51 protein-coding genes (2 of these 51 cut by a window edge) are annotated in these 56,745 nt (G+C 64.4%); 25 read left to right on the plus strand and 26 right to left on the minus strand.

Features of this window, described 5'->3' with window-relative positions:
- The 4 genes from R2N11_RS03640 to R2N11_RS03655 all read left to right on the plus strand — a co-directional run.
- On the plus strand, positions 1–796 hold the 3' portion of the coding sequence (locus R2N11_RS03640) for a nicotinate phosphoribosyltransferase (RefSeq protein ID WP_316680172.1). 638 nt of this gene lie to the left of the window's left edge; only the last 796 of its 1,434 coding nucleotides appear in the window; its start codon lies off the left edge, out of view; its stop codon occupies positions 794–796.
- A gap of 93 nt (positions 797–889) precedes the next feature.
- On the plus strand, positions 890–2,227 hold the full coding sequence (locus R2N11_RS03645; RefSeq protein ID WP_316680173.1) for a radical SAM protein: 1,338 nt from the start codon (positions 890–892) through the stop codon (positions 2,225–2,227).
- The gene (locus R2N11_RS03650; protein ID WP_316680174.1) at positions 2,224–3,249 is read left to right on the plus strand and encodes an aminotransferase class I/II-fold pyridoxal phosphate-dependent enzyme; all 1,026 of its coding nucleotides are present in this window, start codon (positions 2,224–2,226) and stop codon (positions 3,247–3,249) included. Before R2N11_RS03645 ends, R2N11_RS03650 begins: the two co-directional genes overlap by 4 nt.
- 1 nt (position 3,250) lies before the next feature.
- On the plus strand, positions 3,251–4,006 hold the full coding sequence (locus tag R2N11_RS03655; protein WP_316680175.1) for a class I SAM-dependent methyltransferase: 756 nt from the start codon (positions 3,251–3,253) through the stop codon (positions 4,004–4,006).
- Positions 4,007–4,104: 98 nt separating this feature from the next.
- On the opposite strand, the gene R2N11_RS03660 is transcribed toward R2N11_RS03655, so the two are convergent.
- Both R2N11_RS03660 and R2N11_RS03665 read right to left on the minus strand, forming a co-directional pair.
- Positions 4,105–4,626 (minus strand): SRPBCC domain-containing protein, encoded by a 522-nt coding sequence (locus R2N11_RS03660; protein WP_233177168.1) that lies wholly within the window; start codon positions 4,624–4,626, stop codon positions 4,105–4,107.
- Positions 4,613–4,957: an ArsR/SmtB family transcription factor gene (locus tag R2N11_RS03665; RefSeq protein ID WP_199033128.1), complete on the minus strand. Its 345-nt coding sequence runs from the start codon at positions 4,955–4,957 to the stop codon at positions 4,613–4,615. Before R2N11_RS03665 ends, R2N11_RS03660 begins: the two co-directional genes overlap by 14 nt.
- A gap of 158 nt (positions 4,958–5,115) precedes the next feature.
- Here R2N11_RS03665 and R2N11_RS03670 point away from each other — a divergent pair, with 158 nt between their 5' ends.
- The 3 genes from R2N11_RS03670 to R2N11_RS03680 all read left to right on the plus strand — a co-directional run bounded on the left by R2N11_RS03670 (position 5,116) and on the right by R2N11_RS03680 (position 6,845).
- A complete protein-coding gene (locus R2N11_RS03670) occupies positions 5,116–5,331 on the plus strand; it encodes a hypothetical protein (protein ID WP_316680176.1) in 216 nt (71 codons plus the stop codon).
- A gap of 35 nt (positions 5,332–5,366) precedes the next feature.
- On the plus strand, positions 5,367–6,209 hold the full coding sequence (locus R2N11_RS03675) for an N-acyl homoserine lactonase family protein (protein WP_316680177.1): 843 nt from the start codon (positions 5,367–5,369) through the stop codon (positions 6,207–6,209).
- 156 nt (positions 6,210–6,365) lie between these two features.
- Entirely contained in the window at positions 6,366–6,845 is a 480-nt protein-coding gene (locus R2N11_RS03680; protein WP_316680178.1) for a VOC family protein, read from the plus strand.
- A gap of 38 nt (positions 6,846–6,883) precedes the next feature.
- Here R2N11_RS03680 and R2N11_RS03685 read toward each other — a convergent pair whose 3' ends face one another.
- From R2N11_RS03685 to R2N11_RS03700, 4 genes are all read right to left on the minus strand, one after another.
- The gene (locus tag R2N11_RS03685; RefSeq protein WP_316680179.1) at positions 6,884–9,907 is read right to left on the minus strand and encodes an FAD-binding and (Fe-S)-binding domain-containing protein; all 3,024 of its coding nucleotides are present in this window, start codon (positions 9,905–9,907) and stop codon (positions 6,884–6,886) included.
- 25 nt (positions 9,908–9,932) lie between these two features.
- Positions 9,933–10,700 carry a fumarylacetoacetate hydrolase family protein gene (locus tag R2N11_RS03690; protein ID WP_199027235.1) on the minus strand — a complete coding sequence of 256 codons (768 nt, stop codon included), beginning with the start codon at positions 10,698–10,700 and terminating at the stop codon, positions 9,933–9,935.
- A 60-nt stretch (positions 10,701–10,760) separates the two neighbouring features.
- Positions 10,761–12,035: an MFS transporter gene (locus R2N11_RS03695; protein WP_316680180.1), complete on the minus strand. Its 1,275-nt coding sequence runs from the start codon at positions 12,033–12,035 to the stop codon at positions 10,761–10,763.
- Positions 12,036–12,237: 202 nt separating this feature from the next.
- Positions 12,238–13,458: a pyridoxal-phosphate-dependent aminotransferase family protein gene (locus R2N11_RS03700; RefSeq protein WP_316680181.1), complete on the minus strand. Its 1,221-nt coding sequence runs from the start codon at positions 13,456–13,458 to the stop codon at positions 12,238–12,240.
- A 183-nt stretch (positions 13,459–13,641) separates the two neighbouring features.
- Here R2N11_RS03700 and R2N11_RS03705 point away from each other — a divergent pair, with 183 nt between their 5' ends.
- On the plus strand, positions 13,642–14,373 hold the full coding sequence (locus tag R2N11_RS03705; protein WP_316680182.1) for a GntR family transcriptional regulator: 732 nt from the start codon (positions 13,642–13,644) through the stop codon (positions 14,371–14,373).
- 13 nt (positions 14,374–14,386) lie between these two features.
- Here R2N11_RS03705 and R2N11_RS03710 read toward each other — a convergent pair whose 3' ends face one another.
- On the minus strand, positions 14,387–15,307 hold the full coding sequence (locus tag R2N11_RS03710; RefSeq protein WP_316680183.1) for a LysR family transcriptional regulator: 921 nt from the start codon (positions 15,305–15,307) through the stop codon (positions 14,387–14,389).
- 133 nt (positions 15,308–15,440) lie between these two features.
- Between R2N11_RS03710 and leuC the strand changes: the two genes are divergently transcribed.
- The 3 genes from leuC to R2N11_RS03725 all read left to right on the plus strand — a co-directional run bounded on the left by leuC (position 15,441) and on the right by R2N11_RS03725 (position 18,919).
- Positions 15,441–16,847, plus strand: coding sequence for a 3-isopropylmalate dehydratase large subunit (leuC, locus tag R2N11_RS03715; protein ID WP_199027210.1), 1,407 nt, complete (start codon positions 15,441–15,443; stop codon positions 16,845–16,847).
- Positions 16,840–17,502, plus strand: coding sequence for a 3-isopropylmalate dehydratase small subunit (leuD, locus tag R2N11_RS03720; RefSeq protein WP_199027208.1), 663 nt, complete (start codon positions 16,840–16,842; stop codon positions 17,500–17,502). The genes leuC and leuD overlap by 8 nt, the downstream gene beginning before the upstream one ends.
- Before the next feature lie 97 nt (positions 17,503–17,599).
- Positions 17,600–18,919 (plus strand): 2-hydroxycarboxylate transporter family protein, encoded by a 1,320-nt coding sequence (locus R2N11_RS03725; protein WP_316680184.1) that lies wholly within the window; start codon positions 17,600–17,602, stop codon positions 18,917–18,919.
- A 54-nt stretch (positions 18,920–18,973) separates the two neighbouring features.
- Here R2N11_RS03725 and R2N11_RS03730 read toward each other — a convergent pair whose 3' ends face one another.
- The 4 genes from R2N11_RS03730 to R2N11_RS03745 form a co-directional block, all read right to left on the minus strand.
- Positions 18,974–20,446, minus strand: coding sequence for a DegQ family serine endoprotease (locus R2N11_RS03730; protein ID WP_199027204.1), 1,473 nt, complete (start codon positions 20,444–20,446; stop codon positions 18,974–18,976).
- 150 nt (positions 20,447–20,596) lie between these two features.
- Positions 20,597–21,913, minus strand: a complete 1,317-nt coding sequence (locus tag R2N11_RS03735) for a sensor histidine kinase (RefSeq protein ID WP_316680185.1) — start codon at positions 21,911–21,913, stop codon at positions 20,597–20,599.
- A gap of 2 nt (positions 21,914–21,915) precedes the next feature.
- Positions 21,916–22,659 carry a response regulator transcription factor gene (locus R2N11_RS03740; protein ID WP_316680337.1) on the minus strand — a complete coding sequence of 248 codons (744 nt, stop codon included), beginning with the start codon at positions 22,657–22,659 and terminating at the stop codon, positions 21,916–21,918.
- A 93-nt stretch (positions 22,660–22,752) separates the two neighbouring features.
- The gene (locus R2N11_RS03745; RefSeq protein WP_316680186.1) at positions 22,753–24,477 is read right to left on the minus strand and encodes a S53 family peptidase; all 1,725 of its coding nucleotides are present in this window, start codon (positions 24,475–24,477) and stop codon (positions 22,753–22,755) included.
- Between the two features lie 206 nt (positions 24,478–24,683).
- Between R2N11_RS03745 and R2N11_RS03750 the strand changes: the two genes are divergently transcribed.
- A complete protein-coding gene (locus R2N11_RS03750; RefSeq protein WP_316680187.1) occupies positions 24,684–25,532 on the plus strand; it encodes a MurR/RpiR family transcriptional regulator in 849 nt (282 codons plus the stop codon).
- Here the strand turns inward: R2N11_RS03750 and R2N11_RS03755 are convergent.
- The 4 genes from R2N11_RS03755 to zwf form a co-directional block, all read right to left on the minus strand.
- Positions 25,517–25,891, minus strand: coding sequence for a CzcE family metal-binding protein (locus R2N11_RS03755; RefSeq protein WP_316680188.1), 375 nt, complete (start codon positions 25,889–25,891; stop codon positions 25,517–25,519). The genes R2N11_RS03750 and R2N11_RS03755 overlap by 16 nt on opposite strands.
- Positions 25,892–26,005: 114 nt before the next feature.
- Entirely contained in the window at positions 26,006–27,061 is a 1,056-nt protein-coding gene (locus R2N11_RS03760) for a glucokinase (protein WP_199027189.1), read from the minus strand.
- On the minus strand, positions 27,042–27,746 hold the full coding sequence (pgl, locus tag R2N11_RS03765; protein ID WP_199027187.1) for a 6-phosphogluconolactonase: 705 nt from the start codon (positions 27,744–27,746) through the stop codon (positions 27,042–27,044). The genes R2N11_RS03760 and pgl overlap by 20 nt, the downstream gene beginning before the upstream one ends.
- A complete protein-coding gene (gene zwf, locus R2N11_RS03770; RefSeq protein WP_199027185.1) occupies positions 27,746–29,215 on the minus strand; it encodes a glucose-6-phosphate dehydrogenase in 1,470 nt (489 codons plus the stop codon). The genes pgl and zwf overlap by 1 nt, the downstream gene beginning before the upstream one ends.
- Positions 29,216–29,592: 377 nt before the next feature.
- On the opposite strand from zwf, the gene edd reads away from it, so the two are divergent.
- Positions 29,593–31,431, plus strand: a complete 1,839-nt coding sequence (edd, locus tag R2N11_RS03775; RefSeq protein ID WP_199027183.1) for a phosphogluconate dehydratase — start codon at positions 29,593–29,595, stop codon at positions 31,429–31,431.
- A 49-nt stretch (positions 31,432–31,480) separates the two neighbouring features.
- Here the strand turns inward: edd and R2N11_RS03780 are convergent, their stop codons facing one another.
- The 3 genes from R2N11_RS03780 to R2N11_RS03790 all read right to left on the minus strand — a co-directional run bounded on the left by R2N11_RS03780 (position 31,481) and on the right by R2N11_RS03790 (position 33,757).
- The gene (locus R2N11_RS03780) at positions 31,481–32,266 is read right to left on the minus strand and encodes an alpha/beta fold hydrolase (protein WP_316680189.1); all 786 of its coding nucleotides are present in this window, start codon (positions 32,264–32,266) and stop codon (positions 31,481–31,483) included.
- A gap of 212 nt (positions 32,267–32,478) precedes the next feature.
- Positions 32,479–33,177, minus strand: coding sequence for a YceH family protein (locus tag R2N11_RS03785; protein WP_316680338.1), 699 nt, complete (start codon positions 33,175–33,177; stop codon positions 32,479–32,481).
- 124 nt (positions 33,178–33,301) lie between these two features.
- The gene (locus R2N11_RS03790; protein WP_316680190.1) at positions 33,302–33,757 is read right to left on the minus strand and encodes a universal stress protein; all 456 of its coding nucleotides are present in this window, start codon (positions 33,755–33,757) and stop codon (positions 33,302–33,304) included.
- Positions 33,758–33,888: 131 nt separating this feature from the next.
- Between R2N11_RS03790 and R2N11_RS03795 the strand changes: the two genes are divergently transcribed.
- The 7 genes from R2N11_RS03795 to R2N11_RS03825 all read left to right on the plus strand — a co-directional run bounded on the left by R2N11_RS03795 (position 33,889) and on the right by R2N11_RS03825 (position 39,829).
- The gene (locus tag R2N11_RS03795; RefSeq protein ID WP_316680191.1) at positions 33,889–34,356 is read left to right on the plus strand and encodes a DUF3293 domain-containing protein; all 468 of its coding nucleotides are present in this window, start codon (positions 33,889–33,891) and stop codon (positions 34,354–34,356) included.
- 100 nt (positions 34,357–34,456) lie between these two features.
- The gene (locus R2N11_RS03800) at positions 34,457–34,969 is read left to right on the plus strand and encodes a hypothetical protein (protein WP_021193290.1); all 513 of its coding nucleotides are present in this window, start codon (positions 34,457–34,459) and stop codon (positions 34,967–34,969) included.
- 246 nt (positions 34,970–35,215) lie between these two features.
- The gene (locus R2N11_RS03805) at positions 35,216–36,373 is read left to right on the plus strand and encodes a cytochrome c oxidase subunit II (RefSeq protein ID WP_316680192.1); all 1,158 of its coding nucleotides are present in this window, start codon (positions 35,216–35,218) and stop codon (positions 36,371–36,373) included.
- A gap of 12 nt (positions 36,374–36,385) precedes the next feature.
- A complete protein-coding gene (gene ctaD / locus R2N11_RS03810) occupies positions 36,386–38,164 on the plus strand; it encodes a cytochrome c oxidase subunit I (RefSeq protein WP_316680193.1) in 1,779 nt (592 codons plus the stop codon).
- Positions 38,161–38,769 carry a cytochrome c oxidase subunit 3 gene (locus tag R2N11_RS03815; protein WP_316680194.1) on the plus strand — a complete coding sequence of 203 codons (609 nt, stop codon included), beginning with the start codon at positions 38,161–38,163 and terminating at the stop codon, positions 38,767–38,769. Before ctaD ends, R2N11_RS03815 begins: the two co-directional genes overlap by 4 nt.
- Entirely contained in the window at positions 38,766–39,470 is a 705-nt protein-coding gene (locus R2N11_RS03820; RefSeq protein ID WP_199027169.1) for a heme-copper oxidase subunit III family protein, read from the plus strand. Before R2N11_RS03815 ends, R2N11_RS03820 begins: the two co-directional genes overlap by 4 nt.
- Before the next feature lie 8 nt (positions 39,471–39,478).
- Positions 39,479–39,829, plus strand: coding sequence for a cytochrome C oxidase subunit IV family protein (locus R2N11_RS03825; protein WP_316680195.1), 351 nt, complete (start codon positions 39,479–39,481; stop codon positions 39,827–39,829).
- Positions 39,830–39,890: 61 nt separating this feature from the next.
- Here the strand turns inward: R2N11_RS03825 and R2N11_RS03830 are convergent, their stop codons facing one another.
- On the minus strand, positions 39,891–41,417 hold the full coding sequence (locus R2N11_RS03830; RefSeq protein ID WP_316680196.1) for a catalase: 1,527 nt from the start codon (positions 41,415–41,417) through the stop codon (positions 39,891–39,893).
- Positions 41,418–41,544: 127 nt separating this feature from the next.
- The gene (locus R2N11_RS03835; protein WP_316680197.1) at positions 41,545–42,780 is read right to left on the minus strand and encodes a cystathionine gamma-synthase family protein; all 1,236 of its coding nucleotides are present in this window, start codon (positions 42,778–42,780) and stop codon (positions 41,545–41,547) included.
- Between the two features lie 301 nt (positions 42,781–43,081).
- Here R2N11_RS03835 and R2N11_RS03840 point away from each other — a divergent pair, with 301 nt between their 5' ends.
- The 3 genes from R2N11_RS03840 to R2N11_RS03850 are packed head-to-tail and all read left to right on the plus strand — an operon-like array spanning position 43,082 to position 49,063.
- Positions 43,082–46,303 carry an efflux RND transporter permease subunit gene (locus tag R2N11_RS03840; RefSeq protein WP_316680198.1) on the plus strand — a complete coding sequence of 1,074 codons (3,222 nt, stop codon included), beginning with the start codon at positions 43,082–43,084 and terminating at the stop codon, positions 46,301–46,303.
- A complete protein-coding gene (locus R2N11_RS03845; RefSeq protein WP_199027158.1) occupies positions 46,296–47,612 on the plus strand; it encodes an efflux RND transporter periplasmic adaptor subunit in 1,317 nt (438 codons plus the stop codon). Before R2N11_RS03840 ends, R2N11_RS03845 begins: the two co-directional genes overlap by 8 nt.
- Positions 47,609–49,063, plus strand: coding sequence for an efflux transporter outer membrane subunit (locus tag R2N11_RS03850; protein WP_316680199.1), 1,455 nt, complete (start codon positions 47,609–47,611; stop codon positions 49,061–49,063). The genes R2N11_RS03845 and R2N11_RS03850 overlap by 4 nt, the downstream gene beginning before the upstream one ends.
- Before the next feature lie 7 nt (positions 49,064–49,070).
- On the opposite strand, the gene R2N11_RS03855 is transcribed toward R2N11_RS03850, so the two are convergent.
- Complete coding sequence (locus R2N11_RS03855; RefSeq protein WP_316680200.1) at positions 49,071–50,000, minus strand: hypothetical protein; 930 nt, start codon at positions 49,998–50,000, stop codon at positions 49,071–49,073.
- 388 nt (positions 50,001–50,388) lie between these two features.
- Here R2N11_RS03855 and R2N11_RS03860 point away from each other — a divergent pair, with 388 nt between their 5' ends.
- Together R2N11_RS03860 and R2N11_RS03865 are read left to right on the plus strand one after the other, a co-directional pair.
- Positions 50,389–50,751, plus strand: a complete 363-nt coding sequence (locus R2N11_RS03860; RefSeq protein WP_316680201.1) for a RidA family protein — start codon at positions 50,389–50,391, stop codon at positions 50,749–50,751.
- Between the two features lie 13 nt (positions 50,752–50,764).
- The gene (locus tag R2N11_RS03865; RefSeq protein WP_316680202.1) at positions 50,765–52,018 is read left to right on the plus strand and encodes an NAD(P)/FAD-dependent oxidoreductase; all 1,254 of its coding nucleotides are present in this window, start codon (positions 50,765–50,767) and stop codon (positions 52,016–52,018) included.
- 322 nt (positions 52,019–52,340) lie between these two features.
- Here R2N11_RS03865 and R2N11_RS03870 read toward each other — a convergent pair whose 3' ends face one another.
- The 5 genes in view from R2N11_RS03870 to R2N11_RS03890 are tightly spaced (at most 19 nt apart) and all read right to left on the minus strand, a layout consistent with a single transcriptional unit that may run on beyond the window.
- On the minus strand, positions 52,341–53,819 hold the full coding sequence (locus tag R2N11_RS03870) for a M81 family metallopeptidase (protein WP_316680203.1): 1,479 nt from the start codon (positions 53,817–53,819) through the stop codon (positions 52,341–52,343).
- A gap of 13 nt (positions 53,820–53,832) precedes the next feature.
- Positions 53,833–55,077 (minus strand): Zn-dependent hydrolase, encoded by a 1,245-nt coding sequence (locus R2N11_RS03875; protein ID WP_316680204.1) that lies wholly within the window; start codon positions 55,075–55,077, stop codon positions 53,833–53,835.
- Between the two features lie 19 nt (positions 55,078–55,096).
- Positions 55,097–55,804 (minus strand): ABC transporter ATP-binding protein, encoded by a 708-nt coding sequence (locus R2N11_RS03880; RefSeq protein ID WP_316680205.1) that lies wholly within the window; start codon positions 55,802–55,804, stop codon positions 55,097–55,099.
- Positions 55,801–56,571 (minus strand): ABC transporter ATP-binding protein, encoded by a 771-nt coding sequence (locus tag R2N11_RS03885; RefSeq protein ID WP_316680206.1) that lies wholly within the window; start codon positions 56,569–56,571, stop codon positions 55,801–55,803. The genes R2N11_RS03880 and R2N11_RS03885 overlap by 4 nt, the downstream gene beginning before the upstream one ends.
- Positions 56,568–56,745 carry the 3' end of a branched-chain amino acid ABC transporter permease gene (locus tag R2N11_RS03890; RefSeq protein ID WP_316680339.1) on the minus strand. Its footprint extends 791 nt past the window's final position, so only the last 178 of its 969 coding nucleotides appear in the window; the start codon falls outside the window, past its right edge; its stop codon occupies positions 56,568–56,570. The genes R2N11_RS03885 and R2N11_RS03890 overlap by 4 nt, the downstream gene beginning before the upstream one ends.

Consider the following 56,745-nt stretch of genomic DNA (forward strand, 5'->3'; position numbering starts at 1 on the left):
GGGCGTGGTGGCGGCCAACGCCTACTACAACACGCCCATGGCAGCGTTCTCGGTACCGGCGGCCGAACACAGCACCATCACGGCCTGGGGCCGCGCAGGCGAGTGCGATGCGTATCGCAACATGCTGCGGCAATTCGGCAAGCCGGGCGCGATCGTCTCGGTGGTCTCCGACTCGTACGACCTGTTTGCGGCGCTGCGCATGTGGGGCACAGAACTCCGGCAGGCGGTCATCGACTCCGGTGCCACATTGGTCATTCGCCCGGATTCCGGCGACCCGCAGACCATCGTGATGCAGACCCTGCGCGCTCTGGACGAAGCCTTCGGCTCGGTGGTCAACGGCAAGGGATACCGCGTGCTCAACCATGTGCGTGTGATCCAGGGTGATGGCGTCAATGCAGACTCCATCGAGGCCATCCTGGCTGCGATGGAAGCTGCCGGTTATGCGGCTGACAACATCGTGTTCGGCATGGGCGGCGCGCTGCTGCAGCAACTGAACCGCGACACACAGCGCTTTGCCATGAAGTGCTCGGCGGTCAAGGTGGACGATGTCTGGCGCGATGTCTGCAAGGACCCGGTCACGGATGCCGGCAAGCGCTCCAAGCAAGGGCGGCTGACCTTGCTGCGCAATCGCCGGACCGGCGCTTACCAAACCGCAACGCTTCCGTTGGCCTGGGATGACCGGCGCGTCGAGAGCGATTGGGATGACGCACTCGAAACGGTATTCGACGGCGGCAAGCTGCTGATCGACGTGTCGCTGGATGACGTACGCGCCCGCGCCCAGGCGCACGAAGTCTGAGGACGAGGCTGTAGCGCGCCTGCCGCGATCCGGACCACTTATGCGTGACTCCGTCGCGGCAGACGCAGAAGCATCAAGAAACGGATTCCGATCATGATCGAGAAGAAGAAGCTCTATCACGTTACCGTGCTGTCCAACTTCGCACGGGCATTCGACAAGTACTCGCATTGCTATGCGAAGGCTGGCATTCCTGAAAGCACCTATCCCGACCGCTTCTATCTGCTGGAGCGTGGTGACCTTGAGATCGGCTACCAGAAGGCATCGCAGTTGCTTGAGAAGCTGGCAATTCCTGGCAACCGGTTGATCTTGCTGGAAACCCAGGTCGATCCGGCGCTCATCCAGGAAAACACGGCCACCGGACGCGGTGTCTTCATTCACGCAGACCACATCAGGCTCAGCGCACTGTATGACCTGGAGCCCAAGGACGGCGGCATGGCATGGCGCCGCACGGTGATCGAGGACATGACGGCAGCGTCGCTGCGACTGTTGAGCGGGCAGTTTCAAGCGTTTGCCGCGCTGCGACCGCGCACCCTGTCCATCCTGCCCATCGCGCAGGGCTGTCAGGCCAAGTGTGCGTTCTGCTTTTCCAAGGCGTCGATCTCCAGCGATCAGGCAGCGTACCGGCCTGACTGGGACACGCTTGGCGCATGGCTCGACAAGGCTGCAGCACACGGGGCTGAGCGTGCGGTAATCACCGGCGGCGGGGAGCCGACCCTGCTGGCTTTCGCGCAAATGGAAAGACTCGTTGCCAGTTGCGCGCAGCGCTTCGATAAGGTCGTGTTGATCTCTAACGGGCATGCGTTCGCAACACTGCAAGACGCCGACCGCATCGCGCGTCTGCGTGCCCTGCACGACGCGAGGCTGAGCGTGCTGTCCCTCTCCCGCCATCACTTCGATGCGCAGCACAACGAGCGCATCATGAAGCTACGCACGCCCGTCGAAGCACTGGTTGGCACCTGGCACGAACATCGCCATCTGTGGCCGAATCTGCGCCTGCGATTCATCTGCGTTCTGCAGGACGGCGGGGTGGAAGATGAAGAGACACTCGAACACTATCTGACCTGGGCCGCAGATCAGGGGGTTGAAGAAATCTGCTTCAAGGAGCTTTACGTCTCAACCAGCACGGAATCGATGTACTTCGATCGCGCGGCAAACGATTGGAGCCGGCATCACCAGGTGCCGCTAGCGCTTGTCACCGATTTCGCCGCGCGCGCGGGCTTCTCCATTGAGCACCGCCTGCCCTGGGGCGCGCCCGTCTTTGCCGGTGAATGGGCAGGCAGGCCGATGCGCATTGCCGCCTATACCGAACCGAGCCTGTACTGGGAACGCACACACGGCATTGCCCGAAGTTGGAACGTGATGGCGGATGGCCGCTGCTATGCATCACTGGAAGACCGTGCAAGCGAGCTCACCCTGGGGGACCCGACATGAACTTCGCAGCGTTCAAGCTGTGGCGCGAGGCCTGCCTTCGCACGATGCCCAACGTGGTGGATTGTGCAGAGACGAATCTGTACAGCGCGCTCGCCCCGCTGCAACCGCGTCTCGATGCTTCAGAGGCACGCCCGCGGGTGCATCGTTGCGATCTCGCGCGGGCGTGGCTTCAACGATATGGCTTCGATGCCGGCCGTTCGCGCCAGGCGCTCGTGTGCCGAGGGGTGCGGCACGCACTGCAATTGATCTTCAGGAGGCTGTCTGCAGAGGGTGCTCGCCTGTGTCTGCCGAGTGATGTCTACCCCGTTTACCAATCGCTCGCGCAGTCGGCTGGGATCGCGCCGCAGACGTTCCCGACATTGCCCTCGCCCAGCTTTCCTATGGCTGGGGGTACCGACGGCCCCGAGTTCCTCCTCATCGCGAACCCGCTCAAGCCGCTGGGGCGGTTCCTGAGCGATGAGGAATGTGCTGCGCTGGTGACGTGGGTTAACGCGGCACCCGGCCGCCGCCTGCTGATTGACTGCGTCTACGACCTGGGGGCGCCGTTTCACCCAACAACGATGCAGTTGCTGCAGACCGAGCGCGCGATCCTGCTCCACTCGACAACCAAGGGCTGGCTTACGCCGCAGACGTTCGGCGTGGCACTGGTGGGCGAGGCCTGCGCTGGATTCGAATCCGACTTCCGGGAGGATCCTCCGTCCGCAATGCAGCTGCAGCTCGCACACCATTTTCTTTCGGTGGAAGCCGAGTGCCCCACGCGTGTGGTCGACGCGCTTCAGGCGCGCGCCAGCAGACTTGCCGAGCGACTGCCCGAGGCCATTCGCGATGCAGGCCGGGTTGGGTCCACAGACTGCGCGCCTGGCTGCTACTTCTTTCCGGTGCCGTTCAACGCCGAGCAGCTCCTGCATGTGCACGGCGTGCTTGCCATCCCAGCAAGCGCATTCGGTGCCGAAGGCTGGAACGGCAGCATCCTGACCAGTTTGTCCGATCGCTTTGCTCAACAACACCATGCATCGACCTGACATGACGCCACTTGCCGACATGGCGGTCTACGAAGACGCCGACTTCTACGACCGGGAATTCGCCAACCGGGCACATGACGCCAGCTTCTTCATCGAGCAGGCCAAGCAAGCCGATGGTCCCGTACTGGAAGTGGCTTGCGGCACCGGCCGTATCACGCTGCCCATTGCGCGAGCCGGCGTCCACATCACGGGGCTGGACGTCATGCGTTCCATGCTGGATCGGGCACGCCAGAAATCGCTGGCCGAAGGGATTGATGTCACCTGGCTTGAGCAGGACTGTCGGGCGATCCATTCAGAACGGCGCTTCTCGCTGGTTTTCTCAGCCACCAACGCCATGCAGCATCTGCACGATCTGGATTCGGTCAACGCTTTTCTGGGTTCTGCAAAGCGCGTGCTGGCGCCCGGCGGCACGTTGATCCTCGATGTGTTCAATCCGGACATCCGCAAGCTCGCCCGTCCGGCCGATGCCCGCTACCTGCACAAGTCGATGGTCGATACCGAAGGACAGGACATTCGCGTTGAAGCGACTTCGCACTACGACACCGCAAGCCAGATCCTGAGATTCGAGCTCGATTACCTGCGTGAAGGCAAATGCGTCAGAACCAAGCGCGTCAGCATGCGATGTTTCTTTCCGGAGGAACTGCTGGCACTTTGTCGGTTCAACGGGTTCGACGTCGTACGGCGGCTGGGGGACTACGACGCATCTGCGTTCATGCCGCACTCGCCCAAGCAGATTCTGTTCTGTCGGGCAGCCTGACATACGCCGGTCAGCAGAGCCTGCCTAGTGCGGAATGTGGCCAGGAGCAGAAGATCGAGGTGATCTTCTGCTCCTGATCCGGCAAGGCCGTCTTCTGCTTAAACCGGCGTTTCCTGCGCACCAATCGTCAGCAGTAGCTCGTCGAGTCGCTCAAGGGTGGAGGTCATGCCGTCCTTCAACCCCATGTCGATAACCTTCTGCACATCTTCCGGTGAGTTGTAGACCACAACGGTCGTCACGAGTGTCCGTTCCTTTGCATCGGTGAAGGTGACATCCCACCGCGCCCTGGGCATGTCGGGATTCACAACGCCGGTCTCGTCGCTGAAGCCGTCCAGGGCCGTGTAGCCGTCGATCGGGCTGATGGATTGATAATCCAGGCGGCTCCAGAACGTCTGGCCGTCAGGGGTGGTCATGCCGTAGTGCCAATAGCCCCCGGCCTTGAACTCCATGTGCTTTGTCTTGGTGGTCAGGGGCTTGGGTGCAAACCATCGATCGAGCAGTTCAGACTTCGTGTGGCAATCCCACACGAGTTGGCGTTTCGCCGCGAACGCCTTCTTCACGATGATGCTGCTCTTTTCCTTGTCGACGAGGAAATCAAACTGCAGTTCAGCTTTCACCATCTTCTCCTTTCAGTTCTTCTAAGAGGTTGTCCAGATTGCGATACCGGCTTGCCCAGGTCGCGCGCTGGTCTGCAAACCAGCGCTCGGCGGCATCCAGCTTCTCTTGTTCAAGCACGCACGTCCGGATTCGGCCGCTCTTGCTGGAACGGATCAACCCGGTCATTTCCAGTACCCGCACGTGCTTCATGAACGACGGCAGAGCCATGTCGAATGGCTCCGCCAGTTCACTCACCGTTGCGGGCCCGCTACCGAGCCGATGAACAACAGCCCTGCGCGTCGGGTCTGCAAGCGCATGAAAGATCGCGTCTAGCGCAACTGCATTGTTATCCATTTGGCTAACTATACTCTCGATGATTTCTCACTGCAACCAAGATGACCGCGAACGACAGCCGGCCCGACTGCGTCATACGCCAAGCCGTTTGTGTGACTAACGCATCGTGCGGCGGCTGCCTACACTGAGTCATCCTGACCGCGCCCAGAAGGCACCCCGTGACACAGAAGCCTCGCATTCCTGTCTGGCTGATTGCTGCAACGGCATTCACCACCCTCATTGGCCTGAATCTCTCTGCCGACTACCTCCTCAGCAGCTTCCCCAGCCTGGAAGCGGTCTGCACGCAAAACTGTGCCATGGTCGGCAATCGTGGCGTGATGGAGAACGTCCATGCCAGGGAGCAACGGGGCCCGCAGGTATGTCGCTGCAGGTGAGCCCGAACGGGCAGCTTACTGAGAAGGAGTCTGTCATGCTGAAACTGCCGCGCATCCTTGCAGGGTTCCTGCTCACCGCCGTGGTTGCACTGGTTGCGGGGTGCAGCAGCCCGCCCGTGCGGCAAGCGAGTGGCCTCCGGCGCCTCTACATCCTCAATTGCGGGGAAGGTGTTGCGGGTGACATCTCACGCTGGTCGCCCGGTGTGAATGTCGGCCAATCGATGCCGTTTGCCGACAACTGCTACCTGATCCAGCACGCACAGGGCTGGCTGCTGTGGGACACGGGCGTCGACGATGCCATCGCCGCCATGCCCGACGGGCTGGCCCCGGCCGATCCGAAGGCAACCTACTGGCGCCGGCCCAAAACGCTGGCGAGCCAGCTGGCGCAGATCGGTGTGTCGCCCGACGACATCAAGTATGTTGCCGTCTCGCACAGCCACCCAGACCACATTGGCAATGTCGAGCTGTTCCCGCGCGCGATGCTGCTGGTGCAGAAAGCGGAGTACGAGTGGCCCGGCGCCAACAATGCGCCGCGCTTCAAGCCCGGCCACCCAGTCACGGAACTTGAAGGCGACAGAGACGTATTCGGTGACGGCAGCGTCACGATTCTTTCGACACCTGGTCACACGCCGGGTCATCAGTCGCTGCTGGTGCGGCTGCCGAAAACAGGCGCGATCGTGCTGTCTGGCGACGCCGTCCACTTCAGGAGCAACTGGGACAACCGCCGCGTGCCCGCCCTGAACTTCGACAAAGACAAGACGCTGGCCTCCATGCAGCGCATCGCCGATCTGCTGGCCAAGGAACATGCGCAACTTTGGATCAATCACGACAAGGCGCAACGCGATACGTTGAAGATGTCCCCCGCCTACTACGAGTAGGCCTGCAACCGACATACACCCGCTGCGCGAGTGTGCGACATTGGCCGTCCCGACAGCGGCATGCGCCCCATCCCGCAGCACCCGGCTCTGTGATGTGGTTGATGGAAGTGGGTCAGAGCCAGCACACGCCCATGCCCGATTCTTCAGGAGACATCCATGCCCAGCAAGAACACGATCTGTCTATGGTTCAACAACGATGCGGTGGATGCCGCCAACTTCTATGCGCGGACGTTTCCCGACAGCGCGGTGCAAGCCATCCACCGCGCGCCGGGCGACTACCCTGCGGGCAAGCAGGGCAACGTGCTGACGGTGGAGTTCACCGTGGCCGGCATTCCCTGCCTGGGGCTGAACGGCGGCCCGGCCTTCCAGCACAGCGAGGCCTTCTCTTTTCAGATCGCAACGGACGACCAGGCTGAAACCGACCGTCTGTGGAATGCGATCGTCAGCAACGGCGGCCAGGAAAGCGCGTGCGGCTGGTGCAAAGACCGCTGGGGCATCTCATGGCAGATCACCCCACGCGTGCTCAGTGAGGCGATCTGCGATCCAGACCCAGCAGCGGCCAAGCGCGCCTTCGACGCGATGATGACGATGCACAAGATCGACATCGCCGCGATCGAAGCGGCACGGCGGGGCTAGAGCGCCACCTCAAACGACACGTGGACTGGGCGGCTGGATCACGATACCAGCGCCCGCTCCAACACCCTGGCCACGTGGATGGCCTCTGCCTGTGCACCATCCTTGATCTGATGCCGGCAACTCGTGCCATCTGCCACGACGATCGCCCCCGCCGCACGCTCGCGCACCGCCGGCAGTAGTGACAGTTCCGCCATCGCCTGTGAGGCGGCATAGTGCTCCGCCTCGTAGCCGAAGCTGCCAGCCATACCGCAGCACGATGATTCCACCGTCAGCACTTTCAGCCCCGGAATCCACCCCAGCACGGTCTGCACCGGCGTAAATGCGTCGAATGCTTTCTGGTGGCAGTGGCCATGTACCAATGCTTCAGGCGCGTCCAACGCTTTCAGCTGCAGCGACAAGCGGCCAGCCTTGCGCTCACGCACAAGAAACTCTTCGAACAGGAAGGCGTGGTCAGCCAGTTGCCGCGCGGCATCGCCATAGCCATAGGTCAGGAATTCGTCTCGCATGGAGAGCAGGCACGACGGCTCCAGCCCAACGATGGCAACGCCGCGCTCTAGGTACGGGCGCAGTGCATCCAGCGTGCGGCGCGCCTCTGCCTTGGCCTCGTCGACCAAGCCGGCGGCGAGGAAGGTGCGGCCGCAGCAGAGTGGACGCTCGCCAGGGCGCACATTGAAGTGCACGGTGTAACCGGCGGCTTCGAGCACGGCCTGCGCGGCGCGCGCGTTCTCGGGCTCCTGCGTGTTGCTGAAGGTATCGACAAAGAGCAGGACCTCACGCGTGGTTGACTCGGCTGGCGCGACCGTCGCACGCGCATCAGACAGGAACGGCTTGGCAAACCTCGGCAGCGAGCGCTGCGGCGCCAGGCCCATCCATTGTTTGACGCGCCCCGAGACAAACGGCACGGCATCGGCCAGCGCCAACACACCACGCAAGCGCGTGGCCCAGGGTGCATAGCGCGGCAGATAGGCGACCAGGCGTTCACGCAGCGTGGTGCCGTGTGCGCGGTTCCACGCGTGGCGCGCCTCGATCTTGAAGCGTGCCATGTCAACGCCGGTCGGGCAGTCGCGCTTGCAGCCCTTGCACGATACACACAGGTCCAACGCGGCCTTCACGTCTTCACTGGCCAACCCATCGGGACCCAGCTGGCCCGACACCGCCAGACGCAGCGTGTTGGCCCGGCCACGCGTCACGTGCTGCTCGTCACGCGTGACGCGGTAGCTCGGGCACATGGTGCCGGCGTCAAACTTGCGGCAATGGCCGTTGTTGTTGCACATCTCTACGGCAGAAGCGAGACCGTGCGACAGATCCGTACCGGTGCCGGGTGCGGTTTCCTCCCCCGTGAGCGGATCGCGCTTGACGTTCCATGCCGACCAATCCAGCGCAGGCCGCATCGGCATGGCCGAATAGCCCGGCGCAAACCGGAAATGCTCGCGCGCATCCATGCGCGGTGGGTTGACGATCTTGTCCGGGTTGAAGCGATTGTCGGGGTCGAACAGCGCCTTGATCTCAGCAAAGGCCGCGTTGATGCGCGGGCCGTATTGCCAGGCCACCCACTCGCCACGACACAGGCCGTCGCCGTGTTCACCTGAGTACGCGCCCTTGTACTCGCGCACCAGCGCGGCAGCCTCTTCGGCAATCTCGCGCATGCGCTTGGCGCCATCGCGGCGCATGTCGAGAATCGGCCGCACATGCAACGTGCCGACGCTGGCGTGGGCGTACCACGTGCCTTCGGTCTCGTGCTTGTGGAAGACCTCGGTCAGCTTGCTCGTGTACTCAGCCAAATGTTCAAGCGGCACCGCACAGTCTTCAATGAAGGACACCGGCTTGCCGTCACCCTTCATGCTCATCATGATGTTCAGGCCGGCCTTGCGCACATCCCATAGCGCCTTCTGCGGGCCGGCCTCGGGTATCTTCACCACGCTGTCGGGCAGGCCCAGATCGGCCATCAGCTCGCTCAGACGATCGAGCTGCGCGAGCAGTGCATCCCGCGTCTCGCCGGCAAACTCCACCAGCAGGATGGCCTGCGGCTCGCCCACCAGCGCCTTCTCGATGACAGGGCGGAAGGCGGGGTTCTCCATCGACAGGTCGATCATCGTGCGATCGACCAGCTCCACCGCCACGGGCTTGAGCTTGACGATGTGCTGCGTCATGTCCATCGCCTGATAGAAGGTTGGGAAGTTCACGACCCCCAGCACCTTGTGCGCTGGTAGCGGCGCCAGCTTGAGCGTGATCTGCCGGCTGTAGGCCAGCGTGCCCTCTGAGCCGACCAGGATGTGCGACAGGTTGGCGTGCCCATCGTCGGTGTAGGCGCGCGGGTTCTGGCAATCGAACAGATCGATGTTGTAGCCGGCCACACGGCGCAGCACCTTGGGCACGCGCTCGATGATCTCGTCGCGCTCACGTTGGGCGATGCGCTCCAGCCCGCGCAGCAGCTCAAACGTGCGGCCACCGGCAATCCCGTTGGCGACCGAGCCGAAATGGCAATCGCTGCCGTCGGCCAGCACCGCATCGATGGCGAGCACGTTGTGCACCATGTTGCCGTACTCGATCGAGCGCGAACCGCACGAGTTGTTGCCCGCCATACCACCGATCGTGCATTGCGCGCCGGTCGACACATCCACCGGAAACCACAGCCCATGCGGTTTAAGCCACGCGTTCAGATGGTCCAACACGATGCCGGGTTCGACGGTAACCGTGCGTGCCTGCGCATCGAACTCGATCACACGGTTGAGCCACTTGCTGTTGTCGATGACAAGCGCCTCGCCCACGGTCTGGCCGCACTGGCTGGTGCCCGCACCGCGTGCCAGCACGGGAATCTTCTGGTCGCGCGCAATGTCGAGCGCGCGCAGCAGATCGGCCTGATCGCGCGGCACGACCACGCCCAGCGGCATGATCTGGTAGATCGACGCGTCGGTCGCATAGCGGCCACGGCTGGCACGGTCAGCCAGCACATCGCCGCGCAGTTCCTTGCGCAGTCGGGCAAACAGTGGTGAAAGCGCCGCGCCCTGCGAGGGCACGAAGCGCACGGGTTGGAGCAATGAGGCGGGGGTGCTGGCGTTCATGGCGGAGCAAGTGAAGAACAGCGTTTCAGGCGAGCGTGAAGCCCACGGGCGGCAAGCCATCGATACGGCCAAACACGGCGTTCGGGCCGGTTGCTGTGTCTGGGAAATGCATGCCCGTGTACGAGCCGGTGGTGACAAGCGTGCCGGACGGCAGCGTCATGCCGCGCTGCGTGGCGTGATTGACAAGCCAGGGCAGCAAGCGGCGCGGGTCCCCCGCGGGGTTGGCCGGCGCACAATCGACCACGTTGCGGCTGTTCACGGTGAATGACAGGCTCGGTGCCACGAATGGAAAATCCGCGCGATACGCCACCACCTCGCCCATGACCAACGCGCCGTGGTTCTGCAGATCGGCAAGCTGCGCGAACCGGTCGACGGCCGGCCACTCGTGGAAGCGGCTGGAGACGATCTCCACGGCGGCGGCCATGTAGGCGATGCCGTCCAGCACCTCGGCATCGTCGTACGGCTGCGCACGTGCAGCGAATGCGCGGCCAAAGCAGAAGGCGATCTCCAGTTCCAGCCCCAACGGGCGAAACGCATGCTGCGGCAACTTGGCGCCGTGAAAGTGCAAACCACTCTGGGGCAAGGGTGAGCACTGAATGGGCGCGTCCGGTCCTTTGGCGCCCACTTTCCATGCACCGATGGTGGTGCCGCGGGCAATCAGCAGCTGCGCTTGCGCGGCATACGCCGCCTCTGCGCTGGTGGGGATGAGTTCGTGCGGCAGCTCGGCAAATGCAACGCCGCCCTGCCAGCCGGCCGCAAGGCGTTCGGCCAAGGTCTCTGTGGAGTCGATCATGGGAAAGCGTGAGATTGGCGGGTGCCACCGCAGCGGCACCCGGTTGGCATCAGGTTCACATCAGGCCGGTGAACGTTCGGTGGCCACCGGCGCGGCGGGGGTATTGGCGAAGCGGCTCTCCGGCTGCATGCGGAAGGCCAGCACCACACCCAGGCCCATCAGCACCATGCTGCCGATGAAGGGCAGCTCCCAGCTGCCGAAGCGGTCGATCACGTAGCCGGAGATAACCGGCGACAGGATGGCCGCCAGCGCGGAGCCCGAATTCATCATGCCGCTGGCCGTGCCCGAGTGTTCCGGTGCAATGTCCATCGGCACGGCCCACATCGGCCCGATCGTCATCTCGGCAAAGAAGAAGCCGGCAGCCAGACACGCCATCGATACATACAGGTCGTGCATGAACAGCAACGGCAGCAGCGACAGCATGGTCAGCAGCATGCACAGCGCCACCATCCAGCTGCGGGCACGCTTGAGGCTGCCGGTCCGGGCGTAGATCTTGTCAGTCACGATGCCGCCCAGCGTGTCGCCCACCACCCCAGCAAAGAAGACGGCTGAAGCGAACACGGCAGACTTCTTCAAGTCCAGCGAGTAGCTATGCAGGAAGTACTGCGGGATCCAGCTCAGGAACAGCCAGAGCGTCCAGCCGTAGCAAAAATAGACTACCGTCACGGGCGCCATGCGCTTGAACAACGGACCCCACGGCACGCTGGTCGGCTTCTGCTTGGGGGCAGGCAACACGTCGAGTTCCTGCTGCGTGATGCGCGGGTGGTCTTTCGGGTGCTCGGTGTAGACCAGCGCCCACAGCACCACCCAGACCAGGCTGATGACACCGCAGATATAGAACGACTCTCGCCAGCCATACACGGCCATGATGGCCACCACGGCGGCCGGGGCGACGGCATTGCCGACACGCGCGAACGCATGGGTGATGCCCTGCGCAAAGCCGCGCTTCTCGCGCGCCACCCAGCGCGACATGGCCGCCGTGGCCGCCGGGAAGGTCGCGCCTTCACCCAGGCCCAGCAGCAGCCGCGCGGCCAGCAGCGAGATCAGCCCACCCGCCATGCCTGTGAGCAGCGTGGCGATAGCCCACAGCACGCCGCACACCAGCAGCGTGCGGCGCGCGCCAAAGCGATCGCTCACCCAGCCGCCGATGATCTGGAACACAAGATACGGATACGCAAACGCGGAGAACACCAGCCCGATCTCCGTCTTGTTCAACCCGAACTCGTTGCCGAAGCCCGCAGCTGCGGTGCTCACATTCACGCGGTCGAGGTAGGTGACGAAATACATCACGCATAGCATCACCAGCACGACGTTGGTCGCTCGGAACAGCTTCATGTCTTGTCTCCTTGGTGGTGGGCCTGCAGCAGAGGCCGGCTCTTTGTCCGGCTGCTTGGTCGCTGAGCGATCGGGCGGGGCGCACGCCGCCCTGGCCACGCGCCGACTGAGTCGTACGGCGCAGCCATCGCTGTCTGCTGGAGGGGTGCTTCGTTTAGGAGGGCGCCGGTTGTGGGTCAGCGCCCTCGGGTTGGGAGAACGCTCAGGCAGCCGCGCGCAAGGCGGGCGTGTGCGTGTGCGAGGCCAGGTACTCCATCGCTGCGACCACGCCGCTGGCGGCCACCGGCACGCCGGCCAACTTGAGGCCCATCTCGCAACCGGTGAGCGTGGCCATCAGCGTGAGGTCGTTGCAATCGCCCAGGTGGCCGATGCGGAACATCGTGCCGCGAATCTTGCCCAGCGCCTGCCCCAGCGACATGTCGAAGCGTTCGTAGATGATCTTGCGCACGGCATCGGCATCCACGCCCTCGGGCATCATCACGCCGGTCAGCACGGGGCTATAGACAGCCGGGTCGGCACACTGGATCTGCAGGCCCCACGCACGCACCGCACGGCGCGTGGCTTCGGCCAAACGCTCGTGGCGCGCGAATACATTGTCCAGCCCCTCGCCCAGGATCATGTCGAGCGCTTCCGACAGGCCATAGAGCAGGTTCGTATTGGGTGTGTAGGGCCAGTAGCCATTCTTGTTGGCTTCGATGATCTCTTCCCAGCCCCAGAACGCGCGCGGCAGTTTGGCGTGCTTGCTGGCCGCGATGGCCTTGGCAGACAGCGCGTTGAAGCTGATGCCCGGCGGCAGCATCAACCCTTTCTGCGAACCGGAAACGGTCACGTCCACGCCCCACTCGTCATGGCGATAGTCGGCCGAGGCCAGGCCCGAGATGGTGTCGACCAGCAGCAGCGCCGGGTGGCTCGCCGCATCGATGGCGCGGCGCACCGCTGCGATGTTGGACGTCACGCCCGTCGACGTTTCGTTGTGCACCACGCAAACGGCCTTGATGGTGTGGGCGGTGTCCGCACGCAGGCGCGCTTCAATCATGTCGGCCTGCACGCCACGCCGCCAGCCCTCGACACCGGGCAAGCCGATGAACTCGGGTTTCAGGCCCAGCGCCTCGGCCATCTTCTTCCACAGCGTGGCGAAGTGGCCCGTCTCGTACATCAGCACCGTATCGCCGGGGCTCAACGTATTGGTGAGCGCGGCTTCCCACGCGCCAGTACCAGAGGCCGGATAGATGATCACCGGCTGCTCAGTCTTGAAGATCTTCTTGATGTCAGCCAGCACCTTGCGGCCCAGCGCGCCGAACTCCGGACCGCGGTGGTCGATGGTCGGATAGCTCATCGCCCGCAGGATGCGGTCGGGCACCGGGCTCGGCCCCGGAATCTGCAGAAAGTGGCGGCCGGCGGGATGGAAATCGAGTTGCAGCATCGCTGTCTTGTCTCCGTGGTTGAATATTGAATTTTGCATGCAAAATACTCTAACAGAGAGTGCCGACGGATTCCAAGCTAAGAATTTGCCGAAAATGACGGTGTTTACCCGACGTTTGCAGTGCAATATGCGGCTGGAGAGAGTTGCAGTAAAATCACTGCAAGCAAGAAGAAAGGACTTTGCATGCAAGATTCAGAAGAAATGGGCGTGAGCAGCAGTGCGCCGGCACTGCCCCGGCTGGAGCGCCAGCGCCTGCATGACACCGTGGTCGAGCACCTGCGCAAGTTCATCGTGGAAGGCGTGCTGGCGCCGGGCATGCGCCTGAACGAGCGCGAACTGTGCGAGACGCTGGGCATCTCACGTACGCCACTGCGCGAGGCATTCAAGGTGCTGGCGGCCGAGGGGCTGCTCGTGCTGTCGCCCAACCGCGGCGCGAGCGTCTACCGCATGAGCGAATCGGAGATCCGCGAGACGTTTGAATTGATGTCGGGGCTGGAGGCGTTTTCCGGTGAGCTGGCCTGCGAGCGCATCACCCCCGTGGAGCTGGCCGAGATCAAGGCGCTGCACTACGCCATGCTGGCCTGCCGCGCGCAGAACGACCTGCCGGGCTACTACAGCCGCAACCAGGAAATCCACAACCGCATCAACGAGGCCGCGCGCAACTCGGCACTGCGCAACACCTACGACGCGATCAACCGCCGCATCATGTCGATGCGCTTTCGCTCCAACCAGCACGTCGACAAGTGGGACCGCGCCGTGCACGATCACGAAGAGATGATCAAGGCGCTGGAAGCGCGCGACGGCAAGGCATTGGCGGGCATCCTGCGTCGCCACCTGCTGGAAAAGCGTGATGCCGTGCTGCAGATGTATCTGGAAGCGGAGCACAACGCGCAAGGCGCGCGAAAGCGGGCCTAACGCAGGGCGCTTCTCACACGAGGCGGCGGGCCTCCACCCACGCCGCCTCTTGCCCGAACCACTCCGTCAGAAAGTCAATGAACGCGCTCACCTTGGCCGACAGATTGGCGCGCTCCGGGTACACCGCAAAGATGTCGGCCACGGGCAGTGCCCAGTCGGCCAGCACCGGGACCAGGCGTCCTGCGCGCACGTGCTCGTGGATGTCCCACTCCGAGCGCATCAGGATTCCATAGCCGGCCAGCGCCCACAGCACGCCGGTCTCGCCATCGTTGGTGCTCAGTACGCCGCGCACCTTGATGGTCTCCTGCTTGGTGGCGCGCGTGAGGTACCACGTGCCGTAGGCGGCATCGCTTTCGCGCAGCACGATGCACTGGTGCGATTGCAGATCACGTGGCACCTGCGGCACGCCCGCGCGCTTCAAATACTCGGGCGACGCGCACAGCAGCCGGCGGTTGCTGACGATCTTGCGCGCCACCATGCGTGAATCCGGCACCGTGCCGAACCAGATGCCGATGTCGAACGCCTTGTCGGCCAGGTTGACGGAGCGGTCGGTCAGCTCAAGCTGCAGCTCCACCTCGGGATAGCGCCGCGCAAACGCCACCACGGCCGACGCGATATGCCGGCGCCCGAAGCCGAACGTCGCATTCACCCGCAGCAGCCCTTTGGGCGTGCCCCGGCTGCTGGAGACGGTCTGCTCCAGCTCCTGGAGCTCTTCGAGCAGCCGCGCGCCGGTGGCCAGATAGATCTCCCCTTCATGGGTGACGCTCAGCCGGCGCGTCGTGCGGTTGAGCAATCGCACCCCCAAGCGCTTCTCAAGCTGCGCCAACCGCGCGGTGATGGCAGGCGGCGTCACGCCGAGCTCGCGCGCCAGCGCCGCCAGCGAGCCTTGCTTGACCAGTTGGGTGAAAAACTCCAGATCCGATACGCGATCCATTATTCAATTTAAATGAAGAATAGATAAATTTATCGCCTAATTATAAAACCGTTCTGCATGTCTACACTCCAGTTCGCCAGTGGTCCCGGCTCAATACCGATAGGCCCGGCTGACCACCCGAATTGGAGGAAGCATGGCAAAGACGCTGTATCAAAAGCTGGTGGAGTCACACACCGTTGCCCAGCTCGATGCGCAGAACGTGCTGCTCTACGCAGACCTGCACATCATGAACGAGTACACCAGCCCGCAAGCCTTTGCTGGGCTGGAGGAGGCAGGCCGGCCCGTGGCCGTGCCGGGCCAGCAGATGGCCGTGGTCGACCACATCATCCCCACGCACCCGGTGCGTGTGCGCGTCATCCAGGACCCGGCCTCTGCGCTGCAGGCGTCCAACCTGGCGAAGAACTGCAGCGAGCACGGCATCGTCCTGTTCGACACGAACGACGCGCTGCAAGGCATCGAGCACGTGATCGCGCCGGAGTTGGGCATGATCCGCCCCGGCATGGTGGTGCTCTGCGGAGACAGCCACACCACCACCTACGGCGCATTCGGCGCGCTGGGGTTCGGGATCGGCACGTCGGAGGTCGAGCACGTGCTGGCCACGCAAACGCTGGTCTACCGGCTGGCGCAGGACATGCGCATCCACGTGGATGGCGAATTGCACAACGGCGCCACTGCCAAAGATCTGATCCTGCACATCATCAGCCGCATCGGTGCGCAGGGTGCGCGCGGTTACGTGGTCGAGTTCACGGGCAGCGCCATTGCCGCGCTCTCCATGGAAGCCCGCATGACCCTGTGCAACATGGCCGTGGAAGCCGGTGCGCGCGGGGCGCTCATTGCACCCGATGCCAAGGCCACGCGCTACGTGCTGGAACATGCGCGCGACGTGGCCAACACGCATGTAAGCGCAGCGCTTGCCGACTGGCGCCAATTGTTCAGTGATGCCGACGCGCACTTCGATGCCGAACACCGCTTCGACGCCCGCGACGTTGCGCCGTACGTGACTTGGGGCACCAGCCCCGATCAGGCCATTCCCGTGACGGGCACGATCCCGCAGCCAGACGCGGCATCCGCCCAGGCCCTGCGCTACACGGGCCTGCAGGCCGGTACGGCCATCGAAGGTGTGCCCGTGCAACGCGTGTTTATCGGATCGTGTACGAACGCGCGCATCGAAGACCTGCGTGCCGTCGCGGCCATCGTGCGCGGCCGCCACGTGGCGCCAGGCGTGCGTGCGATGGTCGTGCCTGGCTCGGGCGCGGTGCGCCGCCAGGCTGAGCAGGAAGGGATTGCCGATGTGCTGAAAGCCAGCGGCTTTGAATGGCGCCAGCCGGGCTGCTCAATGTGCCTGGCCATGAACGATGACTTTCTCGCCCCCGGCGAGCGCTGCGCCTCCACCACCAACCGCAACTTTGAAGGGCGCCAGGGGCGCGGCGGCATCACGCACCTGATGAGCCCCGCCATGGCGGCCGCCGCGGCCATCACCGGCCGTATCACCGACGTCCGCCAACTGCAGGCACAGCAAGCCGAGGCCGCCCATGTCTGACACCCAACGCATCGAAGGCATCGCCGCGCCGCTGCCCACACCCAACCTCGACACCGATCAGATCATGCCCAAGCAGTTCTTGCGCGGCATCGACAAGGCCGGTCTAGACAAGGGCCTGCTCTACGACCTGCGCTACGACGCCGATCACCAGCCGCGCAGCACGTTCGTCCTCAACCAGCCGGCCTATCAAGGGGCCTCCATGCTGGTGGGCGGCAGCAATTTCGGTTGCGGCTCCAGCCGCGAGCACGCCGTGTGGGGCCTGCAGCAGTTCGGCATCCGGGCCGTCATCGCCCCGAGCTTTGGCGAGATCTTCTACAGCAACGCGATGAACAACCGCCTGCTGCTGGTGATGCTCGATGCGGCAGTGGTCGAACGCATCCTGGCCGACGTATCCAACCCCGCCACCAGCCACATCGCCATTGATGTGGAAACGATGACCGTGCGCAGCCACAGCGTCGAGGCAACGTTCTCATTGTCCGACCGCCATCGCCACATGTTCCTGCATGGCCTGGACATGATCGGCGCCACGCTGGCCCGCTGGGCCGAGATCGACGCCTTCCAGCAGACGCACTGGAAAACGCGCCCCTGGCTGCGCGACGTTGCGGCCACCACGCGCGCACGCCTCGCGGCAATGGCACCGGGCAGCAGCCTCTGAGGCTGGCCCAGCCCGTTCTCAACACGCACCGACAGCACCGGCGCTTCACCACCTCGCTCAAGACGAGGCGCGCCGTGCGTCAAACCAGGAGACAACCATGCAAGTATCCATCCAGGCACAAGACACGCGTGCCGGCCTGTGGCGCGCGTTGATCGACTACAGGATCGGCCCGCTGCCGCTGCCCGTGTACGTGACGATCGCTGTCATCACCGTACTGGCGGCACTCAACAAGAAGCTGCCCAATGACATGATCGGCGGCTTTGCCGTGCTGATGCTGCTCGGCTTCCTGCTGGGCGAAATCGGTGCGCGGCTGCCGGTGTTCAAGCACATTGGCGGCGCGGCCATCCTGTGCCTGTTCGTGCCGTCCGCGCTGGTCGGCTACAAGGTGATCGACCCGGAGATGATGAAGGCGCTGACCACCACCATGAAGACGGCCAACCTGCAGTATCTGTACATCGCGTGCCTGGTGGCCGGCAGCATCCTGGGCATGAGCCACCGCGTGCTGGTGCAGGGGTTCATGCGCATGTTCATCCCACTGCTGGTGGGTACGCTGGCGGGCATCGTGGCGGGCATCACCGTCGGATTGTTCTTCGGTTATGACCCGAAGCACACGTTCTTCTTCATTGTTGTCCCCATCGTTGGAGGCGGCATTGGTGAAGGCATCCTGCCGCTGTCGATCGGTTACGCAGAGATCCTGGGCCGGCCGCAGGCGGAACTGATTGCCATGCTGGTGCCGGCTGCATTGCTCGGCAACGTGGTCGCCATCCTATCCAGCGGTGTGCTCAAAACCCTGGGCGAGAAGCGGCCACACCTCAGCGGCAACGGCGATCTGGTCAAGTCCGGCAAAGACGCCGACCTGCTCACCAACAGCCACACCGATGTGCCCATCAACCTGAGCCTCATGGGCGCCGGCCTGATGATCAGTTGCGCGTTCTTCATCTTCGGCGCGCTGCTCGCAAAGTTCACGGGCATTCCGGGGCCGATCCTGATGATCATCAGCGCGGCGCTGCTGAAGGTGTCGAAGGTGCTGCCGCAGAAGATGGAGCTGGGCGCCTACCAGATGTACCGGTTCATCTCGACCAACCTGACGTTCGCCATCCTGGTCGGCCTGGGCGCGCTGTTTGTCTCGTGGAAGGAGCTGGTGGCCGCCTTCACGCCGGGCTACTTCGCGATCTGCGCGGCGACGGTGCTGGCGCTGGTGGGCTCGGGCTTCTTCGTCGGCAAATGGTTGGGGTTGTATCCGGTGGAATCGGGCATCGTCACCGCGTGCCACAGCGGGCTGGGCGGCACAGGGGATGTTGCCATCCTCTCCGCCTCGAACCGCATGGGCTTGATGCCGTTTGCGCAGATCTCGACGCGCATTGGCGGGGCCGCCATGGTGGTGTGTGCAACGATTCTGCTCAAGTTCTTTCACTAAGCAACATGGCCAGCCCACCAGGACTGGCCAATCGCGAATCAATGGAGCCTGAGATCACCCCAGATCCAGCGGCACGAAAATCTTCGTATCATCCCGCTGCACCAGCAGCGCGACGTGTTTGCCGGCGCGGTCTACCAGCGTGCGCAGCTCCTGCGCCGACGACACCGGCGTACCGTTGAGCGACAGGATCACGTCCCCCGGCTGAATGCCGACCTTGGCAGCGGGGCCTGTCGCATCCATCACCACCAGCCCACCGGGCAGACCGCTCTGCCGCTTCTCTTCCGGTTGCAGCGGCCGCACGGCCAAACCCAGGCGCCCCTGATCCGGCGCGGCTTTCTCATTGGCAGCCACCTTCGTATCCTTGGCGGCGCCCACCGTTACCGACAACGTGGTCGGCTTGCCCTGGCGGATGATCTGCATCGGCACCGTGGTGCCCGGCTTGATCTCGGCCACCTGTTCTGGCAGGTCGCCCGAGTGGTCAATGCGGGCACCGTTGATCTGCAGGATCACGTCACCAGCCTGCAGGCCAGCCTTGGCAGCGGGGCCATCGGCCTCCACCGAGTTGACGAGCGCGCCTTCAGGCTTGGGCAGCTTGAAGGAATCGGCCAGCGACTGGTCGACTTCCTGCACCGCAATGCCAAGGCGGCCGCGCGTGACCTTGCCGGTGGACACGAGCTGCTGCTCCACCTTCATCGCCACATCGATCGGGATGGCAAACGACAAGCCCTGGTAGCCGCCGGTCTGGCTGTAGATCTGCGAGTTGATGCCGATCACCTCACCACGCACGTTGAACAGCGGGCCACCCGAGTTGCCGGGGTTTACGGCCACATCGGTCTGGATGAAAGGCACATACGTGTCGTCTGGCAATGAACGCGACTTGGCGCTCACGATGCCCGCGGTGACCGTGTTATCAAAACCATACGGCGAGCCGATGGCCGCCACCGGCTCACCCACCTTGGTATTGGCCGGGTTGCCGATCTGCACGACAGGCAGGTTGCTGGCCGAGATGCGTAGCACGGCCACGTCGGATTGTTTGTCGACGCCCAGCACCTTGGCCTTGAACTCGCGGCGGTCAGTCAGCTTGACGTTGACCTCCTGCGCGCCATCCACCACGTGCGCGTTGGTCAGGATCAGCCCATCGGCCGAGACGATGAAGCCCGAGCCCAGCCCGCGCACGATCTGGTCGCCACGCTGCTGCGGCATCTGCGGCATGAAGCGCTTGAAGAATTCGGCAAACGGATCGTCCGGGCTCATGCCGGGCGGCAGGCCTTGCATGCTGGTGCGTTGCGCATGCGCGGTGGTGCTGATGTTGACCACTGCCGGGCCATAGCGCTCAACGATGCCGGAGAAGTCCATCGGCGCGGCCACGGCCATCGGGGCACCCACCTCAGCCGGCGCAGCCACCGGCGCCAGCGGTGCTGCCACCGCGTGCGAGATCATGTCCTTCTGCAGATAGGCGTAACCGCCTGCAACGGCCATCACAGCGGCCAGCGCAGCCGCGCTGCGTGTCAGGGTTTGACGCGTCATTGTCGTGTCCTCTCGTGCTGGGTACGCGGGCCACGACTGACAAGGTCGCCTGTCGTGCCCATCGATTGCCAACATCGTAGGCACGCAAACTTAATCGAGACTTAAATGCTCGGGCGTCACATGCAACAAAGTATTTCTGCGGAGTAACGGCTATGCGTCTGCCCTTAATGGAAAGCGCAGCACCACGCGCAAACCACCGCCCTCTCGTTCCTCAAGTGCCAACGTGGCATCGTGCCCCTGTGCAATCTCGCGCACGATCGCCAGGCCCAGGCCGCTGCCGCCAGTAGGCGCCTGTGCGGGGCGGTAGAAGCGGTCGAGCACGCGCTCGCGCTCTTCAGCCGGAATGCCGGGGCCGTTGTCTTCCACCACCAATTGCACGCCACCGCCAGGCGTATGCCCCGTTGATACATCCACACGCGCGCCGCGCGGGCAATAGTTGAGTGCGTTGTCGACCAGGTTGACCAGCAGCACGCGCAGCGCATCGCCGTTGCCCGTCACAGAAGCGGGCTGGGACTCCATGGCAATGCCCAGGTCGATACCCTTGTGCATGGCCGCCGGTGACAGCTCGGCCACCACGTCGGCCGCCACTGCATCGAGTGCAACCGGCGTGCGCCGTGTATCTGCCGCGCCCGGCTCCTGCCGTGCGAGCGTCAACAACTGGCCGACAAGGCGGATCATCCGTTCCACACCGCGATGCAGATCAGCGTGCGCAGCGCGGCGTTCGTCTTCGTTCTGCGCGCGGTCGGCCACCTGCAACTGCAGCTTGAGCGCGGCCAGCGGGGTACGCAGTGCATGCGCCGCATCGGCAACGAAGGCACGCTGATGCGCGAGTGCCGCACCCAGACGGGCCAGCAGATCATTCAGCGCGCTGGTAAGCGGGCGAATCTCATCCGGCAAACCTTGCGTGGGCAGCGGCGACAGCGCAGCGGCATCACGCGCCTGCACTTGCCTGGCGACCGAGCCCAGCGGCGCCAGCCCGCGCCCCACCGCCAGCCACACAATCCACCCCAGCAACGGCAGCAGAATCAACAGCGGCGCCACCGTGCGCAGCGCCATGCGGGCGGCCACTTCGTGCCGTGCACTGTACGGCTGGGCGATCTGCACGACCGCCGGCCCATAGGCCACGCTGTAGACGCGCCATGGGCCCTCGGGCGTGCGCACATCGGAGAAGCCGAGTGCGGCGCGCTCGGGCAGGTCTGGGCGCGCGTGCGAAAGGTAGAGGCTACGGCCAGTGTCGTCCCAGATGCGGATCACCACGTCGTCATCCCCCGCAATGGCGGCCAGCGCGGGCGGCGGCGGATCGATCCACTGGCTCGGCAGCGCGGCGGCCACCTGCTGCATCTGGTAGTCGAACAGCGCATTGGCTTCCTGGCGCGCCTGCGCGTAGATCAGGCCGGTCGCCACAACGATGGCCGCCAGCAGACCGCCGGCCAGCCACCACAGCAGGGTTTTTCGAATCGATTGCATCGCTATTGGTGGTCTTGGCTGCCGGCAGGTTCCGCAGGCGACGCAAGCGTCTCGCGCGGAATCACATACCCCACGCCACGGATGTTCTGGATGAAGTGGCTGCCGAGTTTCTTGCGCAACGCGTGGATGTAGACCTCCACCGTGTTGCTGCCAACCTCTTCATCCCAGCCATAGAGGTTGTCCTGCAACTGCGCGATCGACCACACCTTGCCCGGCCGCGCGAGCAGCGCATGCAGCACCGCAAATTCGCGCCCCGACAGCTTGACCGGCACGCCCGCGCGCAGCACCTCGCGCGTGACGGGGTTGAGCAGCACGTCGCCGTGGCGCATGAGAGGATCGGCGCGGCCGCCCTGACGGCGCAGCAGCGCATGCATGCGTGCGGCCAGCTCCTGCAGGTCGAACGGTTTGACGAGGTAGTCATCCGCTCCCGCATTGAGGCCAGCCACGCGGTCGGCCACCGCATCGCGCGCGGTCAGGATCAGGATGGGGATAGCGATGCCGCGTTGACGCACCTCGCGCACCACCTCCAGCCCGTCGCGCTTGGGCAGGCCGAGGTCAAGCAGCATCAGATCGAACATGGAGGTGCCGGGGTCAGCGCCGGCGGCGCTGGGGGCGCCGGGCGTGATCACGGCCTGCACGGCGGCTTCGCCGTCGCGCACCCAATCGATGGCGAAACCGTCGTGGCGCAAACCCTTGCGCACGCTGTCGCCAATCATGTCGTCGTCTTCTACGAGCAGTACGCGCATGACGAAAAAAATGAGCCGGGGAAGGCTCATTGTAGAACTGCTACGCGGGCAGCTCACGCATTGCGCAAAACTGCCCGCGATCTTAGCGTCGCATCAGAACCCGCCCGACTGGATAAGCTGGTTCAGCGCACCGATGTTCAGGCTGCCCCAGCCCGTGGGGTAATCCCAGCCCTGGGCTGCGTTGTAGCCGTAGCCCTGGTAGCCGTTGTTGCCCGACACCACGTCGTAACGCAGTAGCGAAGCATTGGCCGGAATGGCGCTGTACAGCCGCGCTGCGGGGAAGCCGAGGTTGCCGTTGGCCGCGATCAACCGCGCCCAGAAACCAACGAAGATCGGCGACGACAGGCTGGTGCCGCCAATCTGCTGCAGCTGCCCGTAGTTGTAGATATAGGCGCCGGTACTTTGTGCAGCATCGAACGACACGTCGGGCAGCAGGCGGGCATTGCCGCCCTGCCAGCTCGGCGCCGGCAGGATCTGGCTGACCCCACCACCGGTGGCCCACAGCTTACCGTTGCCGTCCAAGCCTTCGTTCCACACGGTTTCGCTGGCGAAGCTCGAACCGCTGGTGTAGAGCGTCGTACCGCCAATGGCCAGCACGTGCGGCGACGATGCCGGCCACGACACGCTGTAGTTGCCGCCATCCGGATAGCCGCGGTTGTTGCACTCGTACACGCCCTCGTCACCGGACGACACGGAAAAGGTCTGACCCTGCGCGGCGGCTGTGGTGAAGATAGCCTCTTCGGCGTTGAGCGTGCCGTCGGCGTTGGCGTCGTTCTCGCACCAGCCGAGCGATACGTTGATGATCTTGGCCGTGTTGTCCGACACCGCCTTGTTGAAGGCCTTGGTCAGGCCCGTGTTGCCCGGCGCGTTGAGGTCAGCCATGTAGAAGGCCAGCTTGCCGACCGCGCCACCGGCCGCCCCCACGATGGATTGGCTGTCGAGATTCCATTCGCCCTGGCCGTCCTGGTCATCGGCGTAGTTGCCGCTGGTGCCGTTGGTCTTGATGGTTTGCGTGGAAACGGTGGCGTAGCCATTGTTGCTGGTGAAGGTGCGCAGGTCACGCAGCGTTTGCGACACACCGCCAATGGTGATGATGCCGATGGTGGTGCCGCTGGCCGTCGGCACGCCGGTAGCGCCGTACAAGGCCGGGAATTCCTTCGGATAGTGGCCAGTGGCGGTACCCGCAGCCAGCGTACGCGCCTCCGCCACCTCACCCACGCGCAGCAGCGGGCGGGCTCGGGTCACGTTCTGCAGGCCCAGCACGGAGCCCACGATGCCGCCCAGCGCGCGCGGCACCTGGGCGCGGCCGCTGTTGGCAAAGCCGCTGCGGCCGGCAAACTGGTAGTGCACCAGCGGCGTATTGAACGCGGCCTTGACCGTGCCTGCGGTACCGCGTGCCGACACCAGCAGCCGGTTGGGCGCGACATCAATGTCGATAAAGCCGTTCTGGCGCAGATAGCTCACCACGGCATCGACCTGCACCTGGGTGGGCGCATGATCGGCCAGAAACTGCGCGCTCGTGAGGTACTGGCGATAGTGCGCGCTGCGCGGGTCGTTCACGTCATGCGCGAGCGCCTTGAGCTTGGCTTCGTTGCGCGGTGTGAGGCTGATCAGCACATCGGTGGTCTGGCCAGGTGCGACCTCATTGGCGGCGCCGCGCGCCATGAGCTGGGGGCCCGTGACAAAGGCCTTGGTGTGGGTGTCGACCCAATCCGTGGCGGCATGCACGGAACCCGCCGCCAGCACCAGCGGCCATGCGCGGGCCAGGTGACGGCATAGGGAGGAAAGATGCTGCATGGAGGTGGCAGTACGGTTCATCGGATGTCCCTTTTAGGAGTACGACGTTGTGGAGCCACCGCGCTTGTGGCGCCCGTGGCGTCGTTCACCGTATTCACCACCTCGCCCCCGCAACAGTGCAAAAACATACAGTTGCAGGCGGAGCCATCCGCACCTAAGCAGGCGGTTGCACAAGGCAACGCAAGCCTTTATCGTGACGCGATCAACCACCCGAGACCCGCGCGCAGATGAGCGCCTTGCCAGCCACTCCCCCCGCTCCCGCCAACGCGTCGACCGACTTGCGCGAGCGCATCCGCACCGCGCGTGCATCACTGTCGCCAGCGGAGCGCCAAGTGGCCGATTGGGTGCTGCGCCAGCCGGGCACGGTGCTGAGCCTGCCCGTGGCGGCCATTGCGCGTGAGGCTGGTGTCAGTCAGCCAACCGTGATCCGCTTCTGCCGCTCGATGGGCTGTCACGGCCTGTCGGATTTCAAGCTGCGGTTGGCGCAGGGCAATGTGGTGCACGACGGCGCACGCGATGCCGCGCCTGAACGCGCCGCACCGCCGCCGGGCACACGCGTGCTGCAGAACACCATCGACGCACTCGCAGCGTTGCAGGATCGGCTTGACCCGCGCGCGCTGGAAGCCGCCGTCGCACTGGTCGACGCCGCACATCGCATCGACCTGTACGGCTTCGGCAGCTCCGGAGTGGTGGCGGCCGATGCGCAGACCAAGTTCTTCCGCTACGGCATTCCCGCCAATGCGTACAGCGACCCGTATCTCGTGTCGATGTCGTTGAACGTGTTGCAGGCAGGCGATGTGGTGATCGCCATTTCCAAATCGGGCGCGCTGCCCGAATTGCAGACGGCCGTGGAGCGTGTGCGTGAACTGGGCGTGCGCGTGATTGCCGTGACGGCACCCCACAGCGCACTGGCCGCGCTGGCCGATGTGGTGCTACCCGCCGACATGGATGCCAACGTGGCCGACCGCTCCATGGTGGCGCGGCTGCTGCACCTGGCGCTGCTCGATGCGCTGGTGCTGGAAGTGGCGCTGCGCAAGGGCAGTGCCATCCCGCAAGACCGTCAGTTGCCCGAGTAGATCGGGCTGCGCTCAATCAACACATAGACCTGCGCACCGCCGGGCATGGCGGGCAACAGTTCGCTGAGCGCCACCGTCGTATTGTCAGCGCGCGGCGTGAAATTCCATGCGCCGATACGCGTGCCGCTGCTGAACGCCACCGTCTCCCCCGATGACACACGCACGACATTCTGGCCGCGCAGTTCGATCGTGCGCGTGGCCATCTTGGCATCGGCAGGCGTGCCGAACAGGTGGGAATAGGCGCTCGGCCGGGCAGCCTCCTGCACGGTCATCTGCGTGACAGCCAACGCCGGACTGGCACTGAAAAACGCCGCAAGCGAGAATGCCGCAGGCAATACATAGGAAGCAGAGAAGGTCATCGCAAACTCCTGTCGTCGTAGAAGAGACAGGGTCAGCGTAGAAGGTGGCCCCCAACGCGAACGTGGCGCGCGGATGACAAACGCATTATCTGCCGCATCCACATACGGGCGCGATCAATGCCCTTGTGCGACCGCGTGGTCCATCGCAGCACACAGGCCGATGAGCGCGGGGTACGGCGAGTGAATCACATACACCGGCATCGATGCCACATAGGCCGAAAAGCGGCCCTTGTCTTCAAAACGCCGGCGGAAGGGCGAGTTGGCAAAGATCGGCCCCAAGCGCGGCACAATGCCGCCGCCGATGTACACGCCACCCCGTGCACCGAGCGTGACCGCCAGATTGGCCGCGATGGTACCCAGGAACGCGCAAAACGTGTCAACTGCATAACGGCAGCGTGCGTGGTCACCCAGGTTGTCTTCCATCTCGCCAAGGGCAATGGCGGTGATGTCTGCGGCGCGGCGCACGGCGGGGCCTTGCTGCCACAGGTCAAAGCGGGCACCCAGCGCTTCGTAGATCAGCTCCAGCCCCATGCCTGAAATCAACCGCTCGGCCGACACGTGACCAAAGCGGTCGCGAGCGAAACTCCAGATCGCGACTTCCTCGTCGTTCATCGGCGGAAAGGCGACATGGCCGCCCTCACCCGCCACGGCGATGAAGCGGCCGTCCGGCGTGGGCAGCAATGACGCCACGCCCAGGCCCGTGCCCGCGCCAAGCAGCGCGCGCGGCGCATCGGTCAGGCTGCCGCCACCGCCCACCTGCTCCAGCTCATCGGCAGGCAAGTACGGCAGCGCATGCGCCAGCGCGGCAAAGTCATTGAGCACGACAAAGGTGTCGAAACCCAGTGACTGCCGCATCGCCTCAATGGAAAACGCCCAGTCGCGATTGGTCATGCGAATCTGGTCGCCCAGCACCGGGTTGGCGATGCCGATAGCAGCGTGTCGTACACCGGCGGCCGCAATCTCGCGCGGCAGCGCTGCAAGGTACGCGCGCATGGCCGCCTCAAGGGAGGGGTAGTCATCACCGGCCAACACGCCGATGTGAGCGAGGCGCATGGGCGCCATCTCCAGCGCGAAGCGCACGTTGGTGCCACCCACGTCAGCCACCAGGCGCGGGTAGGCCGACACGTCGGCCGCGGTGCCCGTGCTCACCTCATGCAGTCCAATAGACATCGAGCGGTACCTCCCGCTGATGAATGATGTAGCTCACCGGCAGCGCGCGCTGCGCCACGCCCTGCGCAGCCTCGTCGAATACCGTGCGCTTGACCGGCCCCGTAATCGACAGGAACAACTGGCGCGCCGCGCACAGCGCCGACAGGTTCAGGCTGATCCGCCGATGCGGCGCCACACCTGGGCGCACCGGCAAATACGCGGGCGCATGCTTGCGGTCAATGCCGTCGTCCAGTTCTGCCGCATCGGGAAACAGCGATGCCGTATGCCCGTCGTCCCCCATGCCGAGGATCACTACGTCGGGTTGTTGAAACGGATCGTTGGCGGTGGCCACACACGCATCCACATCCACGGAATCACCATGCACGTGTGCGGGCAGCACCAGCGGAAAGAAACGCGCGGCAGCAGCACCGTCCTGCAGTAGATGCTCGCGCACAAGGCGCGCGTTGCTGTCGGCATGCTCGGGCGGCACGGCGCGCTCGTCGACCAGCGTGATCGACACCTCCGCCCAGCGCAACGGCAGAACGCGCAGCGCGGCAAACAAGGCGATGGGCGAGCGCCCGCCCGACACAGCCAGGCACGCGCTGCCCTGTTCATCGATCTGACGCGTGAGCGCGCCGGCAATGGCATCCGCCAAGGCTGCCGTTTGCGCTGACGTGTCAGACAGGGCGTGCCACTGCATCGTCATCACATTTCCTCGTGCCAGGCCGCAGCATCGCGCGAGAGCAGTGCACTCGATGCAGCCGGGCCCCAGCTACCGGCCGTGTAGCCCTTGGGCGGCGTGCGCGCTTCATTCCACGCCTCGATGATCGGCTCGACCCAGCGCCAGGCCTCGGCTTGCTCATCGCGGCGCACGAACAGGCCCAGCTTGCCGTTGACGGCATCCATCAACAGACGCTCATAGGCGCCGGCATGGCGTACACCACCGTGATTGGTGAAGTCCAGGTCCAGCGTGGAAGGCTGCAGGCCCAGCGCCGCACCCGGCGTCTTGGTCAGGAATTGCAGGCGGATGCTTTCCTCCGGCTGCAGGCGAATGACGAGCCGGTTCTCGGGAAACTGGATGAGCGGCTTGGGAAACAACGCATGCGGTACGTCGTGAAAGCGCACCACGATCTCCGCCAGCCGCTGCGGCATGCGCTTGCCGGTGCGCAGATAGAACGGCACGCCGGCCCAGCGCCAGTTGGCAATCTCGGCCTTGATGGCGACAAACGTTTCGGTGCGGCTGTCGGGCGGAATGCCCTGCTCGTGCAGATAGCCCTGCACCGGCTGCCCGGCAATGGCGCCTTCCAGATACTGGCCGCGCACGGTCTTCTCGGGCACCTCCTGCAGCGGAATGGGCTTGAGCGCCTTGAGAATCTTGAGCTTCTCGTCGCGGATGGCATCTTGCGACAGGCTCGACGGCGGCTCCATGGCAACGATACACAGCAGTTGCAGCAAGTGGTTCTGCACCATGTCGCGCAGCGCGCCGACGCCGTCGTAGAAATCGCCGCGCTTTTCCACGCCAAGCTGCTCGGCAATGGTGATCTGCACGTCCTTGATCCACTCGCGGCGCCACAGCGGCTCGAACAGCGCGTTGCCAAAGCGGATGGCCATCAGGTTCTGGACGGACTCCTTCCCGAGGTAGTGGTCGATGCGGTAGATCTGCTCTTCCGCAAAGAACTCGGCCACGGCGGAGTTGATGCGCTCGTTGGACGCGAGATCGGTGCCCAGCGGCTTCTCCAGCACGAGCCGCACGTTGGGCGTATTCAGGCCAACGCGGGCGAGCTGCGCGCAGATGTCGATGAAAATGCCGGGCGCAGTGGCCAGGTAGCACACGGTCACCGGTGCACGGTCTTCACCCAGCGCAGCGGCCAGCCCATCGAAATGCTCCGGTTTGCGGGCATCGACCTGCTGGTAGACGATGCGCTTGGCAAACGACTCCCAGGCGTCGTCGGACACGGGTGCGCCGGAGTAGAGGCGCATGGTCGGCCGCGTTTCGCGCTCCAGCAAGGCCAGGTAGCCCGCGGTTTCCAGCGGCTGCGTGCCGATGGCGAAGATCCGCCCGCGCGCGTGCAGCTCGCCGCCCTGATGCGCATCGAACAAGGCCGGAATCAGCTTGCGGCGAGCCAGATCGCCCGTACCGCCAAACAACACCATGTCGAATGCGGGCACCGACATCGTCATCTCCTGTGTGTGAGCCTTCGATTAGGCTAGCCTAGAAAACCTGCACCAATCGCGCAGGAACCGCGCCAAATCATTGTGAGCGCGTTTTGTGGCGGCTAGCGATACAACGTGCTTTTCTCGCCCATTCTGTAGTATTACTACATCACAGGCAAGGCGTTGTTGCGGCCGCCCAGGCAATGTTTTCCGATCGACCTGGCCACGCCGAAAATGCCGCACAGCGAGAATCTTGGCGCCTCTTCCGGTACGCAATTCGCGTGCTCAGCCGTTAGAACACAACCGGCACCTGTGGAAAACCCTGCACCACGAGCGGCCCGTTTGTAGGAAAATTACAGCATTCCGTCCCACCCCGGACCCCCACCAGGAGAACCCGTATGGCCCTGCACCGCCTGCACAACGTTGTGGCCGACGTCACCCAGCGCATCATCGACCGCAGCCGCGGCCCCCGTCAGGCCTATCTGGATGTCACGCGCAAGAACATCGGCCGCAAGGTCGAGCGCTCGCTACTGTCGTGCACGAACCTCGCCCACGGTTTTGCGGCCATGCCGGGCGAGGCGAAGATCCGCCTGAAAGCGCTGGAGCGGCCCAACATCGGCATCGTCTCGGCGTACAACGACATGCTGTCAGCGCACCAGCCACTGGAGGCGTTTCCGGCGTGGATCAAGGAAACCGCACTGGAAGCGGGTGGCACCGCGCAGTACGCCGGCGGCGTGCCGGCCATGTGCGATGGCGTGACGCAGGGGCAGGACGGCATGGAGCTGTCGCTCTTCTCGCGCGACACGATTGCGCTGTCGACCGCTGTGGCGCTGTCGCATCAGATGTTCGACGCGGCGCTGTACTTGGGTGTGTGCGACAAGATCGTGCCCGGGCTGGTGATCGGCGCGCTGTCGTTCGGCCATCTGCCAGCCATCTTTGTGCCGGCCGGCCCGATGACCACCGGCATGAGCAACGACGAGAAGGCCCGCACGCGCCAGCTCTACGCCGAGGGCAAGCTCTCGCGCGCCGACCTGCTAGAAGCCGAATCCAAGTCGTACCACGGTGCCGGCACGTGCACGTTCTACGGCACGGCCAACTCCAACCAGATGCTGATGGAGGTCATGGGCCTGCACCTGCCGGGCACCGCCTTCATCAACCCGGGCACGCCGATGCGCGAAGCGCTCACGCGCGAATCCGCACGCCAGGTGCTCAAGCTCGTGTACGGCGGCGACCAGTTCACGCCGATTGCCGATGTACTGGATGAGCGCGCCTTCGTCAACGGCATCGTCGGCCTTCTGGCGACGGGCGGCTCGACCAACCACACGCTGCACCTGATTGCCATGGCACGCGCGGCAGGCATTCTGCTCACATGGGACGACTTCGACGATCTGTCGGGCGTGATTCCGCTGCTGGCGCGCGTGTACCCGAACGGCAAGGCCGATGTGAACGAATTCCAGGCGGCCGGCGGTTTGTCGATCGTGATTCGCGAGCTGATCGACGCCGGCCTGCTGCACGACGACGTGACCACCGTCATGGGCAAGGGTCTGCGCCGTCATGCGCAAGAGCCCTTCCTGGAAGGCAGCACGCTGGTGTGGCGCGATGGTGCGGCAGCCTCGCTCGACACCAACATCGTGCGCGGCGTGGCCGAGCCGTTCTCGGCAGATGGCGGCCTGCGTGTGCTGGACGGCAACCTCGGGCGCTCGGTCATCAAGGTGTCGGCAGTCAAGCCGGAGCACCGCTTTGTGGAAGCCCCGGCACGCGTCTTCCACGCGCAGGATGACCTGATCCACGCCTTCAAGGCCGGCGAGCTGGAGCGTGATTTCGTTGCCGTGCTGCCCTACCAGGGCCCGGCCGCCAACGGCATGCCCGAGCTGCACAAGCTCACGCCCACGCTGTCGGTGCTGCAGGAGCGCGGCTTCAAGGTGGCGCTGGTCACGGACGGCCGCATGTCGGGCGCATCGGGCAAGGTGCCGGCCGCCATCCATATCACGCCAGAAGCGCTCAACGGTGGGCCGCTGGCACGCGTGCGCGACGGTGATGTCGTCGTGCTGGATGCCGAAGCCGGCACGCTGTCGGTGCGTGTGCCGGAGGCGGAATGGAATGCCCGCCAGGTAACGACGCCGAGCCTGGCGCACTACCACGCGGGCGTTGGGCGGGACCTGTTCTCGGGCTTCCGCCGCAATGTGTCGGCAGCGGAAGAAGGGGCGTGCACGTTGTTTGTGTCGGCAGGCGCGTGAGTTGATGACAATGTGTGCGGGCGCGATGCCCGGGCCTGCACACAGCTAGCTACATCGCGCGGTCGAACAGAAATTCCCGAATGATCGCCACCACCTCATCGCCCTGTTCGAGAAAGACCGCATGGCCGCTGTCGACTTCCACGTCCTGACTGTTGTTGATCAGCGTGCGTAGCAGCGCAGTTTGATAGGGCGGGATCAAATAGTCGTGTGATCCGCGAATGATCAGCGTCGGCGCTGTAATCGTACGCAGCGCGTCGCGTATGTCGATGCGCGAACCCAGGTCAATGCGCCGTCCTGTCTCCGACGGAGCGGGTTGGCGGCTCAACGCTGCAATCGTGGCCTCGCCGAGCGCGGTGAGGAACGCGGGCTTCACAGCCAGTGCCATGCCATAGCGGCTCGCGAGTTCGGCATCGCTCGCCTCCAGGCGCGCCCAGGTATCGAACACCATCTTGTGCCGCGCATCGCCGCTGTCAGCCCACCCTGCCACCAGCACCAGCTTGCGCACCAACGCCGGATAGCGCGCTGCCGTCGCGGCCGCAACCACAGCGCCAAGCGAGTCGCCAACCAAATCGACCGGGGCTGTCGCCGCATGGCGAATCGTTCCGGCAATCTGCTCCACCAGAGTGTCCAGCACCAGACTCCCATCGGGGATCGTTGAATTACCGGCCCCGCCGTAGTTGGGGCAGATCACCCGCCGTTGGTCGGCAAAGCGGTCGACCACGTGGCCGAAATTGCCCTGCGCATCAACGCTTGTTCCGTGCACGAACACCAGGCCCGGGCCCGCACCCGTTGCCGAATAGTTCACGCTCGTACCTGCGACGTTAATCGTCGTCATCTCGTGCATCCTCTATTGCCGGTATTGACCTGTGGTCGTCACAGCCTGATGCGATCCGCATTCGGGACCCATCACTCAGCCGCTTCTGGACAGGATCGATTGAGTCCATGCCTCAGCGCGGAACCGCATTGCGTGAGGGTGGGCCAATACTATCTGAGAGTGACAAATAATGTCGGCCAAGGATCACATTGGCCGAGCTTGACCGGCGGTGATTACAGCGTCGACGTGTCAATCGAGATGCCCAACTCCCCGGCCATCTGTTCGACGAGCGCTTGAAGCCGGGCCACTTGGTCGGCCAAGCGCTTCTGCTCCGCTTTGAGCGCTTCGAACTCGGAAGGCGCGACGGTCTCGTCGCCAGCGCTGCTCTGCGGCATATCGGTTTGCGTGACTTCACCGCACAGCAGATGCATCCAACGGCTTTCACGCTCCCCCGGCGTGCGCGCCAGCTTCACAGCGGCCGGCGGATCGCTTTCGGCCATCTCTTCCAGAAACGCTTCGACGGACGAAATGTCGGCAAAGGCATGGAGCCTAGCGGCGTTCAGCCGCAGCTCGGCGGCGGTCTGCGGGCCGCGCAGCAATAGCACGGTCAGCAACGCAATGGATTGATCTGGTATGCCAAGCACGCGCTTCATGTTGTGTTCGAAGCGCGGCACGCGGCTGCTGCTGCCTTCCATGACCAGGCTCAGCGATTTCAGTCCATCAATGGCGGTAAGGATCTCGGCTTCGGTAACGGTCATTACCGGGGCACGCGCGGTCTTCTGATTGCAGCCGGCCGCCAGCGCGTTGAGCGTCAGCGGGTAGGTGTCGGGCACCGTCTTCTGCTTTTCGACCAGGACGCCGAGCACGCGTCCTTCAAGTGCAGTGAGGGTGCGAATGGCACGGCGCGCGGGCGCATCGGGATTGACGTTCATCATGGGATAGCGACGGATGTGTTGGGAGCGAGGCCGGTCGTGCGCCGGTTAGGCAGCGGCCTGTGATCCCAACATGATATCCGGCGTAAGCGGAGGCACCCGTCGCCATCGGGCCGGTGTTGCTTCAGCCCTTGGCAGGCCCGCGCACCAGCAGTACCGGCGTGGTGGCCTGGCGGATGAACTTCTCGGCCACGCTGCCCAGCATGGCGTGCGCCAGACCACGGCGGCCGTGCGTGCCGATCACGACCACATCAGCGCCGCTCTGTGCGGCTTCGCGCTGCAGGGCACCCGCCACGTCTTCGCCCACGCTTTCGGTTTCCACCAGCGTGGTCTCGTACGTCAGGCCTTCCTTGGAGAGCGCGGAGCCAACATCCGCCAGTAGCGCCGTGCCAGCCTGGACGAACGATTTGCGCAGCTCGGTCGGGTCGTAGTAGCCGACGTCGAACAGCATGGCCGGGCTGTCGACGATATACACGGCGCGCACGGTGCTCTGGAAAGCCTTGGCCAGGCGCACGGCTTCGGCCAGGGCCAGTTTGCTGGTTTCGCTGCCGTCCACGGCGACCAGGATCTTCTTGTACATGTTCAAGCCTCGCAGGAGAGGGGTTGGGATGATTGCGATGGCACGGCTTTGCCGGCACATGCGTATTCTGTGACATCCACAGCCCTTTTGCGTTGCGCCAAATCAGATGGACGTGCCCAAGTGACACAACAATGCACCGTCATCCCCCCGCCCTCACACCTGAACTGATCGCCGCGTACCGCAGCGCACGGTATCGCGTCGCGTCGCCGCAAGGCGATGTGCTGCTGCCCATCGACGCCGCCAGCCCGCGTGTGGCCGCGCTGCTCGCACAGGCTGAAGCACCATGGGCTGCCTTCGTGACGGCGTATCAACCGTTCTCCCACCCGGTCTCTGCAGAAGAGAACGCCGCACGCCAGGCCGAGCTGCTTGCCTGGGCCATCGCGCGCGGCATGTCGTGGCTCACGGGCGACGGCGGCCCACCTGAAAACACACCCGCGGGCACATCCAATACGTGGGCACCGGAGCCCAGCCTGCTGCTCTTCATCGACGACCCGACGATCGCCGACACCCTGATGCTGACCTTCGAGCAGAACGCCGTGGTGCTGTGTGATGCGCAGGGTTTTTGTACCTTGCGTTGGCACCCGTATCTGCCAGACTGAGTTACGCAAGAACGCACTGAAGCGAGTGGCGCTCGGGAGCACAGCAAGTGGCGCTCCCGATGCTTAAGTGCTGACGCGGATACATCAGCAGGAGGTTCGTATGGAACTGCATATGCAATCCCATCATTGGGAGCGCCGCATGCCCGACTGGCTGGCTGCGGGCGTGGCAGGCATTGTGGGTGGCGCGCTGGTCATCGTGCTGGAGTTCTTCTGGTCGACCATGGTGCTCAATGAAAGCCCCTGGCGCCCGACGCACAAGATCGCGGCCATGATCATGGGCCAGGGGGCGCTTGAGCAGATGTCGCTGTTCAGCTTCGGCATCGTGGCGACGGCGCTGGTGCTGCACTTCGTGCTGGGCGCCATCATGGGGATGATTCTCGGGGCCATCATCGCGCCGTTCCACTTCGATTCGAGCATGGGCATGCTCGCCGCCATTGGGCTGGCCTTTGGGATCGTGGCCTACGTCGTCAACTTCTACGGCATGACGGCAGTGTTTCCGTGGTTTGCATCGGAACGCGGCTCCGGGCCATTGCTGGCGAACCTGCTGTTTGGCGCAGTGACCGCCGTCACGTACGGCATGCTGGAGCGGCGCGCCCAGGAAACGATGCACTGACGCGCCGTTTTTTTCCTGCGGCGCCGCAAGATATCCGGCGCCATCAGGAGACGGCCGTCTGCGGCAACACATGCCGCAGGCGGCCGTTTTGCATTGCATCGCAGCACCGCAGTGCAGCACGTCGGGCATGTGTTCGCGCAATCCGCATGCCGGGCGCGCGTCCTCCTTTCGTTGCCTTGCACGATACGAGTACGCGACCTAGCCTGTCTTTAGCGTGTTGAGGAAGATCCTCGGCGGGAGGTGCCCATGGCCCTTGCGATTGCGCTTGTGCTGATCGTCGTGCTGGCGGTGGGGTTTCACTTTGTCAGCCCGTGGTGGATCACGCCGATCGCATCCAACTGGGTGCGCATGGACGACACGCTCACGATCACCATCATCATCACCGGCGCACTGTTCATCGCCATCAACCTCTTCGTTGTGGTGGCGCTGGTGCGCTACCGGCATCGCGATGGCCATCGCGCCAGCTACGAACCGCACAACCGCCGCCTGGAATGGTGGCTGATCGGCATCACCTCCGTGGGTGTGGCGGCGCTGCTGGCGCCGGGCCTGTTCGTCTATGCCGATTACGTGCGCCCACCTGCCAACGCGTTGCAGATGGAGGTGCTCGGCCAACAGTGGCAATGGCGTTTCCGCTTTGCCGGCGCGGGCGGCAAGCTCGGCACAACCGACGTGAAGTACATCAGCGACGACAACCCATTTGGCCTGAATCCGGCTGACCCGAACGGGCGCGACAACCACCTGATCGACGCGCCCGAAGTGCACCTGCCGCTGAACCGCCCCATCCAGGTGCTGACACGCTCGCGCGACGTGCTGCACGACTTTTATGTGCCGCCGTTCCGGGCGCGGATGAACATGGTGCCGGGCATGATCACCACGTTCTGGTTCACGCCCACCAAGGCAGGCCGATACGACATCCTGTGTGCGCAGCTTTGCGGCATCGGTCACTCCAACATGCGCGGCGTGGTGGTGGTGGAAGACGAAGCCGCGTTCGCGCGCTGGCTGGCGCAACAACCTACGCTTGAGCAACGCCAGCAAGCCAAGGTGCAGGCCGCGTCGGCAGGACAAGCATCGGCAGGTGGCAACACCCAGGCGTTGGCCGACCAGGGCAAGACGCTTGCGCAGGCCAAGGGCTGCGTCGCCTGCCACACGGTCAACGGCAGCCCCGGCGTGGGCCCCACGTGGAAGGGCCTGTACGGCTCCACACAGACCATGGCCGATGGCTCGACCGCAACCGCCGACGAGGCCTACCTGCGTGCCTTTATCCGAGACCCGAAGGCGCGCGTGGTGAAAGGCTTCGCGCCGATCATGCCGAACTTCGATCTGAGTGAGCAGGAACTGTCAGCGCTGGTGGCGTACATCAAGGCGCAAGGTGGCGACGCTGCATCGACCGCCGCCAAACCGTAGCGAGGAGACTCCATGTCCTACGCCCACACCGACCACGACGGCCAGGGTCACGAACCCTCGAGTTTCTGGACACGCTATATCTGGAGCCAGGACCACAAGGTCATCGCGGTGCAGTACTCGCTCACGGCCATCGCCATCGGGCTGGTGGGGCTCGTGCTGTCGAACCTGATGCGGCTGCAGTTGGGCTTTCCTGGCAAGTTCGCCTTCATTGATGCCACCCACTACTACCAGTTCGTCACCATGCACGGAATGATCATGGTGATCTACCTGCTGACGGCGTTGTTCCTCGGCGGCTTTGGCAACTACCTGATCCCGTTGATGCTGGGCTCGCGCGACATGGTGTTCCCGTTCCTCAACATGCTGAGCTATTGGGTGTACCTGCTGGCCGTGCTGGTGCTGGTGGCGAGTTTTTTCGTGCCGGGCGGACCGACGGGCGCGGGCTGGACGCTGTATCCACCGCAGGCCATCCTGCCGGGCACGCCGGGCACGGAGTGGGGCATCGTGCTGATGCTGGTGTCGCTGGCCATCTTCATCGTCGCGGCGACAATGGGCGGGCTGAACTACGTCACCACCACGCTACAGGCGCGCACACGCGGCATGACACTGATGCGCATGCCGCTCACGGTGTGGGGCATTTTCACGGCGACCGTGCTGGCGCTGCTGGCGTTTCCGGCGCTGTTCGTGTCGGCCATCATGATGCTGCTCGACAAGACGCTGGGCACGAGCTTCTTCGTGCCGGCCGTGGTGTCGATGGGGCAGCATCTACCGCATGCCGGTGGCAGCCCGCTGCTGTTTCAACACCTGTTCTGGTTCTTCGGGCATCCGGAGGTGTACATCGTCGCGCTGCCCGCGTTTGGCATCGTGTCGGATCTCATCAGCACGCACGCGCGCAAGAACATCTTCGGCTACCGGATGATGGTGTGGGCCATCGTCATCATCGGCGCGCTGAGCTTTGTCGTGTGGGCGCACCACATGTTCGTGGCAGGCATGAACCCGTACTTTGGTTTCTTCTTTGCCACCACCACGCTCATCATCGCCATCCCCACCGCGCTCAAGGTCTACAACTGGGTGCTCACGCTGTGGCGTGGGGACATCCACCTGACCGTGCCCATGCTGTTTGCCATCGGCTTCATCAGCACGTTCGTGATCGGCGGGCTCACGGGGCTCTTCCTCGGCAACGTGAGCGTGGACATTCCGCTCTCCAACACGTACTTCGTGGTTGCGCACTTCCACATGGTGATGGGCGTGTCGCCGATCCTGGTGGTGTTTGGTGGGCTCTATCACTGGTATCCGAAGGTGACGGGCCGCATGCTGAACGACACGCTGGGGCGTGCGCATTTCTGGATCACCTTCATTGGCACGTACCTGATCTACTTTCCGATGCATTACCTGGGCGTGCTCGGCATGCCACGCCGGTATTACGCCTATGAAGGCTACAGCTTCATCCCGCCATCAGCGCAGACGCTGAATACGTTCATCAGCATCATTGCGTTCATCGTCGGGGCGGCGCAGTTGCTGTTCCTCTTCAACCTCGCGTGGAGCCTGGTACGCGGCAAGCAGGCCGGTGGCAACCCATGGCGCGCCACCACGCTCGAATGGCAGACCCCGCAAACGCCGCCCGCGCACGGCAATTGGGGGCCGACGCTACCGGTGGTCTACCGCTGGGCATATGAGTACAGCCCGCCCAATCGCGCAGAAGACTTCGTACCGCAAAACGAGCCGCCGTCCGGTGCACCAGGCGCGCCCGAGACAGAAGCCGACATCCTCCACGCTGGCGGGGTGCGAGCATGACGACCCTGCCCCGCCACTTCGTTCCAGATGCATTGCCCGTTCTACCAAGCGCCGGGCGTATCGGTTTGCGCGTCTTCATGGGCGTCGTGACGGCCTTGTTCTCGCTGCTGATCCTCGCTTATGCAATGCGCATGCGCGAAGCGGATTGGATGCCCGTGCCGCACCCAGTGCTGCTGTGGTGGAACACCGGTGCGCTCGCGCTGGCAAGCGCCGCGATGGAGCTTGCACGGCGCACAGCGTCGCGCCGCACGGTCTGGCTGCTGGCAGGCGGCGCGCTCGCGGCGCTGTTCGTCTTCGGCCAGTGGACCGCCTGGCAACAGCTGTCAGCCAGCGGGCAAGGTGTAGCGGCCAACCCCTCCAACAGCTTCCTCTATGTCTTCACCGGTCTGCATGCAACGCACGTGATCGGCGGGCTCATCGTCCTGGCTGTGACGATTGCACGCCTGCGCGACAACGTTGATCGCACCCAGCGTGCCATCACCCTCTGCACAACGTACTGGCATTTCCTGCTGACCGTGTGGCTCGTGTTGCTGGCGGCAATGTGGTGGATCACCCCGGCGTTCGTTTCCGCCATCTGTGGGCCGTTGACCGGAGCCACGCCATGAGCACTCCCACGCTCCCGAGCAATTCCACACAAGCCTTGCAGGATAGACTCCCCCAGGGCTGGCCCGGCATCGTCAACGACTGGTCAGGCGACCGCGAAACCTTCAAGGTGCCGTGGGGCAAGGCCATGATGTGGATCTTCCTGCTGTCGGACACCTTCGTCTTCAGCAGCTTCCTGATCGGCTATATGACGGTGCGCATGTCGACCACCGTGCCATGGCCCGATCCATCCAAGGTGTTCGGGCTGTCGGTGGGTGGCGTCGAGGTGCCCTTGCTGCTGATCGCCATCATGACCTTCGTGCTCATCAGCAGCAGCGGCACGATGGCAATGGCGGTCAACTTCGGCTACCGGCGCGACGCCAAGCGGGCCGCGTTGTTGATGTTGGCCACGGCCCTGCTGGGCGCAACCTTCGTCTCGATGCAGGCGTTCGAATGGACCAAGCTGATCGTGCACGAAGGCATCCGCCCATGGGGCAACCCATTAGGCGCGGCGCAGTTTGGCGCGTGCTTCTTCATGATTACCGGGTTCCACGGCTTTCACGTGACCTGCGGCGTGATCTACCTGCTACTGACCGCGCGCAAGATCCTGCAGCCGGGCTTTGCCGAACACGGCAACTTCCAGATTGTTGAGATTGCCGGCCTGTACTGGCACTTCGTCGATCTTGTCTGGGTATTCATCTTTGCACTGTTCTATTTGTGGTGAGGCAGACCATGGACCACACCGACGCAACTCACAGCCATGACGCTTCCCCCGCTTCACATGGCCAGCAGCACCCCATCGGCATCTATTTGAAAATCTGGGGGCTGCTGTTTGTGCTGAGCACGCTGTCGTACCTGGTGGACTACTTTCGCGTGGAAGGGCTAACGCGCTGGACGCTGATCATCGTGTTGATGATTGCCAAGGCGGGGCTGATCGTGTCCGTGTTCATGCACATGGTATGGGAGCGGCTGGCGCTGGTGTATGCCATCCTCATGCCGCCGCTGGCACTGCTGGTATTGATGGTGCTGATGGCGGCGGAAGCGCATCACACATTTGGCATGCGTACGTTCTTCTTTCACTAAACGAAAAAGCCCGCTGCACCTGAGCGGCACAGCGGGCAAACCACGTCGCGATCGAGATCGATCAGTCTTGCAGCTTGGCGGCCAGCGCTTGCGCACGTGCCGGGTCGGCCTTCACAGCTTGGGCGAGGGCGCGGCCGTAATTGGCGTCAGCCTTGTAGAAGTACGACAGCATCGTGTACTTCACGCCGTCATCCTTCACTTGCCCCAGATCGCCTGCCAGGTTGCTCACCAGATTGGCTTGCTCCTGTGCCGACAGCGAACGGTAGAAGTCACCCGCTTGCTTAAAGTTTTGCGTGCGGGCAATGCGTTGCTGCTGTGTCGTGCCCGACAGCGGCAGGCGGCTGTACTTGGCGGCCGCATCGGCGGCCAGGTCGGCGCGTTCGCTGGGCTCGTAGTTCACGTTGCCCTGCTTGGCACCGGGATTCATGCTGCCGTCTTGGTTGTAGTTGACGACCGATGTGCGCGGACGGTTGATCGGCAGTTGCAAGCCGTTGGTGCCCACGCGGTGGAACTGCGTATCGGCATACGAGAAGATGCGACCCTGCAGCAGGCGGTCTTCCGATGGCTCAATGCCCGGTACCAGGTTGGACGGCGCCAACGCAGCCTGCTCCGTCTCTAGGAAGACGTTGCTCGGGTTCTTGTTCAGCGTCATGGTGCCGATCTTCACTTCGGGCACGTCGGGCCAGATCTTGGTGGCGTCCAGCGGATCAAAGTCGAACTTGGCGAGTTGCTCAGGCTTGAGCACCTGAATGTACAGATCCCACTTCGGATAGTCGCCCTTGTTGATGGCGCCAATCAGATCCTTCGTCATGTGGTTGAAGTCCTTGCCCTGCACCGCCTCGGCTTGGGCTGCGGTAAGCGTCTTCTGGCCTTGCAGGCTCTTCCAGTGGAACTTGACGTAGTGGATCTCGCCCTTGGCGTTGACGAACTTATAGGCGTGCACGCTGTTGCCGTCCATCTCGCGGTAGCTGGTGGGCGTGCCGTAGTCGCTGTACACGCGCGTCAGCATGTGCGTGGCTTCTGGCTGGTGCGAGAAGAAATCAAAGAAGCGATTCGGGTCTTGAATGTTGGTGTCAGGCGCTGGCTTGAGCGAGTGCACCATGTCCGGAAACTTGATCGCGTCACGGATGAAGAACACCGGCAGGTTGTTGCCGACCAGGTCCCAGTTGCCTTCGCGCGTGTAGAACTTGGTCCCGAAGCCGCGTGGGTCACGCAGCGTTTCGGGCGAGTGGTTGCCGTGGATGACGCTGGAGAAGCGCACGAACACCGGCGTCTCTTCGCCCGGCGTAAACACCTTGGCACGGGTCAGATCGGAGATGTCCTTGCTGGCGACAAACACGCCGTAGGCACCGGTACCGCGCGCATGCACAACACGCTCAGGAATACGCTCGCGGTCAAAGCGCTGCAGCTTCTGGAGGAGCTGCACGTCTTGCAGCAGCACGGGGCCGTTGGGGCCGGCGGTTTGCGAATTCTGGTTGTCGCCCACAGGCGCACCATTGTCGCGCGTGAGCGTGGCAGCGCCAGCTTGGAAGGCGGTCAGAGCTGCCAGCGCAACAAGAGAAAACCGCAGAGAGCGGATTCGGGACATGTCGAGGTCTCCTAAGGTGAAACGAGTCGCTACCTTAGTGACCCCGACATCGCAGGGGAATTTGATTGTTTAAATTCCCGCGATAGACGCGCTTAATTCGCGTTAAGAATTGTTATTTAGATCAATTTCAAGCTGCGCTTGTTGCATCCAATGCCTGCGTGAAATCCGTCAGCAAATCGGCTTCGTCTTCAATGCCGACCGACACGCGCACGAGCGAATCGGCAATGCCCATCGACGCACGACGCTCTGCGCCCATTTCCCAGTAGATGGTTGGCGCGACGGGAATCACCAGCGTACGCGTGTCACCCAGGTGGGTGGCGCGCACAGCAAAACGCAGGTGGTTAAGCATCTCCACGTAGTCGGCGCCTTCCACCAGCTCGAAGCTCAGCAGGCCGCCGTAGTGGCGGAACAGCTCGGTGGCGCGGGCGTGCTCGGGGTGTTCCGGCAGGCCGGGGTAGTACACGCGTGCCACCTTCGGGTGCGCGGCCAGCGTGCGCGCCAGCGCCAGCGCATTGCTGCAAGTGCGGTCCACCCGCAGAGTCATGGTTTCCGCGCCCACGGCAATGCGGTGGGCGGCATCGGCAATGAGCGTCGCGCCCTGATCGCGCAGGCCTTTCTTGCGGATCTGCTGGATGCCCTGCATTTCCGGTTTGGCCTTGCGATAGGCCGGGAAGATGTTCGGATACGTCGTCCAGTCGAACAGCCCGGTGTCGACCACCGCGCCGCCCAACGCATTGCCGTGCCCGCCGATGTACTTGGACAGCGAATGCACCACCAGGCTGGCCTGCGCATCACGACCACGGAACAGCCATGGCGAGGTCATCGTGCTGTCGATCACATACAGCAGGCCGCGTTCCTTGCAGAGGGCACCGATGCCCTTCAAGTCCGCCACCTGCGTGCGCGGGTTGGCGATCGTTTCCACAAAGACGAGGCGTGTGTTCGGTTGAACGGCATCCGCCACGGCTTGTGCCGACGTGGCATCGACAAATGTCACTTCCACGCCCATGTGGCGCAGCGTCTCAAACACGCTGTTGGTGTTGCCGAACAGGAAAGCGCTGGAGACCACGTGATCGCCCGCGCGCAGCATGGTCGAAAACACGGCCACGATGGCGGCCATGCCGGTAGCGAAGCACGCGGTGGCCAGGCCCGCTTCCATCATGGTGATCTTCGCTTCCAGCGCCGCCGTGGTCGGGTTGCCCTGGCGCGCGTAGGTGTAGCCGGGCTTGCCCTGGAACACGTCGATCAGCTCGCGCGTGTCCGAATATCCATACGTGGTGGACGTATGCAGGGGCTTGTGGACAGCGTAATGCTCGATGCCGGCTTCGCGGTCGGCGTGCAGGAGGGCGGTAGTGAGTCCGGTCATGGCGGGCGGGCACGAAAGAATGCGGGGAAAGCTTGGCATTATCGCGCGATTTGAGGCGCACCCGCGGCGACACCGGGTGTGATATTGCACATAGCGTCCGAAGCCGCGCGGCACCCGCGGCTTGCCGCGTCTGTCTGCCAAGGCCCTTCAGTTGCCCCGGCAGTTGCCGTTATGCACTGTAATAATGTCTGATCATCAAAACATTCTGATCGAACAGTCCCGGCGCTAGAATGGTTGGTCGCCGCCCGCTCGGGTGGCTCCCGCCCCCGTCATCAACGCTTCGCGGTTCTGAAACGCTTCCATGTGGATTGTCCAACTCGCGCTGCGAAGGCCGCTGACGTTCATCGTCCTCGCGCTGCTGATCCTGCTGGCGACGCCGTTTACGCTCATGCGTACGCCAACGGACATTTTTCCGGAAATCGATATTCCGGTTGTCAGCATCATCTGGAACTACAACGGCCTGCCTGCCAAGGAGATGGCCGACCGCATCGTCTCGGTGACGGAGCGCAGCCTGACGACCACCGTGAACGACATCGAGCACATCGAATCGCAGTCGCTGAACGGCATCTCGATCATCAAGGTCTTCTTCCAGCCCAACGCCAACATCCAGACGGCGCTGGCGCAGATCGTGGCGAGCACGCAAGCGCAGGTGCGCCAACTGCCGCCGGGCACAACGCCGCCCCTGGTCATCAAGTATTCGGCGTCGAGCATCCCGATCCTGCAGTTGGGGCTGTCTTCCAACACGCTGTCTGAGCAGGAACTCAATGACACCGCACTGAACTTCCTGCGCCCGCGCCTGATTACCGTGCCTGGCATCGCCGTGCCATATCCGTACGGCGGCAAGAGCCGGCAGATCACGGTGGACCTCGATACGCAAAAGCTGCTGGCGCAGGGCCTGACGCCGGTGGACATCGTCAATGCGGTGGGCGCGCAGAACCTGATCCTGCCTGCCGGCACGCAAAAGATCGACGCCACCGAATACGGCGTCACGCTTAACGGCACGCCAGGCAGCATCGCCGCACTCAATGCCATTCCGGTCAAGACCAGCAACGGCGCCACGCTCTACCTGGGCGACGTGGCCAACGTGCGCGACGGCTTCTCGCCGCAAACCAACGTGGTGCGCCAGGATGGTCAGCGCGGCGTGCTGCTGTCGGTCCTCAAGAACGGCGGCGCGTCCACGCTGGATATCGTCAACAACATCTACAAGCTGCTGCCCGCGGCAGAGGCGGCCCTGCCGCAAGACCTCAAGATCACGCCGCTGTTCGACCAGTCGCTGTTTGTGAAGGCCGCCATTGAGGGCGTGATTCGCGAGGCGCTGATCGCTGCGTGCCTGACGGCGGCCATGATCCTGCTGTTCCTCGGCAACTGGCGCAGCACCGTCATCATCGCGATATCGATTCCCTTGTCGATCCTGACATCGATCATCGTGCTGCACCTGATTGGCGAGACCATCAACCTGATGACGCTGGGCGGCCTGGCGCTGGCGGTGGGGATTCTGGTGGATGACGCCACCGTCACCATCGAGAACATCGAGCGCCATCTGCACGAGGGCAAGGACCCGATCACCGCCATTCTGGATGGTGCAGCCGAGATTGCCGTACCGGCCTTCGTGTCGACGATCTGTATCTGTATCGTGTTCGTGCCGATGTTCTTCCTCACGGGCGTGGCGCGTTACCTGTTCGTGCCGATGGCCGAAGCGGTGATCTTTGCGATGCTGGCGTCCTACGTGCTCTCCCGCACGCTGGTGCCGACGCTGGTGATGATGCTCATGGCCGGCCACACGCAAGACGCCAAGAAGCCCGGCACCGGGTTGACCACCTTTGGCCGCATCTACGAGGGCTTCAACCGTCAGTTCGAGCACATGCGCGGCAACTACGCGGCCATCCTCGGCGGGCTGCTGGAGCGCCGCCGCGCGTTTGCGCTGTCGTTCCTGGGCTTTTGCGTGGCGTCGTGCGCGCTGTACCTGGTGCTAGGGCGTGACTTCTTCCCCGATGTGGATGCGGGTCAGATCCGCCTGCACATGCGTGCGCCGTCTGGCCTGCGCATTGAAGAAACCGCACGCCTGGCCGACGAGGTAGAAGCCACCATCCGAGAGATCATTCCCAAGAACGAGCTGACCACCATCCTCGACAACCTGGGCGTGCCGAACTCGGGTATCAACCTGTCGTACAGCAACGCCGGCACGATCGGCACGCTGGACGGCGAAATCCTCATCGCCCTGCAAGAAGGTGAGCGCAAGCCCAGCGCCGTCTACATCAGCCGCCTGCGTGAAGAGCTGCCCAAGCGTTTTCCGGGCGTGGAGTTTGCCTTCCAGCCGGCGGATATCGTCAGCCAGATCCTGAACTTCGGTTTGCCCTCGGCGATTGACGTGCAGTTTTCGGGCGCGGATGTCGCCACCAACCAGCAGCTCGCGGGCATTCTCGCCAACCGCATCAAGCAGATTCCGGGCGCGGTGGATACGCACGTGCACCAGCGCTTTGACCAACCGACGCTGGCTCTGAACATGGACCGCACCCGCATCCAACAGGTCGGACTGGAGGGGCGTGATGTGGCGCAGAACCTGCTCGTGTCGCTCAGCTCCAGCTTCCAGACCTCGCCCACGTTCTGGTTGAACCCGATCAACGGCGTGGTGTACCAGGTGGCGGTCACGAGCCCGCAGTACCGCGTGGATTCGCTCGATGCGCTGCTGCGCACGCCGGTGGCGGGTGCGCGCGGTGGTGCCACACAAGCAGGCGGGCCGCAATTGCTGGGCAACCTGGTACAGGTCACCCCATCTGTACAGCCGCAGGTGGTTTCGCACTACGACATCACGCCCGTGGTGGACGTGTACGCCGCCGTGCAGGGGCGCGACTTGGGCGCTGTCGCCAAGGAAGTGCAGAAGGCGGTGGACGATATCCGCCCCAAGCTGCCGCGCGGCGCGCAGGTGACCATCCGGGGTCAGGTGCAGACGATGGAGTCGTCGTTCCTGGGCCTGGGCGTGGGCCTGGTGATGGCCATCGTGCTGGTGTACCTGCTGATCGTGGTGAACTTCCAGTCGTGGATCGACCCGCTCATCATCGTGACGGCACTGCCGGCGGCGCTGGCAGGCATTGCGTGGATGCTGTTCGTGACGGGCACAACGCTGTCGGTGCCATCACTGACCGGCGCAATCATGACAATGGGCGTGGCAACGGCCAACTCCATCTTGCTGATCTCGTTTGCACGCGAGCGGTTGGCGGAAGGCATTGCACCGGTGCAGGCCGCGCTGGAAGCTGGCGCCACACGCCTGCGCCCGGTGCTGATGACGGCATTGGCGATGATTATCGGCATGGTGCCCATGGCACTGGGCCTGGGCGAAGGCGCAGAGCAGAACGCGCCGCTGGGCCGTGCGGTGATCGGCGGACTGCTGTTTGCCACCGTATCGACCCTCTTCTTTGTTCCGGTGGTGTTTGCCAGCGTGCACGGCAGATTGCAGCGGCATAACACACGAAATGCCCGGCCTGGTAACGGTACTGAATTGCGGGGAAGCGAAGGACATGTCTGAGCAAACATCTGGCGCCCATGCTGGCCAACATTCGGGGCACCATTCCAGCCACCAAGCGGTGCTCCCACCGCATCACGTGGTCACCGTTGATCCGATCGAACAGGTGGACCGCAGCCACGCCATGCGACGCGCACGCTGGGTCATGATTGCCGTGGCGATCGTGCTGGCGCTGGGAGCCATCCGCACCCTGGTCAGCCGCCATTACAACGCGCACGCGCTGGAACGGCAGGTGAGCGTGCAGACCAGCCGCTACGTCAACACCACCACGCCCAAACCCGCCAACGCCAGCCGCGACCTGACGCTGCCCGGCACGCTACAGGGCTTTGTGGAGTCGCCCATCTATGCACGCACCAACGGCTACGTGCTGCGCTGGTTCAAGGACATCGGCGCGCATGTCGAAAAGGGCGAGGCGCTGGCCCTGCTCGACACGCCGGAAGTGGACCAGGAACTGAACCAGGCCCAGGCCGCACGCAACCAGGCGGCTGCGCGTCTGGCACTCGCACAGACGTCGCTCACGCGCTGGCAGAACCTGCGCCAGAAAGACGCCGTCTCGCAACAGGAGCTGGATGAGCGCACCAGCGCCGCCAACCAGGCGCACGCCGACCTGGCGGCGGCCGATGCCAACGTGCGCCGCCTGCAGGAGTTGCAAGGCTTCCGCCGCGTGGTGGCACCGTTTGCCGGCGTCGTCACCAAGCGCAATGTCGACGTGGGTACCCTGGTCAACGCAGGCAACGCGGGCGCCAACCGCGAGCTGTTCACGCTGGCGCAGACGGACCCGCTGCGCATTTACCTGTACGTGCCGCAGGCGTATTCACAGCAGGTGAAGGTGGGGCAGGATGTGGCCGTCACGGTGGCGGAAATACCCGGCCAAACCTTCCACGGCACCATCGCACGCGCATCCGGCGCCATTGATACGGCCACGCGCACCATGCAGGTCGAGGTGCAGTTGCCCAACAAGGATGGCCGTCTGCTGCCGGGTGCCTATGTACAGGTCGCCATTGCCGGCAAGGCAGCAGCAACCGCCAACACAGCCGCGTCGCTCATCGTGCCGACCAACGCGCTGCTCTTCCGCAAGGAAGGCCCGCGCATTGCCGTGGCCGAAAACGGTCGTGTAGACCTGCGCGCCGTCAACATTGGTCGCGACTTCGGCCGCACAGTGGAGATCCTTTCCGGCCTGAAACCGGACGACGCGCTGATCCTCAACCCGGCCGACTCCATCGAACAGGGCGAGGCGGTGACCATCGTGAAGCCGGCCCCCGCTGCGTCGCCCGCCTCCTCGCCTGCGGCTGCCGCACCGCGCGCATCATGACCGGGCTGTCCAGGTTCCATGCGACTGCGCTGGCGGCAGCGCTTGCCACCGTGCTGACGGGCTGCTCCCTCGCGCCGCACTACGAGCGCCCGGCCATGGACGTGCCCGCGCACTGGCAGACCGAGGCACCCTGGCGCGCCGCGCAACCCGCCGACGCTGCCCCCAAGGGCCCGTGGTGGCAACGCTTCAATGATCCACAGCTCGACAAGCTGATCGAACAGGCGCTGCGCGAGAACCAGTCGCTCAAGGTGGCACTGACCAATCTGGAGCAGGCCCAGGCGCTCACACGTGTGGCACGCGCCAGCCTGCTGCCGACGGTCACGGCCAGCAGCAACGACTCGCGCACGCGCACATCGGCCTACCGGCCGCTCGCGTCATATAGCAGCCCGACCATGTCGACGGTGCAGAACGACCTCGTCCTGCGCGCCGACGTGAGCTACGAAGCCGACCTGTTCGGCCGCGTGCGCAACACCGTTGCCAACGCCGCCGCCAGTGAGGAACAGGCCGCAGCCAATCTGGAGAACTTCCGCCTCTTGCTGGCCGCGCAGGTGGCCACCACCTGGTACAACCTGCGCGAGACCGATGCAGAAATCGCTGTCGTGCAGGAGGGTCTGACCCTGCAGCGCAAAGCGCTTGATTTTGTTACCTCGCGGCATCAGGACGGCGTGGCCTCGGGGCTAGATCTGGCACAGCAGCAGGCGCTGGTCGACAGCACCGCCACGCAGGCTGAACTGCTGACCAAACAGCGTGCGCAATACGAGCACGCGCTGGCCACGTTGGTCGGCACGCCCGCCCCCGCCTTCCATATCGATCCCGCGCCGCTGGCAGGGACGCCGCCCACGATTCCGGTGGCGCTGCCCTCCGACGTGATCGAACGCCGCCCCGACGTGGCTGCCGCCGAGCGCGGTGCCGCAGCCGCCAATGCACAGGTGGGCGTGGCACGCGCTGCATTCTTCCCCAGCGTCATGCTAGGCGGTGGCGCGGGCTGGGAAAGCCGTGATGTCGCGCTGCTGTTCAGTGCTCCCACGTTGCTGTGGTCGTTCGGCACGCAGATCGCGCAGACGGTGTTCGACGCCGGCCGCACGCGGGCGCGCGTGGATTTTGCCAATGCGGGCTATCAAGGCGCCATTGCCAACTACCGGCAGACGGTGCTGGGCGCGCTGCAGGAAGTGGAAGATGGATTGGCCGGACTGCAATCGCTCGACCGCGCTGCGACGCAAGCGCGCGCCGCCGTCTCCAGCGCCCGCAAGGTCTACGACATTGCCAGCGTGCGTTACGAGGGCGGCCTGGCGACGTCGCTGGACGTGATCACTGCGCAGCAGTCGCTGCTGAACAACCAGCGTACGGCGGTGCAGATCCTGGGGCAGCAACTGACGACGAGCGTGTTCCTGGTGAAGGCCGTGGGCGGCGACTGGAACCACCCCGCCACGCCGCCGACCGCCAAACAGTAGTACTGGATCAGGCCATGCGCTGCAGGAAGCGGGCGCCGGCAAACAGGCCAGCCAGCCAACTCAGCGTCAGTGCCACGGTGACCAGGGCTTCAAGAAGCTCGGTCGCGTCGCCGGGCACGCGCAACGCCATCGCAATCACCGCCGCCATCAACAAACCCGCCGCGACGAGGCTGATCAGCAGCGCCCCCACGCCCGACGCAAGCGTGCGCAGCAGCGGCGGATGCTCATGTGCCGGCGGACACAGCACCGCCATGCGCGCACGCACGTAGGCGGTGGTGCGCAGGCTATCGGTGGCATCGGCGTGATGGCGCATCACCTGCATCCAGGTTTGCGTATCCAGCACGCCGGAGCTCAGTTCTTGCGTCACGCGACGCAACGCCGCACGCTCTCGCGCATGGTCAGTGGCATCGCTGGGGGTTTCGCTCGGGTTGGGCTTGTCGAATACCGCCGGGGCCGCAGCGGGATCGCTCGCACGCACCTCATGCCGGTAGGTCACGCGCACACGGCGTGAACGGACGAGATACGCCAGCGTGCCGATCGGCACCAGCACCTCCGCTGCCAGCAACAGGATCATCGGCAACCCTGCCGCTGCCGCACCCGATGCCTGCGCTGCCCATGCCTTGATCCCGCCGCGCATGGCCAGCGTGGCCAGCAATTGCAGCAGGCAATACCCGAGCCAGACCAGCGGAAACCAGCGCACGCGCAAGAACGCTACGACCACCAACCCCAGCGGAAAGACCAGCCCCACGAGTGCCGGCACGAGCCGGAAGGAACCACCACCCGCCTCGCCGAGCATCAGGATCATGCTCATCGTCAGCACGATCGCCAGCGCGGGCAGCGTATTCAGCCACAACAACGTCACCAACCAACCCCGCACGCCATACAACCGATGCGCCCGCGCCCGCGCTGCGGAGATTGCAATCCAACTTCCCTGCATGAAGTTCCCCCGTCCGGATCTGCAATGATTTCGAGTGCCGTCAAGGCCGCAGTTTCCGGTTTTCCGGCGATTGTGTCATCGGGCAAAAAGCGGACGCTCCCCACGGCAGAGGGGAACTATTTAAATCTTCCTCGCATGTTCCACAAACCCAATACCAGCATAGCTTTGCGGCAGAATCAAGCTTGCTTAATTCAGATTTTCAATAATCTTACTGTTGTACTAGACCAGTCTTTCTCGACAAGTGCCCGCATGACCTGCTAGGCATGTCGCCCGCACATGGGTGGCGGATCATTTTGCATAGGACAACCCTACCGGCCGTACCGCACGCAACCCTGACAAGCGCGCTACCATCGGCGTTCTTTTCACCCCTCACTCTCCCAACCCCAACATGTCCGACATCCAACGCTTCCACACCAACGCCCGCATGAGCCAGATCGTGATCGCCAACGGCATCGTGCATCTGGCGGGCCAAGTGCCCGACGCTGCGTTCGACTTCAAATCCGTCACCGAGCAGACCAACAATATCCTCGCCCGCATCGATGCGCTGCTGGCAGAAGCTGGTGTCGACAAGACGCGCTTGATCTCGGCCAACATCTGGCTGACCGACGCCAAGCACTTTGCCGAGCTGAACGCCGCGTGGGAAGCCTGGGTGCCAGCCGGCCACGCGCCCACGCGCGCCTGCGTGCAGTCGGGCCTGATGCGCCCGGGCATTGACGTGGAGATCGCCGTCACGGCGCTGGCCAAGGGCTAAAGGCAGATCACGCATGCGCTTTGACACCATCGTGCTGGGCGCCGGCATCGTCGGCGTATCGGTGGCGGTGCACCTACAGCAGCGCGGGCGCGCCGTCGCCCTGGTGGATCGCCGGGCACCGGGCTTTGAGACATCGTTCGGCAACGCCGGGCTGATCCAGCGCGAGGGCGTCTATCCGTATGCCTTCCCGCGCGACCTGCCGACGCTGCTGCGCTATGCGAGCAATACGTCGGCAGACGTGCATTACCACCTGGGTGATCTGCCCAGGCTGCTGCCCTTTCTGTGGCGCTACTGGCGCAACTCGCACCCCAGCCGGCATGCCGCCATCGCGCGGGCGTATGCGCCGCTCATTGCGCATAGCGTGACCGAGCACCGCATGTTGGCGGAAGCTGCCGGCGCCATGAACCTGATCCGCCCGAGTGGCTGGATCAAGGTCTTCCGCAACGCGGCCACGCAGGATGAGGAAACCCGCACCGTCGAGCGCTGGCAGCGCGAATACGGTGTCGCCTTTGAAACGCTCGACCCCGCGCGCCTGCGCACAGTTGAGCCGCATCTGGATCCATCGCTATTGGGCGGCTTGCGCTACACGGAAGCCGATTCCGTGAGCGACCCCAACGCGCTGGTGACGGCGTATGCGAACTATTTCGAGCAGATTGGCGGCCAGTTGTTTGAAGGCGATGCGAACTCGCTCACAAGCAACGCGCCGTGGCTGGTGCGCAGCAAGGAAGGCGAGCTGCGCGCCGACAACGTCGTCATCGCCATGGGCCCGTGGGCGGACGTCGTGACCTCGCGCCTGGGCTACAGCCTGCCACTGGCCGTCAAGCGCGGCTACCACATGCACTACACGCCTATACCGGGCACGCAATTGAACCACCCGGTGCTCGATGCCGACGGCGGCTATGTGCTTGCGCCGATGGCACGCGGCATCCGCCTGACCACGGGCGCTGAACTCGCCCACCGCGATGCACCCAAGACGCCCGTGCAGCTGGAAGCCGTCGAGCCCGTCGCGCGCAAGCTCTTCCCGCTGGCCGAGCGCGTGGATGCGCAGCCGTGGATGGGTGCCCGCCCCTGCACGCCCGACATGCTGCCGATCATCGGACAGGCGCCGCACCATCCGGGCATGTGGTTCGCGTTTGGCCATGCCCACCACGGCCTGACGTTGGGCCCGATCACCGGGCGATTAATTGCGGAAATGATGACGGGCGAGACACCCACCGTGGATGTTCGCCCGTTCCGTGCACAACGCTTCTGGGAAGCGGCGCACTAGCTCAAGCGAGGGCAGGCCAGGCTGGCACAGGTATTGGATCGGCGGGTAATCGTCGAGCCCATGCTTGTAGCAGCCCGTCCATAGCCGCTTCCTTCACGCCGCAGAAAGAGGCCGCCGCACTACGGTGCGCATCGGCTGGCCATGCATCGAGATCAGTGGCGAAGTACAACTTTCAGCGCAGAAACCCGCTCGGCCGGCATGAAGACGGGGCGGATACTTGCGGGTGTGTATCGCAGCGATAGGCAGCATCGAACACGGTGACGAGGAACGCCGCACGGTCGGCGCCGGCTTTACGCTCGCAGCGCGTGATAGCGCATAACGCTCAAGCGAGCGCGGCCTCGGCATCCAGCGGAAACACCGGCCGCTGCACCTTCGCAAACGGAAAGCGTGCGTAATCCGAACTGGTCACGCCGCCGCCGTCGCACTCCACCACCGCTTTCGCGATCGGCACAAACACAGGCCGGCAATACATGCGCGACTTCAGCAGCACGAAGCGCGCGGCATGCGGGTCCAAGCCGATGTGCGTGAAGATGCCGAGGTCCCAGTGCTCCTGCGGCGTTTCCGTAACGACGATCTGCGCCGCACCAATGTCGAGCAACGCCGTGCGCCCCATGCGGATGCGCTGGCCGGTGTAGGTCGGGCCGCTGATGGTGTATTCCCCATCGCTGATGGCCGCGACCTTGCCCGTCAACGCACGAGACACCGGATACACACCCAACTGCACGAGCGGCACCTTGTCGCCCACGGGCAGCATGACGGTGGCGCCCACACCTGCATCGATCATGGCGGCGACAGCCTCGGGGTCGCACACGGGCCCGACGGCGATGCCACTCAGCCCCTGCTTCAGCGCTTCGTGCAACACGTGCATGTCGTCGCACGTACCGCCGGACATGCAGTTGTCGCCGTGGTCGAGCAGCAGCACGGGGCCGTTGCCGGGAGCTTCTGCCAGCGCGGCTGCACGTGCGATCGATTCGGCCAGCGGCTCAGAGCGGTAAACGAAGCCTTCGCGGTCAGCCCAGATGGCGTCCGCAATGCGCTGGGCGGCGGCATCTGCAGCGCGTGCATCGCCGTTGCCGACCACCACCACGGAGAGACATGGCGCGGTGATGTCCGCCAACCCGAAGCCCGCGAGAATCGACACGGCCAGCATGCCGTCCTCCTCCGCCTGCTTGGCCAATGCCACAGCACGGTGCATTGCGCCCTCATCGGTCCGGCTGCGCAGCGTGTGCGTGACCATCGGCAGGCTGCGCCACGCAAGCACCGGGTTCGCGCGGCCGGCGAGCTTGTCAAACAGCAGGCGGCCTGCGCGTTCACCTGTCTCGTACATGTCGACGTGCGGATACGTCTTGAAGCTGACCGCAATGTCCGCCAAGTCGATGAACTTTTGCGTGAGGTTGCCGTGCAGATCCAGCGCGACGGTGATCGGCACATCGGGCGCCACCGTGCGCAGGCGTTCGAGCAGATCGCCTTCGCCGTCGTCGCTGTTCTCGGCGACCATCGCGCCGTGCAGGTCGAGCATCAGCGCATCGCATCCGGGCGCAGCGGCGACGATGGCATCGCACAACGTGGTGTAAGCCTCCGCGGCCACCCGGCCACTCGGGTTGGCGCCTGCGATGACCGGCACGACGACTTCCGCGCCCGCCGCCTCGGCTAGATCAATGAACGCACCGGCTGCCGTGCGCGTGCCCTTGGCGGCGCGGTAGGCGTCGGCACCGTAATGCGGATGGAACGACGCCAGCGGCGTCGGCACCGGCGAGAACGTGTTGGTCTCGTGATTGAAGCGGGCGATCAGGATGCGCATGGGTGTCTGTGGCTTATGAGCGGCCAGCGGCTTGCAGCATGGCGTGCAGCAGCACGTTGGCCCCGGCTTCGAGGTGTTCGGGGCGGGCGTCTTCGATTTCGTTGTGACTGATGCCGTCCTTGCACGGCACGAAGATCATCGCGGTGGGGGCCACGCGGGCAAGGTAGACGGCGTCGTGCCCCGCACCGCTGATGACGTCCATCTCCGATAAACCTAACTGCTGCGCACCGTTGCGCACCGCGTTCACCAGCGTCGCGTCAAACGGCTGCGGCGGGAAGTAGACGACCTGACGCAGCGTGATGTCGATGCCGCTGCGTGCGCGCAGGTCGTTCACGGCGGCGTGCAGCGCGGCGTCCATGTCGGACAGCACGGCATCGTCCGCCGCACGCAGGTCGATCGTCATCGACACACCACCCGGAATCACGTTGCGCGAATCCGGGTGCACGCTCAGGCAGCCCACGGTTGCGCGCGCGTGCGGCGGGCGATCCAGCGCGATACGGTTGACGATGCCGACGAGTTCTGCGGCGGGCAGCAACGCATCGCGGCGCAGTTCCATGGGCGTAGGCCCGGCGTGTGCCTCCATACCGGTGAAGACCACGTCGTACCAGCGCTGGCCGAGCGCGCCCGTTACCACGCCAATCGTCGTGGCGTGGGCTTCCAGCACCGGCCCCTGTTCGATATGTGCTTCGAAATACGCGCCCACCGGTCGGCCGCCCACCATCTCGGTACCCGCGTAACCGATGCTGCGTAGCGCCTCGCCCACGGCCACGCCATCGCGGTCCTGCGCGGCCAGCACCGCCTCCAGCGTGAACTCGCCGATGAAGACGCCGGAGCCCATCATCACCGGCACAAAGCGCGAGCCTTCTTCGTTGGTCCACACGGCCACTTCGATGGGCGCTTCGGTTTCGATGCCCGCGTCGTTGAGCGTGCGCACGACCTCAATGCCCGCGAACACGCCATAGTTGCCGTCGAACTTGCCGCCGGTGGGCTGCGTGTCCATATGACTGCCGGTCATCACGGGCGGCAGTGCGTTGTTGCGGCCCGGGCGGCGCGCGAAGACGTTGCCGATGGCATCCACACGCACGGTGCAGCCGGCGGCTTTGGCCTGTGCGACAAAGAAATCGCGGCCCTGGCGGTCGAGATCGGTCAAAGCCAGGCGGCGCACGCCACCTTTTGGCGTGGCACCAATGCTGGCTTGCTGCATGAGCGTGTCCCACAGGCGCGCGCCGTTGATGCGGAGTCGGGTGTCTGTCGTCATGTCTTGTCGTGTCGTGTTTTCACGCCGCCAGGCCAACGCCAAGGTAGCGGTCCTTGACGGCGTCGTCGGCGCAAAAATCGTCGTTGCTGCCGGTGTAGACCACGCGGCCCTGCTCGATGATCACGTGGCGATCCGCCAGTTGCGTGCAGACCTCCAGGTTCTGCTCGACCAGCAGGATGGACACGCCCGCCTGCTTGATCACCTTCAACTGCGCGACGATCTCTTCCACGATGACGGGCGCCAGGCCTTCCACCGGTTCGTCGAGCATCAACAGGCGCGGGTGATTCATCAGCGCGCGGCCAATGGCCAGCATCTGCTGCTCGCCACCGGAGAGGTTCGCGCCGCCGTTGCGCCGCCGTTCATGCAGGCGCGGGAAGATGCGGTAGATGTCGGCCAGCTGCCACGGCGAATCGCGCCGTGCGCCGAGCTTCAGGTTTTCTTCCACCGTCAGCAGCTTGAAGATGCCCCGATGCTCCGGCACCAGGCACAGTCCCTGCGCGGCAATGCGATGCGCCGGCTGCCCGGCGACGTCCTTGCCCCGGAAGCGCACGTGCCCGCACGGCGTCACCACACCAGCAATCGCCTTGAGCGTGGTCGACTTGCCCGCGCCGTTGCGGCCGAGCAGCGTCACCAGTTCGCCCTCGCCCACCGACAGCGCCACGCCCTGCAGCACGTGGCTTTTGCCGTAGTAGCCGTGGAGGTCTTCAACGTCGAGGATCGTCGTCATTTCTTCCCTCCGGTGATCATGTTGCCGAGGTACGCGGCACGCACGCGCGGGTCTGCGCGCACGGTGTCGGGCGTGCCCTCCATCAGCACCTTGCCCTGCTGCATGACGGTGATGGTGTCGGAGATGTCCATGACGATGTCCATGTTGTGCTCGATCAGCACGACGGTGTGGTCGTGCGCGAGGCCACGGATGAGCGCCTTCATGGCGGGCAGGTCGTCCACGCCCATGCCGGAAGTGGGCTCGTCGAGGAAGATCGCGCGTGGGTTGGCGGCCAACGCCATGCCCACTTCCAGGCGGCGCTGCTGGCCGTGCGAGAGCGCGGCGGCCGGGGTTTCGGCCAGGCGCGGAAGCTCCAGCCGGTCAAGCACGCGGTCCACCATATCGGCGCAGGCAAGATCGCCTTGCGGCAAGCGCCAGCCGTGCATGGCGCGACGCGGCGTGGTACCGAGCGCGGCCAGCCGCAGGTTCTCGCGCACGCTCAGGCTCGGGAACAGGCTCGTCACCTGGAACGAACGTGCGATGCCGCGCTGCACGCGCTGGTAGTCGGCCTCGCGCGTCACGTCATGGCCATCGAAGACGATGGTGCCGCTGGTGATCATGCGCGTGCCGGTGAGCATGTGAAACAGCGTGGTCTTGCCCGCGCCGTTGGGGCCGATGACGGAGTGCACCGTGCCGGGCATCACGCGCAAATCCACACCACCCAGCGCGGTGAACTTGCCGTACTGCTTGACGATGCCCGTGGCTTGCAGGATGGGCGTGGTGCTCATGCGCGTTCCTCCTGTACCGCCGGTGCGTTGCGTGGCGCGCGCACGCGTTGCCACAGCTTCTGCCCGAGCCCAAACAGCCCGCGCTGCATGAACAGGCTCACCGCAATCAGCAGGAAGCCGAGCAACATCAGCCAGCGCGGCCACAGGCTGGAAAGCCAGTCCGACAGCAGCACA

The organism is Ralstonia flaminis (genome assembly GCF_958415495.1).
GTDB lineage: Bacteria > Pseudomonadota > Gammaproteobacteria > Burkholderiales > Burkholderiaceae > Ralstonia > Ralstonia flaminis.

Coding starts and splice junctions, on each gene's coding strand:
- R2N11_RS03645 (WP_316680173.1), top strand. CDS start 890: ATGATCGAGAAGAAGAAGCTCTATCACGTTACCGTGCTGTCCAACTTC.
- R2N11_RS03650 (WP_316680174.1), top strand. CDS start 2,224: ATGAACTTCGCAGCGTTCAAGCTGTGGCGCGAGGCCTGCCTTCGCACG.
- R2N11_RS03655 (WP_316680175.1), top strand. CDS start 3,251: ATGACGCCACTTGCCGACATGGCGGTCTACGAAGACGCCGACTTCTAC.
- R2N11_RS03660 (WP_233177168.1), bottom strand. CDS start 4,626: ATGGTGAAAGCTGAACTGCAGTTTGATTTCCTCGTCGACAAGGAAAAG.
- R2N11_RS03665 (WP_199033128.1), bottom strand. CDS start 4,957: ATGGATAACAATGCAGTTGCGCTAGACGCGATCTTTCATGCGCTTGCA.
- R2N11_RS03675 (WP_316680177.1), top strand. CDS start 5,367: ATGCTGAAACTGCCGCGCATCCTTGCAGGGTTCCTGCTCACCGCCGTG.
- R2N11_RS03680 (WP_316680178.1), top strand. CDS start 6,366: ATGCCCAGCAAGAACACGATCTGTCTATGGTTCAACAACGATGCGGTG.
- R2N11_RS03685 (WP_316680179.1), bottom strand. CDS start 9,907: ATGAACGCCAGCACCCCCGCCTCATTGCTCCAACCCGTGCGCTTCGTG.
- R2N11_RS03690 (WP_199027235.1), bottom strand. CDS start 10,700: ATGATCGACTCCACAGAGACCTTGGCCGAACGCCTTGCGGCCGGCTGG.
- R2N11_RS03695 (WP_316680180.1), bottom strand. CDS start 12,035: ATGAAGCTGTTCCGAGCGACCAACGTCGTGCTGGTGATGCTATGCGTG.
- R2N11_RS03700 (WP_316680181.1), bottom strand. CDS start 13,458: ATGCTGCAACTCGATTTCCATCCCGCCGGCCGCCACTTTCTGCAGATT.
- R2N11_RS03705 (WP_316680182.1), top strand. CDS start 13,642: ATGCAAGATTCAGAAGAAATGGGCGTGAGCAGCAGTGCGCCGGCACTG.
- R2N11_RS03710 (WP_316680183.1), bottom strand. CDS start 15,307: ATGGATCGCGTATCGGATCTGGAGTTTTTCACCCAACTGGTCAAGCAA.
- leuC (WP_199027210.1), top strand. CDS start 15,441: ATGGCAAAGACGCTGTATCAAAAGCTGGTGGAGTCACACACCGTTGCC.
- leuD (WP_199027208.1), top strand. CDS start 16,840: ATGTCTGACACCCAACGCATCGAAGGCATCGCCGCGCCGCTGCCCACA.
- R2N11_RS03725 (WP_316680184.1), top strand. CDS start 17,600: ATGCAAGTATCCATCCAGGCACAAGACACGCGTGCCGGCCTGTGGCGC.
- R2N11_RS03730 (WP_199027204.1), bottom strand. CDS start 20,446: ATGACGCGTCAAACCCTGACACGCAGCGCGGCTGCGCTGGCCGCTGTG.
- R2N11_RS03735 (WP_316680185.1), bottom strand. CDS start 21,913: ATGCAATCGATTCGAAAAACCCTGCTGTGGTGGCTGGCCGGCGGTCTG.
- R2N11_RS03740 (WP_316680337.1), bottom strand. CDS start 22,659: ATGCGCGTACTGCTCGTAGAAGACGACGACATGATTGGCGACAGCGTG.
- R2N11_RS03745 (WP_316680186.1), bottom strand. CDS start 24,477: ATGAACCGTACTGCCACCTCCATGCAGCATCTTTCCTCCCTATGCCGT.
- R2N11_RS03750 (WP_316680187.1), top strand. CDS start 24,684: ATGAGCGCCTTGCCAGCCACTCCCCCCGCTCCCGCCAACGCGTCGACC.
- R2N11_RS03755 (WP_316680188.1), bottom strand. CDS start 25,891: ATGACCTTCTCTGCTTCCTATGTATTGCCTGCGGCATTCTCGCTTGCG.
- R2N11_RS03760 (WP_199027189.1), bottom strand. CDS start 27,061: ATGTCTATTGGACTGCATGAGGTGAGCACGGGCACCGCGGCCGACGTG.
- pgl (WP_199027187.1), bottom strand. CDS start 27,746: ATGACGATGCAGTGGCACGCCCTGTCTGACACGTCAGCGCAAACGGCA.
- zwf (WP_199027185.1), bottom strand. CDS start 29,215: ATGTCGGTGCCCGCATTCGACATGGTGTTGTTTGGCGGTACGGGCGAT.
- edd (WP_199027183.1), top strand. CDS start 29,593: ATGGCCCTGCACCGCCTGCACAACGTTGTGGCCGACGTCACCCAGCGC.
- R2N11_RS03780 (WP_316680189.1), bottom strand. CDS start 32,266: ATGACGACGATTAACGTCGCAGGTACGAGCGTGAACTATTCGGCAACG.
- R2N11_RS03785 (WP_316680338.1), bottom strand. CDS start 33,177: ATGAACGTCAATCCCGATGCGCCCGCGCGCCGTGCCATTCGCACCCTC.
- R2N11_RS03790 (WP_316680190.1), bottom strand. CDS start 33,757: ATGTACAAGAAGATCCTGGTCGCCGTGGACGGCAGCGAAACCAGCAAA.
- R2N11_RS03795 (WP_316680191.1), top strand. CDS start 33,889: ATGCACCGTCATCCCCCCGCCCTCACACCTGAACTGATCGCCGCGTAC.
- R2N11_RS03800 (WP_021193290.1), top strand. CDS start 34,457: ATGGAACTGCATATGCAATCCCATCATTGGGAGCGCCGCATGCCCGAC.
- R2N11_RS03805 (WP_316680192.1), top strand. CDS start 35,216: ATGGCCCTTGCGATTGCGCTTGTGCTGATCGTCGTGCTGGCGGTGGGG.
- ctaD (WP_316680193.1), top strand. CDS start 36,386: ATGTCCTACGCCCACACCGACCACGACGGCCAGGGTCACGAACCCTCG.
- R2N11_RS03815 (WP_316680194.1), top strand. CDS start 38,161: ATGACGACCCTGCCCCGCCACTTCGTTCCAGATGCATTGCCCGTTCTA.
- R2N11_RS03820 (WP_199027169.1), top strand. CDS start 38,766: ATGAGCACTCCCACGCTCCCGAGCAATTCCACACAAGCCTTGCAGGAT.
- R2N11_RS03825 (WP_316680195.1), top strand. CDS start 39,479: ATGGACCACACCGACGCAACTCACAGCCATGACGCTTCCCCCGCTTCA.
- R2N11_RS03830 (WP_316680196.1), bottom strand. CDS start 41,417: ATGTCCCGAATCCGCTCTCTGCGGTTTTCTCTTGTTGCGCTGGCAGCT.
- R2N11_RS03835 (WP_316680197.1), bottom strand. CDS start 42,780: ATGACCGGACTCACTACCGCCCTCCTGCACGCCGACCGCGAAGCCGGC.
- R2N11_RS03840 (WP_316680198.1), top strand. CDS start 43,082: ATGTGGATTGTCCAACTCGCGCTGCGAAGGCCGCTGACGTTCATCGTC.
- R2N11_RS03845 (WP_199027158.1), top strand. CDS start 46,296: ATGTCTGAGCAAACATCTGGCGCCCATGCTGGCCAACATTCGGGGCAC.
- R2N11_RS03850 (WP_316680199.1), top strand. CDS start 47,609: ATGACCGGGCTGTCCAGGTTCCATGCGACTGCGCTGGCGGCAGCGCTT.
- R2N11_RS03855 (WP_316680200.1), bottom strand. CDS start 50,000: ATGCAGGGAAGTTGGATTGCAATCTCCGCAGCGCGGGCGCGGGCGCAT.
- R2N11_RS03860 (WP_316680201.1), top strand. CDS start 50,389: ATGTCCGACATCCAACGCTTCCACACCAACGCCCGCATGAGCCAGATC.
- R2N11_RS03865 (WP_316680202.1), top strand. CDS start 50,765: ATGCGCTTTGACACCATCGTGCTGGGCGCCGGCATCGTCGGCGTATCG.
- R2N11_RS03870 (WP_316680203.1), bottom strand. CDS start 53,819: ATGCGCATCCTGATCGCCCGCTTCAATCACGAGACCAACACGTTCTCG.
- R2N11_RS03875 (WP_316680204.1), bottom strand. CDS start 55,077: ATGACGACAGACACCCGACTCCGCATCAACGGCGCGCGCCTGTGGGAC.
- R2N11_RS03880 (WP_316680205.1), bottom strand. CDS start 55,804: ATGACGACGATCCTCGACGTTGAAGACCTCCACGGCTACTACGGCAAA.
- R2N11_RS03885 (WP_316680206.1), bottom strand. CDS start 56,571: ATGAGCACCACGCCCATCCTGCAAGCCACGGGCATCGTCAAGCAGTAC.